This window comes from Flagellimonas ochracea (assembly GCF_009903685.1).
In the GTDB taxonomy this organism is placed as follows: domain Bacteria; phylum Bacteroidota; class Bacteroidia; order Flavobacteriales; family Flavobacteriaceae; genus Flagellimonas; species Flagellimonas ochracea.
The window spans coordinates 57,672-113,542 of the sequence record NZ_JAAABI010000005.1 but is presented as its reverse complement, the minus strand read 5'-3'; the positions used below and the strand labels follow the sequence as shown (position 1 = coordinate 113,542).

Below are 55,871 nucleotides of genomic sequence, written 5' to 3'. Positions count from 1 at the left end.
AGTTTTACCTTGTCCCCTGGAAGTAATTTGATATAGTGCATACGCATTTTCCCAGAGATGTGTGCCGTCACAACATGACCGTTCTCTAATTCTACCCGAAACATTGCGTTTGACAATGCCTCGATTATAGTTCCGTCTTGTTCTATTGCTGGCTGCTTTGCCATAAATTATGCTACTTTTCTATTTTTACCGGTTTTCATCAAACCATCGTAATGCCTGTTCAACAAATAGGAATTCACCTGTTGTACTGTATCAATTGCAACGCCAACCATAATCAATAGTGACGTGCCCCCATAGAACAATGCCCAACCTGCTTGTACATCCATTAACTTCACAACTACCGCTGGCAATACCGCTAATAGCGCCAAGAAAACAGAGCCTGGCAGGGTAATCAAGGACATAATCTTATCCAAATAATCTCCTGTTTCTTTACCGGGACGTATACCTGGAATAAAACCTCCACTTCTTTTTAAATCATCGGCCATCTTGTTGGTGGGCACAGTGATCGCTGTGTAGAAGTAGGTGAATATGATTATCAATATTGCAAATAGAATGTTGTAGGCCAACCCGAAAATATCGGCAAATTGCACTTCCATCCATTGTCCAACTGCTGTATTGTTGAATGTTCTTCCCAATAAACTTGGAGCAAACATAATGGCTTGCGCAAAAATAATAGGCATAACACCAGAGGCATTCAACTTAAGGGGTATGTATTGTCTGGCCCCCATAATGTTTTTCTCATACCCTCCTGATGCTGTCCTTCTGGCATATTGTACGGGTATTTGTCGTACCGCCATTACCAAAAGTACACTAGCCAATATTACCAAGAACCAGATGATCACCTCAATCAACATGAACATAATACCTCCGGTATTGTTGGCTGTTCTGGAGATAAATTCTTGTACAAAGGACTGTGGCAAGGTCGCTATAATACCAATCATGATCAATAAAGAAATACCGTTTCCGATACCCTTATCTGTAATCTTCTCTCCCAACCACATGGCGAACACGCACCCAGTTACCAAAATTATCACTGCAGGAATTATGAAATCCAAACCTTTACCTAATATAAAGGCACTGTCCGGAACACCCAGAGCACCTAAACCAAATAAATAGGCAGGAGCTTGAACGATACAGATTCCTATTGTCAACCAACGTGTAATTTGGTTGATAGTTTTTCTTCCACTTTCCCCTTCTTTCTGTAATTTTTGCAAATAGGGTATTGCAATACCCATTAATTGCACCACAATGGATGCCGATATATAGGGCATGATACCCAATGCAAAAACCGATGCGTTGGCAAAAGCACCTCCGGTGAAAGCATTAAGAATTCCCAGAATACCCTGTTCTGTGTTTGAGGTCAATTCTGCCAATTGGGTAGTATCAATACCTGGTAGTACGATTTGTGCTCCAAAACGATATACCAATAGCAACCCGAGGGTAACTATGATACGTTGTCTCAGTTCTTCAATCTTCCAAATATTTGATATGGTCTCAATAAATTTCTTCATGCTTCTCCTTACCTTATAAACCTATTGCTTCTCCTCCTGCGGCTTCAATCGCAGCCTTTGCGGATGCAGTAAATTTATGTACGGAAACTTTAAGAGCGGCTTTTAATTCGCCATCTCCCAAAATTTTCACCAAATCGTTTTTGTGGGCCAGTCGGTTTTCCACCAAGGTGTCCAAGGTAATTTCCTTTTTAACCACACCCTTATCCACCAATTCTTGCAATTTGCCCAAATTGATGCCTCTATATTCTTTTCTGTTGATATTCTTGAATCCGAATTTGGGCACACGTCGTTGCAAGGGCATCTGACCTCCCTCGAAACCAATTTTCTTGGAATATCCAGATCTTGACTTGGCTCCTTTGTGTCCACGGGTGGAAGTTCCTCCTTTTCCAGAGCCTTCTCCTCTTCCTACTCGTTTTCCTTGTTTGTGCACAGCACCTTCTGCTGGTTTTAGATTGTGTAAATCCATCTGCCGATATATTTTAAGCTTCCTCGGTGGAAACCAAGTGTTTTACCTTATTTATCATTCCAAGGATATTGGGCGTTGCTTCGTGTTCCACAACGTGTCCTATTTTTCGCAATCCAAGAGCCTCCAAAGTTCTCTTTTGGTTCTGAGGCTTTTTTATTGCACTTCTTACTTGTTTTACCTTAATCTTTGACATACTATCCTCTATTTATCCCTTAAAGACTTTTTCCAAAGAAACGCCTCTTTGCTTGGCAACAACATTGGCGCTCCTCAATTGCAACAAAGCATCAAAAGTTGCTTTTACCACATTGTGAGGGTTGGACGAACCTTGGGACTTTGACAATACGTCATGTACCCCAACAGCTTCCAATACCGCCCTTACGGCTCCACCTGCTATAACTCCTGTACCTGGTGATGCGGGCTGAATATAAACACGCGCACCTCCATATTTTCCTTTTTGCTGATGCGGAACGGTACCTTTGACCAATGGGATGCGCACCAAATTCTTTTTGGCATCTTCAATAGCCTTGGCAATGGCCGTGGCCACCTCCTTGGATTTACCCAGACCATGTCCTACAACACCATTTTCATCACCAACCACAACTATGGCTGAAAAACCAAAGGCTCTACCACCCTTTGTTACTTTGGTAACACGTTGTACGCCAACTAAACGGTCTTTCAACTCCAGTCCTCCTGGCTTTACTACTTCTACGTTTTTGTATTTCTGGTACATAGTCTTATTAGAATTTTAGTCCGGCTTCCCTAGCTCCTTCAGCCAATGATTTTACTCTTCCGTGATAAAGGTTTCCTCCCCTATCAAAAGCCACAGCTTCAACACCCAACTTAAGCGCTTTTTCTGCAATGGCCTTTCCCACTTGGTTGGCAACCTCTATTTTGGTGCCCTTGGCATCCACATCCTTATCTCTGGACGAGGCCGCCGCAAGGGTAACTCCATTGCGGTCGTCAATCAATTGGGCATATATTTCTTTATTGCTCCTGAAAACGGAAAGCCTTGGTCTGCTTTCAGTTCCAAAAGATACTTTTCGTATTCTTCTTCGGATGCGTAATTTTCTTTCAGTCGTTGATAGTCCCATATTCTAAATCAATTAAGCTGATTTACCTGCTTTTCTTCTTAGTTGCTCACCTACAAACTTGATTCCCTTTCCTTTGTAAGGTTCTGGCTTACGGAAAGACCTTATCTTGGCAGCTACTTGACCCACCAATTGCTTGTCGAATGATGTAAGTTTTACGATAGGATTCTTTCCTTTTTCGGAAATGGTCTCAATTTTCACTTCAGGAGCAATGTCCATCACTATATTATGTGAAAATCCAAGCGCCAAATCTAGTTTTTGGCCTTGGTTACTGGCTCTGTAGCCGACACCGACCAATTCCAATTCTTTGGTCCACCCTTTGGAAACTCCTTCAACCATATTGTTGATCAAAGCACGATATAGACCGTGTCTTGCCTTGTTTTCCTTGCTATCGGATGGTCTTTCCAATACTACATTGGCATCCCCTACCTTTACAGTAACCCCAGAAAACTCTTGGACAAGTTCTCCCAATTTACCTTTTACGGTAACGACATTATCGTTTACCTCAACGGTCACTCCTTCTGGAATTGCTATTGGATTGTTACCTATTCTTGACATCTTCTACTCTTTTCTCAATTAATATACGTAGCATAATACCTCACCGCCCACATTTTCATGCTTGGCCTGCTTGCTGGTCATTACCCCATGTGACGTGGACACAATGGCAACGCCCAAACCATTCAGGACCCTTGGCAGTTCATCAGAACCTGCATACTTGCGAAGACCTGGCTTACTTACCCGCTGTAGTTTTTTTATTACAGGCTCTTTGGTAAACTTATCATATTTCAAGGCAATTTTTATGTTGCCCTGCACCTTGTCATCTTCGAACTTATAACTTAGGATATAGCCCTGATCGAACAATATTTTTGTAATCTGCTTTTTAAGATTGGAAGCGGGAATATCCACTACCTTATGACCTGCCTTATTGGCATTTCTTATTCTGGTCAAGTAATCTGAAATTGGATCTGTAAGCATCTTTTATCTTTATCTGTTTACCAACTTGCCTTTTTAACTCCTGGAATCAAGCCCTTATTAGCCATTTCCCTAAATGTAACTCTGGAAATACCGAATGTTCTCATATATCCTCTAGGTCTTCCGGTCAACTTGCAACGATTGCGCATGCGCACGGGAGAAGCATTCTTTGGAAGCTTTTGGAGTGCTTCATAGTCCCCGGCTTCTTTCAATGCTTTCCTTTTCTCCGCATATTTTGCAACCATTTTTGCCCTTTTTCTTTCTCGGGCTTTCATTGATTCCTTGGCCATACTTAGTTCTTTTTAAAGGGTAATCCCAATTCGGTTAACAATGATTTTGCTTCTTTATCCGTTTGTGCCGATGTCACAAACGTAATGTCCATTCCATTGATCCTATTGATCTTGTCAATATTGATTTCTGGAAAGATAATCTGCTCCGTGATACCCAGGTTATAATTGCCTCTACCGTCAAACCCAGTAGCTTTCACACCTTGAAAATCACGTACCCTTGGTAAGGCGGATGTAATCAAACGGTCCAAGAACTCATACATGCGTTCACCTCTTAGAGTGACCTTAGCGCCAATGGGCATTCCTTTTCTCAATTTAAAGGAAGCCACGTCTTTTTTGGAAACCGTGGCCACGGCTTTTTGACCTGTAATGTTGCTAAGCTCTTCAACCGCGTGGTCGATAAGTTTTTTATCGGATACCGCAGCACCCACACCTCGACTAACCACTATCTTTTGCAACTTAGGTACCTGCATTACGTTATTGTACCCAAATTCTTCAGAAAGTGCTTTGATCACTCGCTCTTTATATTCTTGTTTTAATCTTGGAATGTAACTCATGACTAAACTACTTCATTGGATTTTTTGGAAACCCTAACTTTCTTTCCATCTCTCAACTCGTAACCCACACGTGTGGCATCACCAGATTTTGGATCGATCAACGATAGATTGGAAACATGTATGGGGGCTTCCTTTTTTGTTATGCCACCTTGAGGGTTCTTAGCACTGGGCTTTTCGTGTTTGGACACCATGTTGACGCCTTCCACTACAGCTTTGTTCTTTTCACGGTCCACGCGAAGCACTTTACCTTCGCTGCCTTTGTGGTCACCCGCAATGACTTTTACCGTATCCCCTGTTTTTATCTTCAACTTCATCTCTCTTAATTTCTTTTAAAGCACTTCGGGTGCCAGTGAAACGATTTTCATGAACTGTCTGTCCCTAAGTTCTCTGGCCACAGGCCCAAATACACGAGTTCCCCTCATCTCACCAGTTGGATTCAACAATACACAGGCATTGTCATCAAAGCGGATATAGGAACCATCAGGCCTCCTTACTTCTTTCTTTGTTCTAACAACAACAGCTGTTGAAACTGAACCTTTTTTTACAGTACCATTTGGAGTTGCTTCTTTAACAGTGACAACAATTTTGTCACCCAAGGAAGCATATCTTCTTTTTGTTCCCCCAAGTACGCGGATGGTAAGTACTTCTTTTGCACCTGTGTTATCCGCAACCTTTAATCTTGATTCTTGCTGTACCATAATTATTTAGCTCTTTCAAGGATTTCTACCAACCTCCAGCATTTTGTCTTGCTCAAGGGTCTAGTCTCCATTATTTTAACGGTGTCACCTTCGTTGCAATCGTTCTTCTCATCGTGGGCTACATATTTCTTGGTCTTTAAAACGAACTTCCCATACATTGGGTGCTTTACTCGTTTTACCTCAGAAACCACAATTGATTTCTCCATTTTGTTGCTGGTAACAACGCCTATTCTTTCTTTTCTTAAATTTCTGTTTTCCATAAGGCAGAACCAATTATTGTAATTCCCTTTTTGTTAATTCTGTTGCAAGTCTTGCCACCGTCCTTCTTGTACTTCTTATCTGTAAAGGATTTTCCAAAGGAGTAACGGCATGTGCCATTTTCAGGTCGGCATGTTGTTTTTTGAACTCGGCCAACTTCTCCTTTAGTTCTTCAATTGAAAGTTCTTTTATTTCTGACTGTCTCATCTTTCTTCTCAATTAAAAATTAAGCGGAATAATCCCTAGCTACGACAAACTTCGTTTTTACCGGTAATTTCTGTGCGGCAAGTCGTAAGGCTTCCTTGGCAATGTCCATGGGAACCCCGGCGACCTCAAACATGATTCTTCCCGGTTTCACAACGGCCACCCAATATTCTGGAGCACCTTTTCCTTTACCCATACGTACCTCAAGCGGCTTTTTGGTAATGGGTTTGTCCGGAAAAATTTTGATCCACAACTGACCTTGTCTTTTCATATATCTTGTCGCAGCGATACGCGCAGCCTCTATTTGACGGGAAGTGATAAAGTGTGAATCCATGGACTTAATACCAAACATTCCATTGGAAAGCTGATGTCCTCTCTGGGAATTCCCTTTCATACGTCCCTTTTGGGCTTTACGAAATTTTGATCTTTTTGGCTGTAACATTTTACCTTTACTTTAGCATATTATTTTCTACGGCGCTGTGGTTTTTTACCATCTTGTTTGCCGCCTTTTCCTTGACCTTTCGACAGTCCTACCAATGGGGATAGTTCTCGTTTACCATAAACTTCTCCCTTCATGATCCAAACCTTGATTCCTAGTCTTCCGTAGGTGGTGTGGGCCTCGTGTAACGCATAGTCTATATCCGCTCTGAACGTAGACAATGGAATTCTACCGTCCTTATAAGATTCTGAACGTGCCATCTCCGCACCGTTCAATCGTCCAGAAATCTGAATCTTTATTCCTTCTGCATTCATACGCATTGCCGCAGCAATGGCCATTTTAATGGCTCTTCTGTATGAAATTCTACTTTCAATCTGTCTGGCTACACTGGCTGCAACTAAATTGGCGTCAAGCTCAGGTCGTTTTATTTCGTGAATATTGATTTGAACTTCCTTGTTGGTGATTTTCTTAAGCTCTTCCTTAAGTTTATCTACCTCTTGACCTCCTTTACCAATAATAATACCCGGCCTTGCAGTGGTGATGGTAATGGTTATCAACTTTAACGTTCTCTCAATAATTACCCTTGATACGCTGGCCTTGGCCAAACGCGCATGGATATACTTTCTTATTTTATCATCCTCAGCCAGCTTATCGCCGTAATCGTTTCCTCCGTACCAGTTCGATTCCCATCCTCTGATAATTCCTAAGCGATTTCCTATTGGATTGGTCTTTTGTCCCATATTGTTTCTTCTAGCTTTGAACGTTGTTACTCGATTCCACAACCATGGTAACATGGTTGGAACGCTTTCTGATTCTATGTGCTCTTCCTTGGGGCGCCGGTCTTAATCTTTTCAACATGGTTCCTCCATCTACACGAATTTCCTTGATATAAAGATCAGCTTCCTCAATATTGGCCTCCTCATTTTTAGCCTCCCAATTGGCAATGGCAGAAAGCAAAAGTTTTTCCAGCCTTCTTGATGCTTCTTTTGGGTTGAATTTTAAAATGGCCAATGCCGTTTCAACCTGTTTTCCTCTCACCAAATCAGCTACCAATCGCATCTTTCTAGGAGATGTTGGGCAATTGTTGAGCTTTGCGATAGCAAGTTGCTTCTTCTCTTCTTTCAGCCTTTCGGCCATTTGTCTTTTACGAACTCCCATAGCTTACTTACCTTTTACCTTTGTCTTTAGCCCCTGCATGACCCCTGAAAGATCGTGTAGGTGAAAATTCTCCAAGTTTATGTCCGACCATGTTCTCAGTTACATATACAGGGACAAATTGTCTTCCGTTATGCACTGCGATGGTCTGTCCTACAAAATCTGGAGTTATCATTGAGGCCCTGGACCACGTTTTGATAACTGTTTTCTTACCTGATTCTATATTGGCTTGGACTTTTTTCTCCAAGCTGTAATGAACGTATGGTCCTTTTTTTAATGAACGTGCCATTTACTTTTCTTTTATTTCTTTCTACGTTCTATGATATATCTATTGGAATCTTTAGTCCTTGAACGTGTTCTATATCCTTTTGCAGGAATGCCGTTCCTAGATCTTGGATGACCTCCGGAAGCCCTTCCTTCACCACCACCCATTGGGTGATCGACAGGGTTCATGGCCACAGGCCTAGTTCTTGGTCTTCTGCCCAACCATCTACTTCTACCGGCTTTACCAGAAACCAATAACTGATGATCCGAGTTGGAAACCGCACCTACAGTGGCCAAACAAGTGGCCAATATCATACGTGTTTCACCTGAAGGCAATTTAATGGTCACAAACTTTCCGTCCTTCGCCATCAATTGGGCGAAAGTGCCTGCGCTTCTGGCCATTACAGCTCCTTGTCCAGGTCTAAGCTCGATGCAAGAAATAATCGTTCCCAACGGAATTTCACTCAATGGAAGTGCATTTCCAATTTCAGGAGCTGCTTTTGAACCGGAAGAAATTTTCTGGCCCACCTGCAACCCATTTTGGGCAACTACATATCTTTTTTCACCGTCCTTATACTCTACCAAGGCAATAAATGCCGTTCTGTTGGGGTCGTACTGAATGGAAACCACTGTAGCATCCATATCTTGTTTGTCCCTTTTGAAATCGACAATACGGTATCTTCTTTTATGACCTCCACCTCTGTGGCGCATTGTCATCTTTCCTTGACTGTTCCTACCACCTGTCTTTTTTAACGGAGCAAGCAAGCTTTTCTCCGGCTTATCAGTAGTAATCGCGTCAAATCCGTTTACTACTCTAAAACGCTGACCAGGGGTTATCGGTTTTAATTTTCTAACTGACATTTCTTGTCTTTATAGATTGCTGTAAAAATCAATTATATCACCTTCGGCCACATCAACAATTGCTTTTTTCAAAGCGTTTGTTTTTCCATGTTGGACTCCCGTTTTCGTATAACGGCTTTTCCTGTTGGGACCATAATTCATTGTTCTCACCTTTTCCACAGAAACGCCATACGTTGCCTCTACCGCCTCCTTGATTTCCAATTTATTGGCTTTTGGGTCAACAAAGAAACCATAACGATTGAAAAGCTCGCTGTCAGCGGTCATTTTTTCCGTAATAATCGGTTTTATCAACACACTCATGATATTTCTATTTCTTTAGGTTCGATTCAATTCCTTCCAAAGAGCTCTCTGTCAACACAATACTATTTGCATTTACAATTTTATAAGTGCTTAATTCTGAATTGATTACGACTTCGGAACGTTCCAAATTACGCGACGACAAATATACATTATTATTTATACCGCCCAACACAATGAGAGACTTTTTATTTTCTAGGCCCAAAGAGCTCAAGAAAGCCATAAAATCCTTGGTTTTTGGAGCATCAAAATTGAAGTCTTCCACAACTACCAAAGCCTTCTCTTTGGACTTTAAGCTCAAGGCCGATTTTCTGGCCAATCGCTTAACGTTTTTATTCAACTTTTGGGTATAATCCTTAGGTCTTGGACCGAAGATTCTACCACCTCCTCTAAAAATGGGCGACTTGATGCTACCAGCTCTGGCAGTACCTGTTCCTTTTTGCTTTTTGATTTTTCGGGTACTCCCGGCAATCTCAGCTCTTTCTTTGGCCTTGTGCGTGCCTTGTCTTTGGCGAGCCAGATACTGCTTCACATCCAAATAGATGGCATGCTCATTCGGCTCTATGGCGAAAACATCGTCAGAAAGGTCTGCCTTTCTTCCTGTTTCTTTTCCTTTGATGTCTAATACTGCTACCTTCATTATTGCCACCTTTGTATAGTTACATATGAATTTTTATGCCCGGGCACACAACCTTTTACTACCAAAAGGTTCTTTTCAGGCACAACTTTCAATACTCTTAAGTTTTGAACAGTCACTCTTTCACCACCCATTCTACCGGCCATTCGCATTCCCTTAAAAACTCTTGCAGGATACGAGGCCGCTCCAATGGAACCGGGTGCCCTCAATCTGTTGTGCTGACCGTGCGTTGCTTGGCCGACCCCACCAAAACCATGTCGTTTTACAACTCCTTGGAATCCTTTTCCTTTTGATGTGCCTACAACATCTACAAATTCTCCTTCTACAAACAGGTCAACACCAACGGTATCCCCTAATTTGTATTCTCCTTCAAACCCTTGGAATTCAACGACTTTCTTCTTTGGAGAAGCACCTGCCTTTTTAAAGTGGCCGGTCTCGGCCTTATTAGCACGTTTTTCTGCCTTGTCATCGAAACCAAGTTGAAGGGCACTGTACCCGTCTACCTCTTCGGTTCTGACTTGGGTAACCACACATGGTCCAGCCTCAAGAACGGTGCATGGAATGTTTTTTCCATTCTCGTCGAAGATGCTGGTCATGCCGATTTTTCTTCCTATTAACCCAGACATATTTATTTAATTATTAATTGTTTACTTTTTATTATACCAATTTCTTGGCAAAAAAATTGGGTCAAGAAAAGCCTCTGCTCTGACCCAGATTTTTTTCTTTCACCGTTTTTCCCAGACCGTCGCCCAGGACATGTCATTTCTGCCCTATGGCAGAAACTTTATCAAACTTTAATCTCAACCTCAACACCACTCGGAAGCTCAAGCTTCATCAAGGCATCAATGGTTTTTGATGAGGAACTATAAATATCCAAAAGTCTTTTATAAGAGCTCAATTGGAATTGTTCCCGTGATTTTTTGTTCACGTGTGGTGAACGCAAAACTGTAAATATCTTTTTGTGCGTTGGCAACGGAATTGGACCGGTAACCACAGCACCGGTTGTTTTAACTGTTTTCACGATCTTCTCAGCAGATTTGTCCACCAAATTGTGATCGTAAGACTTTAATTTTATTCTAATCTTTTGACTCATCTTGCTGAAATTAAGCGGTTACTCCTTTAGCCGTTTTAATAACTTCCTCCGCAATATTGGAAGGTGTTTCGGCATAGTGTGAAAATTCCATCGTGGAAGTGGCCCTACCTGAGGACAACGTTCTCAAGGCGGTTACATATCCGAACATTTCGGACAGAGGAACCTCGGCTTTAACCACCTTGGAACCTGCTCTATCGTCCATGTTATTGACCTGCCCTCTTCTTCGGTTCAAGTCACCCACGATATCCCCCATGTTTTCTTCGGGGGTCAAGACCTCCAATTTCATGATGGGCTCCATCAATACGGCCCTGGCAGCTCGCGCAGCTTCTTTGTAACCAATCTTTGCAGCTAGCTCAAAGGACAATGAATCAGAATCCACAGGGTGGAAAGATCCATCCTTAAGCGTAATTTTCATGCTATCCATCTCAAATCCGGCCAAGGGACCATTTTTCATTGCTTCCTTGAATCCTTTTTCTACTGATGGGATATATTCTTTAGGAATGTTACCTCCCTTGATTTCATTCACAAACTCAAGACCTTGTGTGCCTTCTTCTGCAGGTTCCATAGTGAACACAATATCAGCAAATTTACCGCGACCACCAGTCTGTTTCTTGTAAACTTCTCTGTGGTTTGCTTGGGCAGTAAGTGCTTCCTTATATTCAACCTGGGGTTGACCTTGGTTCACCTCAACCTTGAACTCTCGTCTTAAACGATCGACAATGATATCCAAGTGAAGTTCTCCCATACCAGAAATAATGGTCTGGCCCGAGGCTTCATCAGTTTTCACTTGGAATGTAGGATCTTCCTCAGCTAATTTAGACAAAGCCATGCCTAACTTATCAACATCTGCCTTGGTCTTGGGCTCAACCGCAATACCAATAACGGGATCAGGAAAGTCCATGCTTTCAAGCACAATAGGGTGCTTTTCCGAAGACATCGTATCTCCTGTCTTTATATCTTTAAATCCAACAGCGGCACCAATATCACCTGCTTCGATGTAATCGATGGCATTTTGCTTATTGGAGTGCATTTGATAGATTCGAGAAATACGTTCTTTTTTTCCAGAACGATTATTCAAAATGTAAGAACCAGCATCCAAACGACCAGAGTATGCTCTGAAGAATGCCAAACGACCAACGAATGGGTCAGTGGCAATCTTAAATGCCAAAGCAGCAAATGGTTCTTTTGGGTCCGGCTTTCTTTTTTCTTCTTCTCCCGTATCAGGATTAACACCTATAATGGCTTCCTTATCCAAGGGAGAGGGCAAGTAGCGACAAACAGCGTCCAAGAGAAATTGAACTCCTTTATTCTTAAAGGAAGAACCACAAATCATTGGAATAATGGCTCTGTCCATAACTGCTGCACGTAATGCGGCATGCACCTCTTCTTCCGTGATAGAGTCTTCATCCTCAAAGAACTTTTCCATCAACTCTTCATCGTATTCGGCAACAGCTTCAATTAAAGCAGCTCTGTACTCTTTTACCTCGGCTTCCATTTCTGCAGGAATGTCAACCACATCAAAGGTGGAGCCAAAGTTGTCTTCGTGCCATACAATTGCCCGATTCTTGACCAAGTCAACTATTCCTTTAAAATCAGCTTCATCGCCAATAGGGAGAACAATTGGCACCGCATTTGATCCCAACATTTCACGAACTTGCTTGCACACGTTCAAAAAATTAGAACCTTGACGGTCCATTTTGTTAACAAAACCAATACGTGGCACCTTATAATTATCCGCTAGTCTCCAGTTGGTTTCTGACTGTGGCTCAACACCATCAACTGCGCTGAACAAGAATACCAAACCGTCTAAAACGCGAAGAGAACGGTTAACCTCGACCGTGAAATCAACGTGTCCGGGAGTATCAATGATATTAAAGTGGTACCCTTTGGCATCTGCAGTTGGTTTGCCTTGTTCGGTTGGAAACTGCCAAGTACATGTTGTGGCGGCAGAGGTAATTGTAATACCACGCTCTTGCTCTTGCTCCATCCAGTCCATGGTGGCGGCACCATCGTGCACTTCCCCAATTTTATGGCTCACACCCGTATAAAAAAGAATACGTTCCGTAGTAGTGGTTTTACCAGCATCAATATGAGCTGCAATACCTATATTCCTTGTATATTTTAAATCTCTTCCCATTTTCTTACTTAGAATCTAAAGTGTGAGAATGCTTTATTGGCCTCAGCCATTTTGTGCGTGTCTACTCGTTTCTTAACAGCAGCACCTTCCTCTTTTGAGGCTGCCAAAATCTCGGATGCCAGCTTTTGAGCCATGGATTTCTCATTACGCTTTCTTGCATAACTGATCAACCATTTCATTGCTGTGGATATTTTTCTGTCTGGACGAATCTGCATGGGAATTTGAAATGTTGCACCCCCAACTCTCCTACTCCTTACCTCAACATGGGGCATTACATTGGAAAGCGCATCCTTCCATAGGTCCAATCCAGTTTTTTCCTCGTCCGTGTTTTTCTCGTCTACAATCTCGATAGCATCGTAAAAAATCTTGAATGCTACTGACTTTTTACCATCCCACATCATCATGTTCACAAAACGTGTAACCAATTGATCGTTAAACTTGGGATCTGGCAACAACGGCCTTTTCTTTGCCTGCTTTTTTCTCATCGCTTCTTCTTAAAGTTGATTACTTTTTAGGACGCTTTGCACCATACTTTGATCTCCGCTGTGTTCTTCCCGCCACTCCGGCAGTATCCAAAGCACCGCGAACAATATGGTATCGCACACCAGGCAAATCCTTAACTCTTCCACCTCTAACCAATACTATCGAGTGCTCTTGGAGGTTATGTCCTTCTCCAGGGATGTAGGCGTTCACCTCTTTGCCATTGGTCAACCTAACCCTTGCCACCTTTCGCATGGCAGAGTTTGGTTTTTTTGGCGTAGTGGTATAAACCCGCGTACAGACACCTCTTCTCTGAGGACACGAATCCAAAGCAGCCGATTTACTCTTCTTGGTAATTGTGGCTCTTCCTTTTCGTACTAATTGTGAAATTGTTGGCATTAAATTTCTATTATAAAACTAAATAACCCTCTTTTTGAGGGCTGCAAATGTAGTGATATTTCGGAATAATTCAAATCAAGAAAGATTAAATTTATTTAGAGATTGAAAAAACTTGCTTTCAAATATTTTACATTCCCTATTTTCAATCGTTTTAAAATAATTTCGAACACCCAAATGTGCTATAAAATTCGAGTTGAAAAAGGTGAAATCGAAAAAATTAATCATAAAACCACTATCCAAAACAATTTCCTTAAAGATTAATTCTAAAATGAACTTTTAGAATAACATTATATATTAAGGTATATAATTTTTTCCTTCTCAAATCCTCCCACTAATTCCTAAGCAATAGCATGAACCTCTAAAAGAGCTATAGTAAGCCCTAACAGACATTTAGTTATCCAAATTTGCATTTAAAACAATTCTTGACAGGGTAAATTGTGGGCTCTTCAATAATTAGCAAGGATTTTAAACTAAAGGTATTTAAAGAGGTCCGAGTAAAAATTTAGTAAAATTAGTTTGGATTATTAACATGAAATTATGATTTTAGCGGCTAGCTAATTCAAATAATTTTAAAATGAGAACAAAACTTAATGGATTGTTAACGCTTTTATTGGCGTTTGTTGTGCACATTTCCTTTGCACAAGACAAGACGATTACAGGTACGGTCACGGATGCCGATGGGCTTCCACTGCCTGGGGTCAACATTGTCGTTGAAGGGACCACTACGGGTACCCAAACAGATTTCGATGGAAATTATGCGATCAGTGCGAGCGAGGGCCAGGCACTGCTTTTCACCTATATAGGGCAGAGACCTGCCAGAAGGGTCGTTGGTGCGGCGAGCGTTGTGAACGTTCAGATGGAAGAGGACACCCAGGCCCTTGAGGAGGTCGTTGTGACCGCCCTTGGTATCAAAAGGGAGAAGCAGGCACTTGGTTACGCAGTGACCGAGGTCGGCGAGGAACAGTTGGAGTCAAGGCCCGAAGGTGACGTTGCCAGGGTGCTCCAAGGCAAGGCAGCAGGTGTACAGATCACCAACCAGAGTGGTCTTTCCGGTTCTGCGACAAACGTTGTGATACGTGGCCAGTCCACATTCAGCGGTAGCAATCAGGCACTGTTCATCGTGGACGGTGTGCCATTCAGTTCCGACACCAACTCAGTGGGTAGAGGGGGAGATCGTCAGGACTTTATCAACGGTAACAACGGGTCTTCCCGTTTTCTGGATTTAGATCCGAACAGCATAGAGAGTGTGAACGTACTTAGAGGTTTGGCCGCAGCCACCCTTTATGGTTCACAGGGACGCAACGGGGTAATTCTTATCACCACAAAAGGTGGCGCCGCGGGTACATCAGGTCCCAAAAAAACAGAGATTACTGTTAATTCTTCCCTTTTCTTCAACGAGATTGCCTCGTTGCCAGATTATCAGGATGAGTACGGTAACGGCTTCGACCAGAATTTCGGATGGTTCTTCAGTAACTGGGGACCGAGCTTTAGCAGAGAAGGTCCCGCAGGATGGGGCAACCAACCAAACATTGATGATAATGGTACGCTGGCACACCCCTATTCCACATCAACGTCTGCCATACAGGCAGCGTTCCCTGAGTTCCAGGGGGCCCGCTACGAGTGGAGGCCTTATGACAGTGTGGAGAAGTTCTTTAGAACGGGAGCTGTCGCCAATACATCGATTAATGTACGAGGGGCATCGGATGATGGCAAGATTGGTTACAACCTTAACTATGGTTATCTGAAGGATAATGGCTTTACACCGAACAACAGTGTTACGCGTAACACCCTATCGGTTGGTGGACGTGCCATTCTATCAAACAAGTTTACCGTAGCGGGAACGCTGAACTTTGCAAGAACAAAATTTATCTCCCCCCCAGTGGCGCTCAGCCAGGGTAACGGGGCGACGGGTTCGGGTTCATCCGTGTTCGGTGACCTTTGGTTCACCCCTAGGAGTATCGATGTACAGGGGCTTCCTTTTCAAAACCCTATCACCGGTGGTAGTGTCTACTACCGTCAGAACAACTCCATACAGCATCCACTTTGGACCATTGGCAATGCGGAGACCAACCAAGAGACCAACAGGGTGTTCGGACAGGCCACCGTGCAATATGACATCACCGATAACCTGAACATCATCTATCGTGCAGGTATTGATGTCTATAGTGAGAACAACGTAAACTTTCAGAACAAGGGAGGTATAAACAGTAATAGTGGTGATGTGCGATTGGCCAGTGGTGTCTACGAGACCTGGAACAACACCAACACCATTTGGGACCACAACTTGGTGCTTAACGGTGACTATGACATCACCGAGAAGATCGGATCTACCTTCAACGTGGGTGCGACCTCCAGAAGGACGGTGTTCGACCAGAATGGTGTGGCCAGTGACGGCCAACAGGTGTTCGGGGTGCTGAGACACTTCAACTTCCTTAACCAGAACGAGATACAGAACTTCAGCGAGCAGAACATTGTCGGGGTCTACGGACAGGCCGATTTTGACTACGACAATATGGTGTATGTGACCTTGGCGGGAAGAAACGATTGGGTATCCAATTTTGCCAAGGACAACAGGACCCAGTTCTATCCTTCTGCCAGTGTGTCCTTTATACCGACCGCCGCTTTTGACGGATTGAAATCGGAGAACATATTGAACTACCTCAAGATTCGTGGTGGTATCGGGGTATCGGCCAACTTTGATGCCGGTAATACCAACTACCCGACCGTGAGCACGTTGTTCCTTGATGCACAGGATGTACAGGACGGTTCGGGACAGAACGTGGTGACCAATACAACAGGAAGACGTTTGGGGAACGAAAATCTTCAGCCTGAGACCTTAGAGGAAATCGAAGTAGGTGTAGAGTCAAGATGGTGGAACAACCGTATCACCTTTGATGCCTCTGTGTACAAGCGTACGACCAACGACCTTATCCTCGACAGGTTTCTCGATCCTGCCACAGGTTTCCTTAGGACTTCCACCAATATAGGTGAGATAGAGTCAGAAGGCCTCGAGGCCGACCTTGGCGTCGAGTGGTTCAGGGCCGCAGAAGAGGGAGGCTTCTCTTGGAGGACCAATGTGAACTTCACAGCTTATGAAACAACGGTCACAGACCTCGGTCAGGATACCGATCAAGTGGTATACTCCGGTTTCTCCAATTTGGGGAACGCAGCTATCGAAGGCGAGCCATTGGGTGTATTCTTCGGAGGTCGTATCCTCAGGGATGAAAATGGAGAGTTCGTTATAGGTGCTGATGGGTATTTTGTTGACGATCCAGTGGACGGAATCATTGGTGACCCCAACCCGGACTGGGTGGCCAACGTCATCAACTCCATATCCTACAAGAATTTCACCCTTGGGTTCCAATGGAACTATACACAAGGTGGGGACGTATACTCCAGTACCATTTCCACATTGTTGGGAAGGGGATTGATCGTCGAGACCTTGAACAGAGAGGACACCTATATTCTGCCAGGTGTGGATACAAACGGCAACCCGAACAACCTTCAGATCAACAACTCTGACTTTTGGTTCAGTAATGTATTGTTTGGACCTAGCGAAATGCAGGTATACGATGCGACCACCTTGCGTTTGCAAGAGGCCTCTTTGAGCTATGCGCTTCCCAAGAAGTTCTTGGACAGGACACCTTTCGGAGCATTGACCTTTACGGTATCCGGTCAGAACCTTTGGTTCAGGGCCTTCAACACGCCCAAAGGTGCCAACTTCGATCCGAACACCGCAGGTTTAGGGGTATCGAACGGACAAGGGTTTGACTTTATCAACGGCCCAAGTTCCAGAAGATATGGTCTTAGCGTTAAAGCATCATTCTAAGAATAAAAAAACTATGAGAATAATGAGAAATATAAATAAATATTTAGCGGCAACGGTCCTTGGGGCCATGGTTGCCCTGGTTTCCTGTGAGACGACCGAACTGGACCTCACTGCAAACCCAAATGCACTTACTCCCGAGCAGGCCAATCCTGATTTCTTCCTGAGCTCAATTCAGGAGGATTTTATTCGACAGTTTGAAGGGGATGCAGATTTTGATAATAATGATAACTGGGCTTCTGGTGGTAACACCACCGGTGACGGTTTCAACGAAATCGGGATGGAACTGACCCGTATCGTCAATCTGAACGGAAGAAACTATTTTAGCGCCTACCAAGGTTCCGATTTGGATGACGAATGGGCCAATGCCTACCAAGGTATTCTAAATGACATCCGACAGATGCAGCCCTTGGCCGAGGAAGCTGGGCTTACCCGCCACCTTGGCATTGCCCAGTTCATCGAGGCTTTTCTGATGGTGACCATGGTGGATTTCTTTGGGGATGTTCCCTATACTGAAGCGGTTCTAGCAGAGTCCGCTGAGCCAAATTTCAATCCTTCACTGGATTCGGGCTCTGAAATCTATGATACCATGTTATCTCTGGTGGATCAGGCCATAGCCAATTTCGCCAGTGAACCATCAGCCGATCCCGTAGTGGACTTCTACTACGATAACGATTATGACCTTTGGACCAAGGCCGCCAATACGTTGAAGATGAAAATCTATATGCAGAAGCGTTTGGTGGACGGCAGTGCCCTTGCGGCATTCGATGCGATCGTTGCCAGTGGAAACTATATCCAGGACACCTCCGAGGACTTGCTCTGGGAATGGCCTGCGGCCAGTGCCACACAGCCAGATACCAGGCACCCAAGATTCGGTCTCAACTATCAAGACGCCGGTGCGGGGGAATACATGTCCAACTGGCTCATGGAATTGATGGACACCTCAGACGATCCAAGGCTAAGATATTATTTCTACCGCCAGAACAATGCGACTCCAGGAGCTCCAGGGGTAGATCCGGATGAGGAAACTTTGACCTGTTCTTTGAACACGCCTCCCGCACATTATGTCAACGGCGGGTTTACTTTCTGTTCTTTACCCAACGGCTATTGGGGACGTGATCACGGTGATGCGGATGGTATTCCACCAGATGGACTTTTGAGAACCACCTATGGGGTATACCCAGTCGGGGGACTTTTCGATGACGATACCTTTGCCGAGATTTCCCCCAGTTCGGGAACTGGAGGAAACGGTATCAGCAACCTGTTGACCGCTTTTGGTGTTGACTTCATGTTGGCCGAACGTGCCATGGTAGCTGGTAATGTTTCAGGGGCCCGTACCGCACTGATCAGTGCTGTGAACAAGTCCATTGCAAAGGTCCAGGCCTTCTCCACCCCTAGGTTGGGAGGTGCAGACGCCTCTTTTGCTCCATCTGACGGAGATGTGAACAGTTACATAAACGCCATCACAATTGCCTTTGACGAAGCAGATGACAATGGAAAGTGGGACATTATAGGCGAGCAGTATTTCATCGCCCATTTTGGGAACGGTGTTGAGCCTTACAATTTTTATAGGAGGACCAACTTCCCAACAACCTTGCAGCCCAATTTGGAGCCGGACCCGGATGTGTTCATCCAATCCATGTACTATCCAGTGGATGCAGTGAACAACAACTCGAACATCTCCCAAAAGGCCAACCAGCAACAGACTGTCTTCTGGGACGACAACGGGGTTCCGCCCGCTAACTAATAAAAATTGCAATGAACAAAAATTTAAATTTTATGAAAAGTTTTAAAACATACATACTGCTCGCAATAGGGGTCTTTATGGCATCCTGTAGCGAGGACGACAAGGTGACCCTGTTCGTGCAGGACAATTTCACCGCTGGTGCGGTCCTCAGGACCTTGGACCAGACGGGGGGCCTGGACATGTTCGATGAGGACGCCGAGCTTACCTGGTCCATCCAGGAACAGGACATTGAGGACGGAGACCTTTTGGACAGGGTGGAAATCACCTTGAGCTTTGTGGACAACAACGGGACTACTGATGATTCGGTTTCTGGGGTTGCCCTGGCCACAATCACCGAGTTTGGTTCTACCGATGGTCTGCCAAGTTTTGATTACAGCATTACACTTGGTGAACTTTTGACCGCTGCTGGTATCACTTTACTTGACATTTTGCCAGGAGACCAGTTTGTAGTTGATATGGAGCTGTTTCTTACGGACGGACGTTCCTTTGACAGTGACTCCGTTACCGGTACGGTAGAGGGCGGATCGTTTTTCAGCTCCCCGTTCCAATATACATTTGATATCGATGATGGTATAGAGTTTGAGCTTGAGGATGTTAATGCCAACGAGGTATCGCTGACCAATCCAAATGAGGACTATGCGGTTACCATCATTATAGGTGATTCCCTGCTCATCGATGCCGGTCTTTTGGAAACGCTTAATGTATACCGCAGGTTTGTTGACAGAAGTATTGAGGAAGACGGGCCAGACCTTTCAGAGGATGAGGCTTTGTTCGCCACCTTCGATATCGCAGCGGATTTCACCGTAGACGAGGAAGGTATCGCCACATATGACTATGTGGTGACCCAGGAGGCACTTTACGGCGACAACCTTACCTTTGCTGACCTTGGGCTGAACGACGGCTTCAATCTGCGCTATGAGATTATCACTACAGATGGACGATCGGTCAGCTTGGACAATGAAAACGACATAGGAGATGAGTACTTTGATCCTGTTATTGTTACGGAATGTATCCAATTGAACGCTGATGCGCCATTCCCAGGGGAATACACGATCCAGTTTACCGACACGTTCGGAGATGGATGGGACGGGGCTAGATTCGATGTAACCATAGATGATGGGGACACCGAAAGCTTTACCTTGGAAAATGGTGACAGTGGTGAAGCTACCTTTACCGTACCGGAAGGTGCCGTAACATTGGTGGTAGAGTACGTACCAGGAGCCTATGAGGAAGAGCATATCTTCAGAATCTTAGATCCAAACGGAAAGGCTGCTGCCGATGGTGGGCCTAACCCCACTCCAGGACCAGTCGAACTATTGGTCTGTGAATAAACAGATTGAAATCTTTATATAAAGAAGGGCATCCAGATTGGGTGCCCTTTTTACATTTTTTTAAATCCTATAGAGAAATGGTTTCCCTAACATTATCCCGATAGATTCTAACATAATGCTATTTTGATTATTTTTACAAAAAAATTATGATTCATAGTAGAACCATTTTCCTTCACGTTCTAATTTGTTTATTCTTTTTGGCTTGTGATAGCACTGACGACGATAATACTATTGAAGGAGTCCCTGCTAGCGAAACCCCATCAGATAACAATCCAAACGATAACCAATCTTCTGATGATGATATGTCAGACAATGAAGAATCCAACAAAGCTGGTGAAGTAGAGTTCCTAATCCCGAACCTTGCTTATGATGGATATATCCTTATCAATGATGCTGGCAATGACCGCGTTTATATAATGGATAAGGAATCGAACATAATCCATGAATGGGATTTGCCCAATGATATTGGAAATGATGTTGAACTTCTTCCAGATGGCAGACTTTTGGGCATTATGAAAGCTGATGACCCCAAAATTACCTTTGGGGGACATGGTGGCAAGCTTCAATTTTTGAATCCTGATAGTTCTGTGGACTGGGATTTTGACTATTCGTCAGAGGATTACATTGCACACCATGATGTGGAGCTACTCCCCAATGGAAACATTATTACCATTGTGTGGGAACGTAAAACAGCTTCTGAAGCGGAAATAGCTGGTTCAAGTATGGATATTGACATCTTTCCCGAAGCCATTATCGAAGTGAATCCGGCTACTGATGAAATCGTATGGGAATGGCATGCTTGGAACCATCTCATACAGGATTTTGACAATTCTAAAGAAAACTTTGGCGTGATTGGAGAGAATCCCCAACTAATTGACCTTAATTATTATTTTGATGAGGATGGAGATATAATGCATGCTAACGGAATTGAATATGATGAAATAAATGACTTGATTTATTTGAGTGTCAACTTCTACCATGAGGTTTGGGTGATAGATCATAGCACGACCGTCGAAGAAGCTGCTTCCCATAGTGGAGGCAATCATGGTGTTGGTGGTGATTTAGTTTATCGTTTCGGGAATCCCAAGGCCTATGACAATTCAGCGGGAGAGAGGTTATTCCGAAACAACCATCACCCACTTCTTTTAACGGGTGCTGATGAGGGTAAAATATCCATTTTCACCAATGGAGCCGAATTAATGCAGTCAACAGCATATGAGCTTGAGCTCCCAAACCCGCTTTCATTACAGCCCAATGTTGATAACGAGCCCGCGGTGCATTGGAGTTTTACCGATATGGACCTTTATTCACCAAAAGTGTCTGGACTGGTTCGGCTTCCTAATGGCAATAGACTTATAACCGAGGGGGATTTTGGTGTTTGGGAGGTTACTGAACAAGGTGAAGTAGTGTGGAAATTTTCTAGTCAGGGGTTTTTCTGGAGAGCATATCCCTATTCTAAAGATGACCTGGCCATAATAGCATTGGGTCTATAATAATCCTTCCAAGTAATAGCATAGTTTAGCACGCAGCACATAATTAAATTGTTGAAAATTGTTTACGAATATATTCACAAAAAAAATCTATTGTTATTGGCTTCCAATATTGATTGTGCTAGTTTCAGGTTGTGTCCAACCAGACAAGAAAAATGAAACCTCTGATTCAACCACAATGATTGAAAATGTTTCCGTGTTCCAAAAGTTGGACGCTGTACAAAGCGGTGTTGACTTTTCAAACACTATCTCCCACGATGTAGGCACCATGAACAACCTGTTCGACTACGACTACTTCTACAATGGAGCTGGTGTTGGAATGGAAGATGTTAACAATGATGGTTTACTGGATGTTTTCTTCTGTGCAAATCAGGTACCCAATAGGCTTTATATAAATCAAGGTAATCTAAAATTTAAGGATGCCACTGACTCTGCGAATATCAATGTTGGAAAAAATTGGTCTAATGGTGTCACCTTTGTGGATATCAATGTGGACGGAAACATGGATATATACGTTTCCCAAGGAGGCCCTAATACAAGAGATAACCGGAAAAACTTAATGTTCATCAATCAAGGAGATGGAACGTTTCAAGAACGTGCAGAAGAACTTGGTTTGGCAGACATGGGAATCAGTACGCAATCTGTATTCTTTGATTTTGACAAAGACGGTGATCTCGATTGTCTGGTGATGAATGAGAACGAATTGTACGGAATGGATCCCATTACTTTTGGTAGGTATGTAAACGCCAACCAAGAAACCATTTATTTCAATTCTTCGCACCTGTACAGAAATGATGGAGGCCAATTCGTGGACGTTACTAAAGAATCAGGACTCCAAAAGCCCATATTTGGTCTTGGTCTTATTGTATCCGATATTAATGAGGATGGTTGGATGGATATCTACATGGCCAGTGATTACTACCTGCCCGATGTACTTTATTTGAACAACCAAGATGGTACCTTTACCGACAACATTGAAGAATCCACCCAACAGATATCCTTTTATGGTATGGGTATTGACATTGCCGATGTGGACAATGACGATTTGCAAGACATCTTTGTTTTGGACATGGCCGCCAACGATCATGTGCGCTCCAAGACCCTTATGGCTTCCATGAACACCAAACGGTTTGATTATCTGGTGAACAAAGCCGGTTTTCACTACCAATACATGTACAATTCGCTACAGAAAAACATTGGAAGTGGAAAATTCAACAACATTTCCCAATTATCTGGGGTCGCGAACACCGATTGGAGTTGGTCGGTACTCATGAACGATTTTGATTTGGATGGCCATAAGGAAATTCATGTGACCAATGGTTACCGTAGGTATGCATTGGACAACGACCTGCAGCGAAAGGTTTTTGAAGCTCGTCGGAAGTACGGTTCCCAAGTACCGCTCGAGGTGAAACAAAGACTTTATGAGTCTATGCCCTCTGAAAAGCTTCCAAACATCATGTACAAAAGAAATGCTGACCTTATTTTCAAAAATGTTTCCAAGGAGTGGGGTATGGGGGATTTCTCATTCAGCAACGGAGCGGCTTCAGGTGATTTGGACAACGATGGTGATTTGGATATCATTATCAATAACATGGACGAAGAGGCTTTTGTGTACCAAAACCTTTCCGTCGAAAAAAATCTTGGAAATTATCTTAAAGTAATCCCCAAAGGCAATTCTTCCGAAGAGTTTGCCAAAGTTGAAATAAAGGTAGCTGATAACTCCCAGATGATTGAGGTAAAGCGGGTAAGAGGTTATAGGTCTTCACAAGAAAACAGTGCTCTTTTCGGCCTAGGTTCAAACAGCAAGGTCGATACTGTTACAGTTTATTGGAAAAATGGCATGGTGGAGCAAAAATTCAATGTGCCTGCCAATTCCACGCTGACATTCAATAAAGAAAATGCAACCATCCAGACAAAACCTGAATCAAAACAAGGAAAATTCTTTTCAAAGGGAATCCATCAAATTGAAGGATTGGATTTTACCCATAGAGAAAATGCATTTGACGACTTCGAAGAGGAAATACTCCTCCCTTATAAGCAATCTAATATAGGACCTTTCATCACCAAAGGAGACGTTAACGGCGATGGTCTTATGGATGTTCATATTGGTGGCGCTTCCGGGCAGCCCGGACAAATTTTTATTCAAACCGGTAATGGGTTTAAGAAGATGGTCTCCCCTGCCCTGTCCAACGATGCACAATTTGAGGATATGGAGTCGGTATTTTTTGATTTTGATGGAGACAAGGACCTTGACTTGTATGTGGTAAGTGGTGGTAATGAATTTGCAGAACATTCCTCGTATCATGCCGATAGACTTTATATAAATAATGGAACAGGACAATTCATTAAAAAAGAAGCTGACGCATTGAAATCCTATCCGAAAAATGGCAAAGCAGTAGCTATTATCGACTTTGACAAGGACGGCGATAACGACATTTTAGTAGGAAACAGGGTAATACCAAAAAAATATCCTAATCCCCAACCATCCACACTTTACGAAAATAGAAACGGAGAGCTTGTTGATGTCACCCAAAAAATTGCACCCCAACTTCTTAATTTTGGGATTGTCAACGACATCCAAACCACTGATGTCAACAATGATGGCTGGGAGGATTTTATTACCGTTGGAGAATGGACCGGGGTGGGCGTTTTTATCAACACAAATGGGTCTTTTCAGAATATTTCCGAAGATGACGAACTTCTTCAGGAAAGAGGATGGTGGTTCTCCGTCCATGAGACTGATGTAAATAAGGATGGGCTCAAAGATTATATTGTCGGTAATGTGGGGCTGAACATCAAGTTCAAAGCCTCGCCAGAGAAGCCATTTAAGGTTTACGCCACCGATTTTGATGACAATGGCACCAACGATATCGTTTTGAGCAAAAAATACCATGACACCTATGTACCTGTTCGCGGAAGGGAGTGCTCCTCACAACAGATGCCTTTTATCAAGGAGAAATTTGAGACGTATTCTGAGTTTGCCAACGCCAGTTTGGTGGATATTTATGGAGAAAAATTGGAAAACTCCTATGAAAACAGTGTCACAGAGTTTCAATCCATAGTATTGATCAACCGAGGAAACAATGATTTTGAAAAGCGTATTCTTCCGATAGAAGTCCAAGCATTTCCATTGCTGGATTGTGCTTTTTTCGATATCAACAACGACGGTTATGAGGATATTGTTACTGCCGGAAATATTTATGAGACAGAGGTGGAAACACCACGACTGGATGCAATTTCAGGCGTTATTTTGCTTTCCAATGGTAAAGATGGTTATACCAGTGTTCCTCAACAGGTTTCCGGTCTACTGCTAGAGGGCAATGTGAAGTGTCTGGAAACTTTGTCCAATTCCAGCAGAGAGCAGTTTCTGCTGAGCGCTTCCAACGACGGTCCTTTAAGGACCTATAAACTGCTTCAATAACTAAATTGATTTATGAATAACCAAATCTATGGTATTCGGGCCATATTGGAAGCCATTGCTGCCGAACAGCCGATAAACAAAATATTTCTCCAAAAAGGACTCAAGGGAGAACTGTACCTAGAATTGGAAGCGGTTATTCGAAAAAATGGTATCAGTCGGTCCTACGTTCCTGTAGAAAAACTGAATAGACTGACCAGAAACAACCACCAAGGAGCTGTGGCCCAAATCTCTCCAGTATCCTTTCATGATTTTGAGAATTTGGTGGAGAAAATTATCCAACGAGAAGAAAAACCCTTTTTCTTATTGTTGGACCAGGTTTCCGATGTACGAAATTTTGGCGCCATCATACGAACTGCGGAGTGTTCAGGCGTTCATGGCATCATTGTGCCAAAAACAGGTGCTGCACCCATTACCGATGATACTGTGAAAACTTCTGCTGGGGCAGTTTTTAACATTCCAATTGCCAAGGTGGAGCATTTAAAGGATGCCCTCTTTTATCTACAATCTTCGGGCATTGCAGTGGTAGCAGCCACGGAAAAAGCGGATAAGGAACTTTATGAGGTGGATTTCAATCGCTCTTGTGCGATTATCATGGGCTCTGAGGGCAAAGGAATTTCGGCTTCAGTGCTGAACCTTGCTGATCATCAAGCGAAATTGCCCCTTTTGGGCAGTATTGGTTCTTTGAATGTTTCTGTGGCTTGTGGAATTTTTCTGTACGAAGTGGTTCGGCAAAGAAGGATTTAGCGTTACTCCTTGTCCTTCTTTTTATAATGATACCGGATGGTTACATCTTCCTCATTTGCCCTGTCCAAATTTTCTTCAATGAAATTGCCATGTTCATCAAAATGACGTAAAAAAGGATCATCCTTTTCATTATAATCTTCCCGTTCCCAAGTATACTTTTTTTCACTGGGGATGCTCACCTTTGTCATCACTGCCAACAAAAAACCTGTAATAAATCCAGAAAGATGTCCCTCCCAGGATATTCCATCCTTTACAGGAAATATATACCATATCATACTTCCATAAATAAAAACCACAATCAATGATAGGGCAACGAGCCTGTAATGTTTGGTGAAAATTCCTTTAAAAAAAATGAAGCTCGCCAATACGTAAATCAAACCACTTGCCCCAATATGGAACGAAGGTCTGCCAATAAACCATGTTAGCAATCCAGACAAAAACACGCCCCAAAGAACTATCCTCAGGGCAGCAATGCGATAAAAATAAAAAAGAAAGGAAGTTAAAACAGCCAACGGTATTGTGTTGTTATACAAATGTTCCACAGAGCTATGGATGAATGGACTGAACAATACTCCTTGAAGTCCACTGATTCTTCTAGGATAAATGCCCATATCATTCAGGTTGATTCCCAATTGTAACTCGACCCAAAAGACAGTCCATATGGCCAATACAGCTACCAATGGTGCCAATACCACTCCGTTGGAGAACTTAAAATAATCGTTGGTCGACATATACCTAATTGAATCAATTACCCGGCCAGATGGTTGAATTTACACAAATTGTCAGATTCAATTCCATATCCTTTCAAAAGGATAGGCCAAATGCGCCCAAATTTGTTTTATTTTTATCGTTATGAACGAACCCCTGGCAGAACGTATACGTCCCAAAACTTTGGAAGATTATGTTAGCCAAAGCCATTTGATTGGTGAACATGGTGCTTTGACGCATCAAATCAAAAAAGGCATTGTTCCATCATTGATTTTTTGGGGGCCGCCGGGCACTGGTAAAACTACCTTGGCCAATATTATTGCCAATGAGAGCCAGAGACCCTTTTATACACTCAGCGCAATAAGTAGTGGAGTGAAAGATGTTCGGGAGGTTATAGAAAAGGCCAAACAAAGTGGTGGCCTTTTTACCTCCAAAAATCCCATTCTGTTCATTGATGAGATTCATAGGTTTAGCAAATCACAGCAAGACTCTTTGTTGGGCGCAGTGGAGAAAGGCTGGGTAACCCTCATCGGAGCGACCACTGAAAATCCGAGCTTTGAGGTAATTCCAGCACTTCTGTCCCGTTGCCAAGTGTATGTGTTGAATCCTTTTGATAAAGAGGATTTGGAGACTCTATTGCACAGAGCCATGACCACGGACGAAGTGCTAAAGTCAAAAAAAATTGATCTTAAAGAAACCGAGGCTCTGCTGCGCCTTTCGGGAGGCGATGGCAGAAAACTATTGAACATTTTTGAACTCATCGTGAATTCGGAAAATGATGAAGCGATAACGATTACCAACGATTTGGTCCTGAACAAGGTTCAGAAAAACACGGTGCTTTATGACAAGACCGGAGAGCAACATTACGATATCATCTCGGCATTTATCAAATCCATACGGGGAAGCGACCCCAATGCTGCGGTCTATTGGCTTGCCCGTATGATTGAAGGTGGCGAGGATGTAAAATTCATAGCCCGTAGGATGGTGATCTTAGCTTCGGAAGATATTGGCAATGCCAACCCAACGGCATTGGTAATGGCCAACACCACCTTTCAAGCTGTGAATACCATTGGACATCCTGAGGCAAGAATCATTTTAAGCCAATGTGCAACGTATTTGGCCAGTTCCCCTAAAAGCAATGCCAGTTATCTTGCCATTAAAGAAGCGCAAAAAAAAGTAAGTGAAACTGGGGATTTGTCGGTTCCGCTGGCCGTTAGAAATGCTCCCACTAAATTGATGAAGGACTTGGGGTATGGCACGGGATATGAGTATGCCCATGATCATGTCGATAATTTTGTAGATTTTGAATTCCTTCCAGAAGAAATTACGGGTACTGTTTTTTATCAGCCCGGAAATAACCAAAGGGAAAATGCCTTGCGGGAATTCTTAAAAAAGCGTTGGAAAAAAAAGTATGGCTATTAGAACCTGATGTTGAGTTCCTTTAAGTGTTTCTCACCATTTTCTGCATATTCAAGCACCCACTTTCCCTCTTTTTTGAACACAACGGCATTGTTGCCCATATAGTCTGCCAAAAAAATGTCTTGCATGGAAGTTTCTTGAAGTTTTAATACCACATTGGATGCACTGTCCAACAAATAATATCCACTTTCGGAAGGTTGGGCAATCAGTATGTCATTAGCTTGAAAATCTTCAGATGATGGGACAGGCTGGGTCTCATTTTGTAAGGGCCTTTCATTGGGTTCTACTTTCACCATGTTCGAACTTACGGGCTCTCTGTTTTTATACAGTTGTTCTTCCGGGGTAGCTTTTTGCTCAACTATTTTAGGTTTGGGAGCATTGTCAACTGACTTCACATCATCTTTAAAGCTTATTGTTATGGGCTCCTCTTTTTTGGTTTTGGTTTCTGATTTTTCCATCGGAATGTATTTGTAATCCATCCCATCAAAAGAAACGAAAGAATTTTCAAGAGCTTCTTTATAGGCTTCCCGGTACTCTTTCTCCTTACTTCTTCCTTCCATAGTCCTAAAAACTTCTTTTCCTTCGCAGTCAGTGAGCACTACTACCGCCTTAGTGGCGAAGAGGGAAGAAAAATCCAAAAGTTGTGCAGTAACTCCCAAACAAGGGTCCGCAATTAAATCTGCCTGCAGAGCATCATCGTACACCGCATTGAATCCATATTGGGAGAAATAATGTTTGACCATCGTGCTTGTCAAATGCATGTTCTCCGACTTAAAAGCCTCAAATTTTTTGGGCACAATGATATACTTATAGCTATTCAGCTGTCCATTGACCGAACCACTGATTCCCAAGGAAAAAAGCACTATATATATAATTTTTAACTTCATATCTAGGTTAAATCAATTATCGTTCCAAGATATAATATTAAATCCGAATTGTAAAGATGCATAGTGGCTGTCAGCTATGTTTTGATAACCCAATAAATTGTCTCCAAGAATATAGAAATTTACGGGCCCCGCTTGAAAATTTAGACCCAGTCCCAAATTGGTAAGGGAATATTTATCAAGGGTATAGGTCGTTTTTAAGGAGAATGCCCTGCCAAGTCTTTTTTGATAAAACCCTGTAAGCGCAGGCTGTATCCCCCTTGGTCTTTTTATAAGGAAAATCTGCCCTCCAATACTGTTCCTGTAAAATTCCTGGTTAGATGCGCTAACCACATTTATTGCGCAACCGCAATTTTCATTTCTGCTTTCTCCTTGGCCAAAATCGTAGCGTATGGAACCGTAAGCTTTTACTGGTCTTAGTGAAATATATCCTGTGTCATTTTCTTCATACGGAAGAGACTCCTCAATATCATCAACCAATTGCTGCCAAAGGTCATTGTCAAGGTCATTTACATCCTCTGGCAAAAAAACAGTTATGCCCTCGGTAATGGCACTCCCTGACAGAGTGTAGTTTTTCACATCCTTGGATTGATAAATGAATCCCATATCCAAAATACTGGCTGTAATGGTCGTCTGCGGATTGATGTTATAGCTGAAGCCAACATCGAACCCAAGACCAAGATTGCCTCCCAACAAGGTTCTTTCAGTAAAAAGACTTGTCAAATCTTTCCGGGTAGTGGAAGTGTCCTCCTCCAAAACATCAACAAAACCTTCGACTCCCGCTGTTTGAAGTTCCATATCAGCCACAATAGCGCTTCTATATATGTTATCCTCCCCTTGGGTGGTCACAAAAGATCCAGTATTGTTTATCGATTGAAATTGAAAGACGCTGGAGTACAATTTGGCGCGAGCACCCACGGTAAGAGTATTACTCATTTTTCTATTGATGCCAAAATGAAACACATTTACCATTTCTCCCCTTACATTTAGATCACCAAGGTCAAAACTTCGTCCTATATTGGGCCCTCCATTTCCTTCAAAGGCCAGAATGGCCAAATCCCTTGGCCAATACACAATAACATCGGTTTCACCATACATTCCAAAAGAATAATAGTCATCAGGTCTGTTTTTTCCACGAAAGCCCACATTGAATCCTTCAATTTGACTCGTGGAGCTGAAATCATCCCTTCGGCTCATAACATTCAAAACCCTTTCCTGCACCTTTGTGGTAAAATCGATAACATCGTTGGCAAATAGATCATTGACGGTTACACCACTGGTCGCTGCCTGAAAAGACAATCCCGATATTAATGGAATTCCGGTATGCCACCGTTCCATGGTCTTTACACCTGGGTTGACCATCAACGATTGTGGAATCTCATAAAAATCATAGAGCAATTGCTTGTTTTGACCAAATGATGCGGTCAATCCAAATAGGATGGCCATAAATGGGGGAAGGACCAATCTCATTTCAATTGAAATAGAAATTCTGCACCTGATTTAAATATAAACTTGGGTTCGGGCTCTGAAGAGGTACTGGTCGTATCGCTAAGATTACTTCCAGTAACCCGGAGGGTGGATGTTGCTGTTAATATGTCCAAACTCTTGCCTGCAGGTCCATAAGCCACTTCGCGCGTGAGAACACCAGATGGCGCAGGGTCAATGCTGAACGTTTCCACATCAAGCACGTTATCGGCTTCATCCAAAAATTCAACGGTAAAATTTATGCTTTTACTTGTAGTGTTCTCAACTTCATAAATGATGATGCCTTCCAAAAGTCTTTCCGAAACAAATTGCTCATTGAATGCATCAAAATTCACCGTTTGACTATAAAAAGCCCCCGATACGGAAGATGTATTTATAAAGTCTTCTGTTGATTCGATATAAAGAATACTGGAGGCCAATAATGGAGTTACTTCCAGGTCATCAAATTGGTCAAAATTCTGCTCTTCGGAACATGAGATCGACAGGGATAAAAAAAGGGATGCACATACGAAATGTAGGAGGTATCTTCTCATAAACTCTTAAGACTTTTTATAGATAACAACATCGAGGCAGCCCCTCCCTACTATAACTCTACAAAAAGCTTTTTATTTCAATGAGATTGTTAATCATTGGAGCTACTTCATGGCTTGATTCTCCATTGCAATTGAAGTGAATGGCCTGCATTCCCACAGACTTTGCGCCTTGAACATCGGCCTCGAGGCTGTCACCTATCATCAGAGCGTTTTGAGGTGTGGTTTTGGCTTTGTCCAATGCCAATTCAAAAATATAGGGATGTGGTTTTTTTACGCCGGCTGTCTCCGAATTTACAACATGCTCAAAGTAATGATGAATTTTGCTTCCCTTGAGCTTTTTCTCTTGGACCTCTTGAAATCCATTGGTGATAATATGCAGCCTATATTTTGGTGAAAGATATTCCAGAACTTCAGTGGCATTTGGTATCAAATGGGTAAATGAGGATAAATGTGCAATATAATCATGTGCCAAGGTGTCTATAATATCATCGGACACCACTTTACCCAAATGGTCAAAGGTCTTTTTCAATCTTTGATAGCGCAACTGGGGTTTGCTGATCCTATTTTCTCGATAAAGCTTCCAAAATTCAAAATTGATGGGGGCATAAACCGTTAAAAAATCATCCAGCTTTATAGTAAGCTGATTTGCATCGAATATTTTCCGAAACGTTAGGGCAGAATTTTTTTCAAAATCCCAAAGGGTATGGTCTAAATCAAAGAAAACGTCCGTAACCCTATCACTACACATAATAGCGCTTTAAAAAGGAGTTGTACAAATCAATCCAGTCCATTTCACTTGTACTTCCCAATAATTCATTAGAGAAAATACAAACAAAGCTTCCATTTACCTCTTTAATGCTTCTATAAATTTTGTCCATCTTTTCGAATATGGCCGTCTTTTTGTTGTAATTCAAAAAAGCATAGTCGTGCACAGCGAAGGGATGGACCTTCAGAGGTTGTCGCACTTCCATATTGATGTCATAAAAATAAAATGGAGTGCAGGTTCCCGCTCTAAAACCGATTTCATGGGTATAGCCCATGGAGAAATCGTCCGTGAATTCAGTTTCGACCAAATTTCGATATGTTGTGGGAACACTTACCCGATTATATCGAAGTCGAGCGTAGCGAATGGGCCGGTTTATTAAATTGCCCAAACGTTCCTTTTCTTCTTTTAAAACTGCTTTATCTGTGGAGGAAACATAGGATGTGCTCAAGGAAACAACACTATAATCTGCAACTGATTTTATAAGATATCGGAACTTATTGTTGTTTGGTGATATATTCTTGTCATGAGTTGAATGCTCCGCCATTTGAAAGAAAAACATAGTTTTAATAGGAAATTTTTTATGGATTTGCACCAGTTCATCAAAATTATCATAAGGGTCTTTTTTAAAGCCCAACAACACCAAAAAACGGTTTATGATACTTTTGAATTTTAAACTTCCCAAATCAAGTAAAAACCCTCCCAACGTCCTCGTCACTCCCCTTAGGGCAAAACTATGTGAGGTAGTTACGTTTACCACTGAAGTGAAATTGTAGGCTTTTTTTTCCCGTTCCATATCTGGAAATCGTTCCAAGAGTGCATCCAGCAATTTATAGGCCCATAGATCTACAACAGGAAGCTCCAAAAATTTGTTTTGATAAGCGAGACTTTCCTTTACAGGATAACGTCCTACGCTGTCCTTAACATGAGGCAAGTACTCCTCATATCGTGTAAGCAGAAAAAAACTGGCCGAAAAAATGTCGTAAGGGACTGCACTTTTTTCCCCAGAGGCAAAAAAACAGGGAATCCCATCCCATTCAGATACTTTGATATCCAGGTCATTGATTCCCTGTTCAAACAGCAAATCGTTGCTCCGGATAAAAAATTCATTTTGCAGCGGTTGCTTGGAGTAGGTGATTTTAGGACCCGTATGTTTTATAAAGTCCTCTACTTTGGTGGTAAATGCAATATCAATACCCAAAATACCTTCAAAAATTTGTTTGGCCGTATAAGTGAGCCTATTGGTAATTTTATGGGTAAAAATCAAAAGCATATAAAAACACGGCTATAATAATCCCTCATCTGCAAAGCTAAGGTAATCATGTTGGGTTAAAATTAAATGATCTAAAACTTTAATGTCGAGTGCTTCGGCCGTAGTTTTCAATTTTTCGGTAATTTCTATGTCTGATTTACTAGCTCGCAAGTTCCCAGAAGGATGATTGTGGGCAAGGATGATTCCCACGGCACTAAGTTCCAGAGCTTGTTTCAAGACTAAACGGACATCTACCAAAGTTCCAGTAATACCTCCTTTGCTCAATTGCCCCTTAAAGATGACCTTATTGGAGTTGTTCAAATAAACTATCCAGAATTCTTCATGCTGTAGCTCTCCCATTAAAGGAAACAACAATTCAAACACTTCTTTACTTCCGGTAATTTTTATGATTTTCTTGTGATCTTGTCCTCTACGGCGTCTTCCTATTTCCATGGATGCCACAATACTTACTGCTTTGGCCTCCCCTATTCCTTTGAACCGCACCAATTGATTCACTGAGAGTTTGCCCAACTTATTCAAATCGTGGTCCACTGAGGCAAGAATACGTTTGGAAAGCTCCACGGCGCTTTCGCTTTTATTTCCAGAGCCTATCAAAATGGCGATAAGTTCAGCATCGGAAAGGACTGAGCTTCCCTTTGCCACTAATTTCTCACGGGGTTTATCATCAACTGCCCAATTTTTAATTGAAAAAGAAGTTGTTTTTTCTTTCATTACCTCCAAATAATAATTCGATTTATGTAAATTTTAATCAATAAACATCAAACACATGAAATCAATTTTCGATAAGGAAACCTATACCGAGGTTCTTTCCAGAATAGATGCTTTGAAAGATTCTTCCAAAGGAAACTGGGGAAAAATGGAGGTTGGACAAATGCTACATCATTGTCAGTTTCCCCTAAAAATCGCATTGAATAGGTACAATTTTACGAAAAAACCCAATCCCGTAATGAAATTGCTTTTTAAAAGTTTTAAAAAGAATATGTATAATGATAAACCTTGGAAGAGGAATTTGCCCACTGCCAAGGGTTTAAAAGTTACATCCCCTAAGGAATTCAATACAGAAAAGAAAAGACTGATTACTTTAATCAACGATTTTTACGCAGAAAGGGAGAAAGAATCACGGAGTCCGCATCCTATGTTCGGGCACTTCACCAAAGAACAATGGGGGCAGATGCAGTACAAACATTTAGACCATCATTTGAGGCAATTCGATGCCTAACGGGACGCAATAAGGTGTAGTTCAGGCGTATTAGAAAAGCGCTTTGAGCTGATCAAAATCAAGTCCACCGTAGTTTCCGGAACTCATCAACAAAAGTGCAGTGTTATCTAAGCTTTGGGTAAAAAGATATTCTTGGAATTCCTCGGGATTCGTAAATATTTTAATATCATTTCTATTTAGGGCCACTGAGATCTGTTCGGAAGTAACTTCCGCCAATCCCTTTATTTTCACCGCGTTTGGGGAGTAAAAAACCACTGCTTCGTCTGCTGCGTCCAAAGCTCCTTTATATTCCTTCAAGAATTCTGCATTGAGGCTACTATAGGTATGCAGTTCCAAACAAGCCAACAACCTATATCCCACATATTGTTCCTTAACAGCTTCCGTAGTGGCCTTGACCTTGCTGGGGGAATGGGCAAAATCCTTGAACGCAACCCGGGCATCGCCTTGGGCTATTTTTTCCAAACGTTTTGATGCTCCTTTAAAAGTTGCAATAGCTTCATAAAAATCCATTTCATCAACGCCCATCTGCTGACAAATCCACTTGGCTCCGGCCAAGTTGTTAAGGTTATGCGCACCAAAAATTTCCAAGGGCATATCCCCTTCAGGAGTTTCCAAAAGTGTTACCCCGTCAATCACACTAAAATTCGGAGTCTCATAGGGAAACTTGCGAATAGTGTTTTCAGAGGACTCTATCACATCTTTTAATGTTTGGTCCTCCGCATTGTATGTAATACTGCCTCCCTTAACAATGCTGTCCACAAAAATTTGAAACTGTTTCACATAGTTTTCAAAAGTGGGAAACACATTAATATGGTCCCATGCAATACCACTAAGTAATGCAATATTGGGTTTATAAAGATGAAATTTTGGTCTCCGATCTATGGGAGAGGATAGGTATTCATCCCCTTCAAGCACGATAAAATCATTATCCTCGGTCAAATGAACCATGCGATCAAAGCCATCCAGCTGGGCCCCGACCATAAAGTCAACTTTAATGCCATGATATTGCAGCACATGTAGGATCATGGAAGTAATGGTCGTCTTTCCATGGCTCCCTCCAATTACCACCCGTGTTTTGTGCTTGGACTGCTCAAAAAGGAATTCAGGATAGGAATATATCTTCAACCCCAGCTCTTGGGCTTTAACAAGCTCTGGATTGTCCGGTTTGGCATGCATTCCCAAAATTACGGCATCCAAAGTTCGTTGAATCTTCTCAGGGAACCATCCAAATTCTTCAGGTAGCAGCCCCTCAGCATCCAACCGACTTTTTGAAGGTTCAAAAATTACATCGTCACTTCCGGTTATATTGTAACCCTTGTGCTTAAGTGCAAGGGCAAGATTGTGCATGGCGCTACCACCAATGGCAATGAAATGAATATCCATCAATAGGTTTTAGCCTCAAAAATAGCTAATGGTCAAACCAATGCCAATAAAGATTTCTCCATATTAATTTTATACCTTGGTATACATTTGATTTAATTATAACATTTAAAATGAAAAGACTAGTAGCAATATTATTCGCATTATTACCGCTTATCGTTCACGGACAAGATTCTGATTACAAGATAACGTCCTTTTTAAATGAGGGCATCAAAGCACCCAACACACACCATATCGGTGATGCATGGCTTAACTTCTTACTGAAAGCAGACAACAGTATAGACTACAACATTACCCAAGCCACATTTAGTCCAAATTCCACATTAGACTGGCATAAACATACCACACCACAAGTACTAATTATTATTGAAGGTGAAGGGTACTATCAAGAACGAGGCAAAGAGCCAATTATACTTAAAAAAGGTGATGTAATAAAGTGTGAAAAAGATATAGAACATTGGCATACATCAGCTGTTGGCAGTAAAGTATCCTATATCGCTATTTATGGTAGCGAACCTACGGTTTGGACCGAAAAGCTAACCAAGGAATATTATGATAGTGTAGCAGAAAAACTACAACGTAATTGAGGGATTTATTTAATCACCTTGCATAAGGCCACACATTGATGGGCTTCATCACTTAATTTCGTATTATGAACCTGAAAGACATATCAAGCAAAGAACTAATAAAGGGCTATCATGGCAAAATGATTCATAGTGAATCAATGACTTGGGCCTTTTGGGATGTGGAAAAAGATGCAGAAGTACCGGAACACCATCATGTACATGAACAGATCATGCATGTGGTGCAAGGGAATTTTGAGTTTACCCTGAATGGTAAAACAAGTATCTGCCAACCTGGAGATGTCATTATAATACCATCAAACACACCACACAGTGGAAAGGCTTTGACTCCTTGTAAGTTGATGGATATTTTTTGTCCCGCACGGGAAGAATACAAGTAGACATGAATATTTCTCTTTTAGGAAAAAAAGCACTCGTAGGAGGAAGCAGTAAAGGAATTGGCAGATCCGTTGCAATGCAGTTGGCCAATAGTGGAGCCCATGTGACCCTAATGGCCAGAAATGAGCGTGACCTAAAAGCCGTTGTTGCCGAAATGGACACCACAAAAGAGCAAAAACATGACTATTTAGTGGTCGATTTTTCTGATTTTGAATCGTTCAGTAAGACTATAACCACATTTTTTCAAACGACCAATATTGATATTTTGGTAAACAATACCCAAGGGCCAGAAGCAGGCGGAGCTCTTGAAAAAAAGGTTGAAGACTATCAGAAAGCGTTTGACTTATTGTTTAAATCGGTGGTGTTGACCACAGAATTGGCCATAAAGCACATGCAACAAAACAAATGGGGTCGCATTATCAATGTTGCTTCCATTTCTGTGAAAGAACCGCTTAGCTATTTGGCACTTTCAAACTCCATCCGGGCCGCAGTGGTCACATGGTCAAAAAGTCTATCCCTGGATGTTGCAAAAGATGGAATAACTGTGAACAATGTGCTTACTGGCTATTTTGATACGGACCGTATTGCTTCCCTCAATGTAAAAAAAGCTGAAAAAATGGGCATTCCGGTTGAAGAGGTTAGGTCAGCCATGGAAGCTATGGTACCCGCAAAACGTATCGGAAAACCCGAAGAGTACGGCTTTTTAGTGGCATTTTTAGCCTCCAATAAAGCCGCGTACATCAATGGTGCCAACATTCCCATTGATGGAGGCCTGTTAAAATCACTCTGAAATTTTTGATGGGATATTTTCGGGCTTTCATAAAAGATTCTTTGCGCTTTGATTGGAGAACGGGTCTTGCCTTGATTTTGATATTTGGAATTCCAAGGTTTATAACTGTGCTCCATGCCAGCAAAACAGGTGATTATCGATTTACGTCTATCATCTTTGTGGCCATGTGGATTTTACCTTTTCTTTTACTCACCAAATTGGGAAGAAAAGAAATCGGTCTTAAAAAACCCACCGGTTTTATACCGCTACTATGGGCATTTTTGGTTGGGGGTTTGGTCTGCTTGGGGGTTTGGCTAATCGGTACATGGTTATATGCAGATACAGTACAAAACTGGATGGTCTACATTTCTCAATCGTACCAAGTTCCTTCGGGGCCAAGTTTTGAAGCCCTTAAATTTCAATATTTTATGGTCTTTGCTACTATGGGCATGTTGTTCAGCCCCATTGGCGAGGAGTTTTTGTATAGGGGACTTATCCATAGATGTTTTTCAGAAGGACTGGGCGATAATAAAGCATCCCTTATTGACAGTCTAGCTTTTGGCGTCACACATTTGGCCCATTTCGGGATTCTTTTTATAGATGGCAAATGGATGTTTTCATGGGTACCTGCATTTCTTTGGGTTTTGTTTATGTTTTCTGCTTCACGGGTCTTTTTTATGATGAAACGAAAATCATATTCGCTATGGGGTGCGGTCATTTGCCACGCCGGATTTAACCTTGCCATGACATACTTCATTTTCTATTATGTTTTCTGATATCAGATAGTCATACACACAAAGCCAATACTGCATTATTCGCAATTTTTAGCTACTTTTATTGCTTAACCAATAAAATATCAACGTATGAATTCAAAAGTATTTATGGTGGTCCGTATCCTCTTGGGGCTGTTTGTCCTCATTTTTGGGTTGAATAAATTCTTTCATTTTATACCCATGGGAGAAATGCCTGAAACGGTAATGGGCTATTTCGGCGCATTGTCTTCAACTCATACAATGACCTTGGTGGCCGTTGTGGAAGTTTTAGCCGGTCTGGCATTGATTTTTAATAAATATGGCGCACTTATGGCCGTAATTTTGATGAGCGTTTCCGTATGTGCCGTTTTGTTTCACGCCTCTTTGGCGCCGGAGGGAATAGGGCCCGCCCTAGGATTACTGATTTTGAATATTTTAGCTTTGGTCGGTTATAAAGATAGATATAGGGACCTATTACGCGCATAACCTTTAAAAAGCCTCCGAATGGAGGCTTTTTCTTTTCAAAGGCTCATTTTGTCCTTGAATATGTAGGATTGCCGACGTGAAACCTCAACTTCTTCCCCATTTTTCATGGTCAGTTTCAATTTCCCATTGAACCAGGGAATTACGGTTTCAATGTAGTTGGTGTTGACAATTTGTTGCCTATTGGCCCTGAAGAACGATTCTTCGGGAAGTTTTTCCTCTATTTGGTTAAGGGATTTGTACAGCATAGGCTTTTTGCCCTCGAAAAAAACCCGGGTGTAGTTGCCCACAATTTCAAACTGTGAAATATCACCAATTTTAACCAACCAACACGACTCACCATCTTTGATGAAGATTTGACTGTTAACCGTCAACCTCGTGCTTTCAGAATTTTTTCTCTGCTTGTTTTCCAATCTGACCCTCACTTTTTCAAGGGCAATGGCAAAGCGTTTCTCGTTTACAGGTTTCAACAGATAATCCAGAGCATTGTACTCAAACGATTTTATGGCATATTCATCAAAGGCCGTAGTAAAAATGGTAATCGGGACTTCATCCAGCATTTCCAAGAGTTCAAACCCATCTTTTTCGGGCATGTTGATGTCCAAAAACAAAAGATCTGGATTTTCATTCCCAATAAGCTCATATCCCTCATCCACATTTTCTGCTTCACCCACCAATTCAATCTCATCATAGTCTTTTAGAAGCTCTTTTAGCTCATTGCGCGCCAATCTGGAATCTTCCACAATTACAGTTCTTATCCTCATGCCGACAATGGTATTTTTATGTTGGCCACCACTTCATCCGCTTCTTCGTCAAGGGTAAAAGACGCCCGTTCTGCATACAAAAGATGCAATCGTTGCCGTATATTTTTTATGCCCAATTGTGTGGAATTCTTTGAAACTTTCAGTTTTCCAGTATTTCTAACCCCAATTTGCAGTTGCCCGTTTTCCTTTTTTATCTCCAAAACTATTTTACCCCCCTGCTTCAAATTGGAAATACCATGTTTGATGGCATTTTCAATCAGTAATTGTATAATCATGGGCGGAATACTCAGGTCCAGAGTATCCTCATCTACATTTTTGATGAACTCCAGACGGTTTTCAAACTGTATCTTGGAAAGGTCGATATAGTTATCCACCACTTCCAGTTCTTCGGCAACCGATATGGAGTTTATGTTGTTTTTGGTAAGGGAGTATCTTAGAATTTCGGAAAGCTTGGTAAGCATTTCCCGGGACTTTTCCACATCTTCCAGCATCAAACCCCGAATATTGTTTAAACTGTTAAACATAAAGTGGGGATTGATCTGTCCTTTTAACGTGTCCAATTGCGCCTGTTTTAGATTGGTATTGAGTTCCAATCGTTCAATCCTGTCCCTATTTAACTTTAAAAGTAACTTTATGACCAAATATGTAATGACCCAAGCTCCAATTAAAAAGAGTGCATTGAGCACCTGTATCCAGACACTGTCATAATGTTTGAACAATTGGGTCTCCTCTGTGGTCAATGTGGGACCGAACTTAACATATATGTAACCAAAGGCTATATTGAGCAAGCCAAAAAGTAAGGAACCCGCGAGTACAGATACTATGACCTTACCTAAATCCTGAATACCAAAAGAGTCAAAAGAAATATTTCGCTTTAAATACCAACGTAGCACGGAAGTGGAAAAAATTCCAATGCCCGTACCCACCACAACGGAGTATAGTATGAATTCAACACTTACCTTTTTTAGGACAAAAATGGAAATTAGGTTGATAAAGCCCCAGCCAATAAACTGAAGTGCCCAGAATGCGACGTTCTGTCTTTTTTTGGTAATATTCATTCCCTGAAAAATATGCGTATAAAGATAGTTGAGTTTAAGCTAGCTTTTCTAGTATCTGATACAACATCCTGCCTACACCAAACCCCAGTCCAAAACAAACGAAGAGTGCGGAAATTGTTAGAAGTTCAATTCGAAAATGGGTCAAAGTATCTATATTTTTAGATTTATTGCCCAATATGATTTCGCTTGAAAATTCCATGATTTTTGAAAACCCAAAGACAACTCTGCTTTTACCAAAATAACCTAACAGAAACAGGCTAGCTCCCAAAAAACATATAAAAGTAATCCCTACAAATTGTGAACTGTTTAAAACCGAATAACCAACAACAGTTAAAATAGCTGCAACGCACAACAACATGATCTTATTTACGTTTTTCACTATCCAGTCATTTTATTCCAAAAATCCTTTTAAGATAGCGGACCTCGCATTTGCTATCTGAGTTCAAAAACGCCACCCACATAAATGACAAACCAGTATACAATGGAATAAAATAGCTTTTATGGTCCCAACCATTCCACTTTCCGTAAATACCTACTATGGTACCTATTATGCCAAGTACCAAGATCACTTTTTGCGCCGTATTCAATTTCTTCATAAAAGTTCGATTTAAGTTTTACCCTCTAGGGTTATAGTAAAATGTTCAAGAGTAATGAGATTACCAATTTTGCCAAGGTGATCATCGCTTCCGGTTTTTTGAATTAACAGGACTAAAATAGGCAGCGGATTCTTGCAATAGAAATGAATTATGGGCAACGGTAGAATGATAATGGCGAACGGTAAACTATTTCAATCATGAAAAGACAAAAAAAAGGGACCAATGGTCCCCTTTTTTACACCAAAAAGTTTCTTCAATCTTTTAAAGGCTTAGGAATTTCTGCATTGTCCAAATGCTTGGCATAAAAGCCCATCATGGCCTTATAAAGTTCCAAACGATTTTCTTCTTTGCCAAAACCATGTCCTTCGTCATATTTTACCATGTAGGGTACATCAAATCCCTTTTCCCTTAAGGCACTTACAATTTGGTCAGATTCATCGATATTTACCCTTGGGTCATTGGCTCCTTGAACAACAAACAGGGGTTTTTTAATTTTGTCCACATTGTACACTGGTGAAACTTCTTCCATTATGGATTTCTCCTCTGCAACATCTTCATCATACCAAATTTCTTTGATGATTTTCAAATAAGGCTTCCAATAAGGAGGGATGGTTTTCATAAAAGTGAAGATATTGGATACCCCTACATAATCAACTCCACAGGCGTAGAGGTCTGGGGTTTTTGTCAAGCCTCTCAAAACGGCATATCCTCCATGACTACCCCCATAGATAGCCGCTTTGTCGGGGTCTACCCAACCTTGGTCTATCACATACTGCAATCCGTCTTCCACATCATCCATGGCCTTTCTTCCAATTTGTTTAAATCCAGATTCCAAGAACTCCCTGCCATAACCTCCAGAAATTCTAAAGTTGACTTGGAGCGTTGCATATCCCCTACTGGCAAATAACTGTGCCTCTGGATTGAAACCCCATGAGTCACGAATTCCCTGAGGACCTCCATGGGGATTTACAACTACCGGAACCTTTTCGCCAGCCAAAGCTGCCTTTGGCAGCGTAATGTATCCATGCAGCATGATTCCGTCCCTACTCTTAAAGGTAATGGGTCTCATCTCGGCCATATCCTCCTCTTTCAAATGTGGCATGGTATTGTAAAGCTCGTTCAACTCATCCTTAGCAACATTATAAGCGTAATACACACCATAAATGCGGTCACTGCTCACATAGAGCATATACAAATTTTCATCCTCGGTGGCATCTAGCACTTGGTATTGTTTTCCGGGCAAAAGTTCTTTCATTTTGGCGTCCAATGCTTTGTAGGCATCACTCATGGGTACAACAATGCTTTTTTCGCCCTCATAAGAGAAATAATCGATCTCGTAGTTTCTTGTTCGTGAAAGTCCCATCCCTTGAACATCATACTGATCATTGGCAAACACCCGTTCAATCATTCTATCCTCTTTAAGGTCATAAAGCAAAACCTCGGCCTTGTCACTTTCTAGGTTAGATACAACATAAGCATCATGAGGGTATTCTGTGGCATAGTTAAAATCTGCTATCACAAAATTGTCTTTCCAATTGAGGCTCTTCAGCAGTTTGTAGCCCCCATTGCCATCTTCGTAATAGATATCCTGCTCCACACCATCCCGAATCTTGGTAAAAGACTTAAGAGTGCCGTCCTTGTCAAAATTATATCCAAAAATGGGGTTGTTTGGGTCATCATTGGCATACAACTGTTTTAGCTCCCCTGTTTGGTGATTCACCTTGTAGGGTTCAAATACTTGTGGGTTGTTCTTGTTCATGGACACGATGATATGGTCCTTATCATCGCGAAGCAATTCCGTAAATTGTGCTCTTACTCCATCAAAAGGTGTAAGGTCCTTTTGATTTTTACCATCGATATCAACAGCATAAATGTGGTAATTTTCATTGCCGCCCTTATCCATCGAAAAATACAGTCTTTCGTTGTTGAGCCATCCGTAGGCACGTACCAGTTCATCTTTTTCCTCAATGGCCATTATTGCTTCACCTGTGGATAAATTTTTGACATAGATATTACGCTTGCCCTTCTCATTGCTTTCACGGTAGGAGATGTATTTACCATCGGGCGAAAACCGGAAAGTAATGGCCTTGGGATTGGCAAAGTAGTCTTCCACCGTATATCGGTAATCGCCTGCGTCCAAGGCAGCTAGGGCTTTCAGCTCTTCATCGGAGCTTACCAAACTAGGATTTCCTGGTAAATCTTGTGCTTTTATAGTCAACCCTATTAAAAAAAGCAAAGCTGCACCACAAATCATTCTAATTTTTTGTGTTGTTCTCATTCTATTTGATTGTATTTGATTGTTAGTGATCTCAGGCATTTAAATTAAGACGCCACTTTTTATCGGTTGTTACACCAAAATCAAAAATATGTTGCAAAATGGACCACCTTATTCAAATTATGACCAACGGTATATAGCTAATACAAGCGGAAACTATTTTATCTTGGGTGGAAATTTGGAAAAGACCTTTTTTACAACGGCCCTTAGTTGACTTTCCCTGACACTGGGAGATGCATTGTCCCTAAAACCGCTCTCGCTGAATGCCTGCCAAAACAGCATATCCCGCTGTGCATCCACAAAATCGAATTGAATCATGCGTTGAATCCCTGAGTTTGAAATGGGCAATCCTATGGAAACGCCTCCACCGACATTTCGTCCTGTACCACCGACACCCACCCCAACAGCACTATTGGGTGCACTTCTGTATTCTTCACTTAAAATGTTGATGAAAAAATCAGGTTCTTCTGTCAACCGATATCCCTTGGACTGTAACATAGAGTCCAGTGCCCTTATCAATCTTCTCTCGTCCAATCCGCTCAAGCCCGTTTGCATATCAGAAAAGTAGTTATAGGTGGTATAACCTGAAAAGTCGGTTTGTGAGTCATAATCATAATTCACCCGAATCGCCGAACAGGACATTAAAAAGGCTCCCAAAACTAGGGTAAGTACACTTTTTTTATAGTTACTTGGCATACATAAATATAATTAATATTCGGGTTGAAAGCGTAGTGAGGTTGCTGTTATTCGTTCAACAGCTTCCAGAGGGCATCCTTAAGCTCTTGTATGCCCAATTGACTGACTGATGAAATAAAGACATAGGGAACATCTTTGAAATCTTCTTCCATATCTTCCTTCATCTCCTGTATGAGCTCCTCATCCAGTAAATCACATTTGGAAATGGCCACCAATCGATTTTTATCCAGGAGTTCAGGGTTATATCGCCTTAATTCATCCAATAGAATGGCATATTCCTGACTGATATCGTTGCTATCGGCAGGTATTAGAAAAAGTAAGGTGGCATTGCGCTCTATATGCCTTAAGAAATAATGTCCCAAACCTTTGCCTTCTGCAGCTCCTTCTATTATACCCGGAATATCGGCCATGACAAAACTTCTAAAATCCCGATACTTTACAATCCCCAAATTGGGTTTTAGGGTAGTGAATTCATAATCGGCAATTTTGGGCTTGGCCGAGGTCATTACGGAGAGCAATGTGGACTTTCCCGCATTGGGAAATCCTACGAGGCCTACATCGGCCAATACTTTTAATTCGAGTGTTATTTGACTTTCCTGACCTGGAATTCCTGGTTGGGCATATCGTGGTGTTTGGTTTGTAGCACTTTTAAAGTGCCAGTTTCCCCGGCCTCCTTTTCCACCTTCCAATACTATTTTTTCTTCCTGGTCTTCTGTAATTTCAAATAAAACTGCGTTGGTTTCGCTATCGCGGACCACAGTTCCCAAAGGCACTTCCAAATACACATCTTCGCCATCCGCCCCAGTGCTTCGCTGTTTACCACCATGTTCGCCATGCCCAGCCTTAAAATGCCTTTTGAACTTATAATGAATCAGTGTCCAGAGGTTTTTGTTTCCCTTCAGGATAACATGGCCACCGCGACCACCATCACCACCATCTGGACCTCCTTTGGCAACAAACTTTTCGCGACGTAGGTGCGCAGAGCCTTTACCCCCATTCCCGGAAGAGATATGCACTTTTACGTAATCTACAAAATTGCCTTCTGTCATTTTTTGGGTTTCGAGGATACAAGTTCATCAAGATATTTATAGATCTTGTCATAATCCGTTGCAGACAACTCCCTTTCCGTTACTTGGGCTCCATGCAACAATTCCAGCGCCGCTTCTTTTACTACAATATCATCTGTGGGCACGTGCTGATTAAGTTTTAAGCCCACACCTTTACTTTTCCAAAAAGTCTGCTCATTGAACATCAAAAATTCATGTGCTTTGAAATCTCTGAGTTGCGGTGCGACACCAATATTTTGGGTATAAACAATCTCGTTGTTTTCAGTAAAAATATGCCTTTCAAAATTGAGTGTCTCCTCTTGAAAATGTCGAGCAAGAGTTTTCTTCAGACCATCTTGCTCAGCATATTCTGTAACAAAAATTACGGTTGATCCTGATTCTAGGGTATAATTCGCTAATTCCCGTGCATTCCGGTTGTATACGTTTACCCTATTCTGAATATCTTCTGTCCACCCTCTGCTTTCGCATGAGAATAGGAATGCATAAAAAAAAAGAATCAATAATAGGAATCGCGCTCTCACAGACAATCAATGACTTTGCTCAATCGCTCCGTAATTTCATCAATCTCCCCAATACCATTTACAGCGTGAAACTTGCCCTGCTTTTCGTAGTAAGCCTTTAAGGGAGCTGTTTTTTGATTGTACTCATCAAAACGATTGCGAATCTTGTTCTCATCTTGGTCATCGGAGCGACCACTGCTCTTACCCCGTTCCAATAAACGCGCCACCAAAACATCATCATCGGCCTCAAGGGCAATGGTGGCATTTATACCCATATCCTTGGATTCCAAAAAATTATCCAAAGCTTCTGCCTGAGCTGTAGTTCTTGGAAAACCATCAAAAATAAAACCTGCTGCTTCCGGGTTTTTCTCCACTTCGTCCTTTAGCATGTTTATGGTGACCTCATCGGGCACCAAATCCCCTTTATCGATATAAGACTTGGCCAATTTTCCCAACTCCGTTCCGTTTTTAATATTATACCGGAACACATCACCAGTGGAAATATGCTTCAAATTGTATTTTTCTTTTAAAAATCCCGCTTGGGTACCCTTGCCGGCTCCTGGTTTTCCAAAAAGCACTAGGTTAATCATATCTGCTTGATTTAATTGGTATACTTCTCTTAGATTCCGCCCCAGTTCATTATAGTCCAAACCGTATCCGACTATGAAATTGTTTGGGATTTCCATTCCGATATAGTCGATGGTATATTCACCATTATAGATTTCAGATTTATAAAATAGGGTGGCTATCTTAAACTCTTTCACGTTGGTCTGGGAGAACAAATGCACCAATTGCTTCAGAGTTCTTCCCGTATCCACTACGTCTTCTAAAATAATGACGCTTTTGCCGTCCATTTCCTCAGGAATGTCCAACAAAGTTTCTACAATTCCAGTGGACGTAAGGCCCTGATAGGAGCTTAGTCGGACAAATGAAACTTGACATGGATGCGGATAGGCCTTTAAAAAGTCGGATACAAACATAAAAGCTCCGTTCAGCACCCCCACAAATATGGGCACCTCTTCATTATAATCCTTGGCGATTTCACCAGCAATTTTTTCAATGGCGGCCAAAATCTGCTCTTCCTTTAAAAAAGGTTTAAAATATTTGTCGTGAAGTTTGATCAATTAGTCTTCCATTTATCAGGTTGGCAAAGATAACATTTTTAGGGGTGGTTTTTGCTGTTGGTTTCCCTGCTTCATGGAATTCATGTATTTTTGCTTTTATTCCAATCTGCAAGACCAATGCAATTTTTTTCTTCCAAATTTAAACTGGGTATTCTTGGAGGTGGACAGTTGGGAAAAATGCTGCTCTACGAAACACGAAAATGGGATATCCATACCAAGGTAATGGATGCTTCCCCTGAAGCCCCTTGTAAGATTTCCTGCAATGAATTTGTACAAGCAAGCCTGATGGATTTTGATGCGGTGTACAATTTTGGAAAGGATGTGGATGTGCTCACCATTGAGATTGAAAACGTAAACGTAGATGCCCTAGAGAAGTTGGAAAACGAGGGTGTGAAAGTATATCCGCCCACAAAAGCCTTAAGAACGATACAAAATAAGGCAACTCAAAAATTGTTTTACACGGACCACAATATACCCACGGCCTCTTTTACCCGTTTTGCATACACCTCTGAGATTGAAGACAGTATTTCCAATGGAGGGCTCCAACTCCCTTTTGTATGGAAAAGTGCGCAATTTGGTTATGATGGACAAGGGGTGAAAATTGTCAGGACTCCGGAAGATTTAAAAGACTTGCCCAATGTGGAATGCATTGCAGAACAGTTGGTGGATTTTAAAAATGAACTTGCTGTAATTGTGGCTAGAAATACCGTCGGAGAGGTCAACACTTATCCCGTTGTGGAAATGGAATTCCATCCGGAGGCCAATCAGGTGGAATATGTAATCTGTCCTGCCCGAATTGAAGATGAGGTGGCCCAGAAAGCGCAACAAGTAGCGCTGCAAGTATCAAAACATATGAATCATATAGGGTTATTGGCGGTGGAGTTATTTCAAACACAGGAAGATGAGATCTTGGTCAATGAGGTGGCCCCGAGACCGCACAATAGTGGACATTACAGCATTGAAGCCAGCTACACCAACCAGTTTGAACAGCATATTCGTGCCATTTTGGGCTTGCCGTTGGGAAAAACGGACAGTAAGGTGGCGGGCATCATGGTCAATTTGGTAGGGTCGGAAGGTCATACCGGCAATGTGATTTACGAAAACATAGAAACCATACTAAAAATGGATGGCGTAACTCCACATATTTATGGTAAAAAACAGACCCGTCCCTTTCGGAAAATGGGACATGTGACCATTGTGGATGAAAATATGGCCCGAGCTCGGGAAGTGGCACAAAAAGTAAAGGAAACCATAAACGTTGTTAGTAATTAAAATATGAGCAAAGTAGCCGTAATCATGGGAAGCACCAGCGACCTTCCCGTTATGCAAGAAGCCATCGATATTTTAAAAGGATTTGATATTGAAGTCGAAGTGGATATTGTTTCAGCCCATCGAACACCGGAAAAACTGTTTGATTTTGGCAAAAATGCCCATAAAAATGGATTTTCTGTCATAATAGCAGGTGCCGGAGGAGCGGCCCACCTACCTGGCATGGTTGCTTCTTTATCTCCACTGCCCGTTATTGGAGTACCTGTAAAAAGCAGTAATTCTATTGACGGATGGGATTCCATTCTTTCCATTCTACAAATGCCGGGAGGCGTTCCCGTGGCCACCGTGGCGCTGAACGGAGCCAAAAACGCCGGGATATTGGCAGCTCAGATTATTGGCAGTGCCGATAAATGTGTACTGGACAAGATTGAAGCCTATAAACAAGGCCTTAAAGAAAAGGTCATCAAAGGTGCGGAAGAAGTCAAAAGAAACTAATAAACACGTGTTCCAAGGTTGAACTACAACGAAATAGGCATAATGATAGGCGTATTCGCCATTGTCATCGTCCTTTTGGTGAGAAAGAAAATCCAAAATGCGTATATAGTTGTTTTTTATCGGAGCGCACTGTTGGCATTTGTTATGTACGTCCTGATTCTTACTTCTGTTGAAATTCGCTGGCACTATATCACGAGACATGCCCAAAGTTTTGACCTAAACGGAAATGGATTCGTAGACTTGAATGAATATACGGATGAAGCCCTTGCGGCCTTGAACAAGGCAACACAAGATACCTCTAGAACCTTTGCGTTTGTTACCGTTGCAATTTTTTCCGGCTTGGTCTCCTTCGCTTTTTTGCTGACTGACATCGCTGTGAACCCTTTAAAAAATAAAAAAACAAGAAATCCATATGAATAACCCATTGCTCAAATCTTTTGATCAGGCCCCTTTTTCAAAAATCAATAACGAACATTTTAAACCTGCTTTTCTAAAAGCCATCGAAAATGCCAAGAAAGAGATTGATGAAATCGTGGAAAATCCTGAACCTCCAACTTTCAAGAACACCTTGGAGGCGTTGGAATTTTCTGGGCAGCAACTGGACCGAATCTCAAGTATCTTTTTCAACTTAAATTCGGCAGAGACCAATGAAGAAATCCAGAAAATAGCCCAAGAGGTTTCCCCGTGGTTATCCGAATTTAATAATGACGTTATTTTGAACGCAGGGCTTTTCAAAAGGATAAAATCGGTCTATGCCCAAAGGGCAACTCTTGACCTTACGCCCGAACAGGACACCCTATTGGAAAAGCGGTATAAAAAATTCAGCCGCAATGGAGCTAATCTCAATGAAAAAGACAAGAAGCGATTGCGTAAAATCGATACGGAATTAGCTCAATTGAAGCTCAAGTTTGGCGAAAATGTGCTTGCAGAGACCAATAAATATGAACTTTTGCTCACTTCCGAAGAAGATGTGAAAGGACTTCCCGAGGGAATAAAGGAGGCTGCGGCCCAGTTGGCAAAATCAAAAGATAAGGACGGTTGGCTCATAACTTTGGACTACCCCAGCTACATCCCCTTTATGAAATATGCCGAGAACAGGGAGTTACGTAAAAAATTGTCCCTGGCTTTCGGCAGTAAAGGATTTCATAATGACGAACTGGACAATCGGGAAAATGTGCTCCAAATTGTAAGATTACGATATGAGCGGGCCAATTTATTGGGCTACCCGACAAATACCCATTTTGTTTTGGAAGAACGTATGGCCGAAACTCCGGAAAAGGTTATGGATTTTCTTAATGAACTTCTAGAAAAGGCATTACCTGCGGCCAAAAGGGAATTTGAGCAATTACAAACTTTCGCCATGGAATTGGATGGCATTGACCGATTGGAAAAATGGGACAGTGCCTATTATTCTGAAAAGTTAAAACAGAAGCTGTTTAATTTGGATGATGAAATATTGAAGCCCTATTTTAAATTGGAAAATGTCATTTCGGGCGTTTTCAAAGTATCCGAGAAGTTGTTTGGCTTGCATTTCAAAGAAGTTTTTGATGTGGACAAGTACCATGAAGAAGTAAAAACCTTTGAAGTTTATGATGATTCCGGAGAATTCATTTCCTTGTTTTACGCCGATTTTCATCCCAGACCTGGAAAACGAGGTGGCGCTTGGATGACTTCCTACAAACCCCAGTATCAGCAAAATGGCAAAAACAACAGGCCCCACATTTCCAATGTCTGTAATTTTACCCGATCTACAGAATCCAAACCGTCTTTGCTCACATTTAATGAGGTAACCACCTTGTTTCACGAATTTGGGCATGGATTGCATGGTATGTTGGCGAACACCGTCTATCCAGGGCTGTCCGGAACTTCCGTGTACTGGGACTTTGTAGAGTTGCCCAGTCAAATCATGGAGAACTGGTGCTATGAGCGAGAAGCTTTGGAGCTTTTTGCCCATCATTATGAAACAGGTGAATTGATACCCATGGAACTGGTGGAAAAAATCAAGGAATCCGCTACCTTTCAAGAAGGTATGGCCACGGTTCGTCAATTGAGCTTTGGTTTTCTGGATATGGCCTGGCATGGAAAAGACCCTTCTAAAATCGAAAATGTGAAGGCTCATGAAGTTGAAGCATTTAAGGGTACCAAATTGTTTCCAGAAACAGCAGAAACGTGCATGAGTACATCATTCTCCCATATTTTTCAAGGTGGGTACTCATCAGGCTATTATAGCTACAAGTGGGCAGAAGTATTGGATGCAGATGCCTTTGCCCATTTCAAGAAGCAAGGTATATTCAATAGGAACATTGCAGATAAATTCAAGAAACACATCCTGTCCAAAGGGGGAACGGAAAACCCCATGGTACTTTATAAGCGATTTAGAGGTGCGGAACCTAACATTGATGCATTATTGGAAAGAGCGGGATTACTTAAGATACAAAATTAGCAACATTCAAAGGTTGCTCCATTTCCGCTTCCACTCGACCAAGAGATAGTTCCTATGGTTACAATGGTCAGCAATACCCCAAGGGTGCAAGCTGCTATGGTTTTACCCATGGAAAATTTTCTTAGTTTACTCTCGGTGACCATTGATTTTTTAATTGTGATTTCAGTTTTATTCTGAAGCACAATTATCGTTGAATCTGTCACTTGGTTTACCAGGACTTTTTCCATCTCTCGGTCCCCCACCCTTATCTCATATTTTTCTCCAACCACAAAATCCATTTCAGGAAATTCCAGACTTTTATAACTATAACAACTATTGAAAAGAATAAGCAGGGCAGTTAACATGGAAAGTTTCTTCATAAGGATAGGCTGATTGATTTGTTCTATTATTCTGGTTAATAACAATTTACAAAATAATTTGACTTTTATAACATCATGGACAACTTCATATATATTGATTCAAAAGATATATGCCAGCATAGTCTCTTTAAACGAAAAACCTCAATATGCATTTAGCATCAGGTATTACCATTTTGGAAGACCTTTCTAGGAGTTCATTGCATAAAATCCACTATTTTTGATACCTCATAAAATATGGCAGCACACAAACTTCATCCTGAAAATTGGGTAGACCAATATGCCGACTACTTGTTCAATTATGCAGTAGCACGGGTAAGTGATGCTGAACTTGCCAAAGACTTGGTTCAAGAAACTTTTATAGCTGGATTGAATTCTGCCAAAAACTATAAGGGCAATGCTGCCGAACGGACATGGTTGATAGCCATACTTAAGCGTAAGGTGATCGATCATTATCGAAAGATCAACTCCAAAAAGGGAAAAGCAGAAGTACGTATCAACTACAGTCCAAGTAGTGATTCCGAAGGGGATTGGCTGGAAGAACAGGTAGCTGACCCATTTAGCCAAGATGGGGACAACATTTTGGAGAATGAGGAACTTGGGCTTGCGATACAAGAATGCATTTCCAAGTTACCTCAGAAGCAATCCCAGGTCTTTACAATGAAAACGATTCAAGGAATGGCCACAGAGGACATTTGTAATGAATTGGGTATAAATCCGTCCAATCTGTGGGTAATGATCCATAGGGCGAGAACGGCACTTATGGGTTGTTTAAATGAAAACTGGTTTTAGTTATGAAGATTTCCTGCGACGAGGCAGCACATATCTGTACTAGATCACAATACAAGGAAGCAAGTCTTTGGGAAATTCTCAAACTCCGCTTGCATATCTTGTATTGTAGAGCCTGTGCTAAATTCTCAAAGCAAAACAAAACATTGACCTCGCTTTGTGACCGTGCAGATATGCAAGTACTTTCCGAAAACGACAAAAAATCGATGAAGAAGGATTTGGAGAAACATCTTTAGAAGAATTCGTTTACGAACCTAAAAAGGACCAGCCAAAAAATCGGGATTCCTTCCACCCAAAATGAAGCAAAGTAGTTGGATTGTCTTCTTTGGTCAAAAAGAAAGATAAGCACCAAAAATAAGACCAAAACAGACCGCAGTAAAACTTCCTTTCCATCAACGACATCCTTAAAAAATGTCAATAAAAAAAAGATGCCGATCAGCACCAGCCCCAGTTTTTGGGTTTTTTTCGGTCCAATAACCTGGGGCAAAGTCTTTAAAGCTTTGTCATCCCGATGCATATCCCGAATTTCAAAAGGCAATATCAGTATCAAAACAAGGATGAAGCGCTGAAGGCATAGCATCCCCAAATCCCACGTGGGTAAAACATTGGCATCTAAAATTGGGAGCAAAGCCGTAAAGCCAACCCACACCAATGCAACAATATAAATCTTAAAGCCACCTAGACTCCTCAAGTTTTTTAAGTTTGGCAACATGGGCACTGCATATAGAGTAGATAAAATGCCCAAAACAAACACTGCAACCCATATTTTAGGGGATAAATACCATAAAAAGTAAATAGCGAAGCCGAAAGAAAGAAAACTAAACACCTGAATAGCCCTGTGGTACGCATTGGAGACAATCAAATACTTATGCGCTTCAACACCATACTTCACAAAATTGTAGCAGACCACACTAGCAAAAAAAACAAATCCAAGCAGAAAAAAATTCCAAGAAATGGCCAACAAATCAAAGGTAATGGCAGCAAGGGATACTACAGCCAAAGAGACGTGTATGCTGGCATTTAAGTAAAAGTTAAAAATGAATTTTAAAGTGCCCATCAAACCAATTACATTCCCAAAACCTCACCAATTGATTCACAGTTAACAATTTTGATTCTGAGACTCTCAAAATTGACTATTTTCATCGAATTTATCCCTAATTTTGTGCACTTTATTGGATTAATATGAACACAGAAGTATTTGCTGCCAGACACATTGGCATCACGGAGAAAGATCTTTCAAAAATGTTTGAGACCATTAGCGTCGAAAACATGGAACAATTAATCAACGAGACCATTCCCGGTGATATCAAGCTAAAGAAAGCGTTAAACCTTCCAAAAGGTATAAGTGAACATGAATTCTTGGCTCATGTTCAAGAATTATCCAGCAAGAACAAGGTGTTCAAAACCTTTATAGGACTAGGTTACCATGAATCGCTCACTCCTTCGGTGATTAAACGAAATATCTTGGAAAATCCGGGATGGTATACCGCCTATACGCCCTATCAGGCCGAAATTGCCCAAGGAAGATTGGAAGCATTGCTTAATTTTCAGACCATGGTGACCGATTTAACAGGAATGGAGCTTGCAAATGCTTCGTTGTTGGATGAAAGTACGGCCGCTGCTGAGGCCATGACCATGTTGTTCGATGTGCGTTCCAGACAACAAAAAAAGGATGGGGCAGTTAAGTTTTTTGTCTCTGAAGAAATATTGCCACAAACCTTAAGCTTGCTAAAAACGCGCTCTATACCATTAGGAATAGAGTTGGTTATTGGAAATCATCAGGCTTTTGATTTTTCAGAAGGCTATTACGGTGCTATGCTTCAATATCCAGGAAAACACGGACAAGTTCATGACTATGCCGGTTTTGTGCAAAAGGCAATGGAAAATGATATAAAAGTTGCCGTTGCAGCCGACATTTTAAGTTTGGTTTTGCTGACCCCTCCCGGCGAATGGGGTGTAGACGTGGTGGTTGGCACTACCCAACGTTTTGGAATCCCTTTGGGATATGGCGGGCCACATGCTGCTTTCTTTGCTACCAAGGAAGAATATAAAAGGAGTATTCCAGGTAGAATAATTGGAGTGACAAAGGATACCGATGGCAATAGGGCCCTCCGTATGGCCCTTCAGACCCGTGAACAACATATAAAAAGAGATAAGGCAACCTCCAATATCTGTACTGCACAGGTTTTATTGGCCGTAATGGCGGGCATGTATGCCGTGTACCATGGGCCTAACGGATTAAAGTATATTGCCAACAAAGTACACCTCCAGACTCGAAAGCTATCTGAAGGTTTACAAGATTTGGGGATTAAGCAGCTGAATACGGAATATTTTGACACCATCAAATTAAAAGTTCAAGATGTTGCAACACTTAAAGAAGTCTCCGAAGGAAAAGGGGTCAACTTAAACTATATAGATGCTGACCATGTTTCCATCTCGTTACATGAAGCAACTTCGGAACAAGATCTTGAACTTTTGCTCAACTGTTTTTCTGTATCCCAAAAAATCGAAAAAGACAGTTCACTGCCTTCTGAAGTAGAGGAAATTATTTCAAGTCCACTGAAACGTCAATCTTCATTTTTAGAACACGAGGTGTTTAATTCCTATCATTCAGAAACAGAGTTGATGCGCTACATCAAAAAACTGGAGCGTAAGGATCTTGCCCTAAATCACTCGATGATTTCACTGGGAAGCTGTACCATGAAATTGAATGCCGCTTCTGAAATGTTGCCTTTGAGTTGGGCCAACTGGGGCAATATTCATCCGTTTGTTCCCTTGGATCAAGCTAAAGGCTATCAAGAAATGATTCAGTCGTTGGAGTCACAATTGAACGAGATTACCGGATTTGCTGGAACATCCCTTCAGCCCAATTCAGGGGCGCAGGGGGAATATGCTGGATTGATGGTGATTCGTGCTTATCATGAATCACGGGACGAAGGACATCGAAACATATGTATTATCCCAGCTTCAGCGCACGGTACCAATCCTGCTTCAGCAGTAATGGCGGGCATGAAGGTGGTCGTGACCAAAACCGATGAAAGAGGAAACATCGATGTGGCTGATCTAGAGGAAAAAGTGATGTTGCATTCAGATAACCTAGCGGCCTTAATGGTCACCTATCCCTCTACCCATGGTGTTTTCGAGTCTTCCATCATCAAAATAACGGATTTAATACACGAACATGGCGGACAGGTCTATATGGACGGTGCCAATATGAACGCCCAGGTAGGATTGACAAATCCAGCCACCATTGGAGCGGATGTATGCCACCTAAACCTTCACAAAACCTTTGCCATTCCACATGGAGGCGGAGGTCCTGGCGTAGGACCCATTTGTGTCGCGGAACAACTGAAGCCCTTCCTTCCTGGCAATCCCGTGGTAGAAACCGGGGGTAAACAAGGAATAACAGCCATATCAGCAGCTCCATGGGGTAGTGCTTTGGCTTGT

The 55,871-nt window shown here is 41.9% G+C and carries 65 protein-coding genes (2 of these 65 cut by a window edge); 20 read left to right on the top strand and 45 right to left on the bottom strand.

The window, feature by feature from the left end:
- The 26 genes from infA to rpsL all read right to left on the bottom strand — a co-directional run.
- Positions 1-164: the 5' portion of a translation initiation factor IF-1 gene (infA, locus tag GTQ34_RS13600; protein ID WP_014031991.1), read on the bottom strand. Its footprint begins 52 nt before the window's first position; 164 of the gene's 216 nt are visible here — the first part of the coding sequence; its start codon is at positions 162-164; the stop codon falls past the left edge of the window.
- A 3-nt stretch (positions 165-167) separates the two neighbouring features.
- Entirely contained in the window at positions 168-1,511 is a 1,344-nt protein-coding gene (gene secY, locus GTQ34_RS13595) for a preprotein translocase subunit SecY (protein ID WP_166524359.1), read from the bottom strand.
- A gap of 13 nt (positions 1,512-1,524) precedes the next feature.
- Entirely contained in the window at positions 1,525-1,977 is a 453-nt protein-coding gene (gene rplO, locus GTQ34_RS13590) for a 50S ribosomal protein L15 (RefSeq protein WP_166524358.1), read from the bottom strand.
- Between the two features lie 13 nt (positions 1,978-1,990).
- Positions 1,991-2,170 (bottom strand): 50S ribosomal protein L30, encoded by a 180-nt coding sequence (rpmD, locus tag GTQ34_RS13585; RefSeq protein WP_166524357.1) that lies wholly within the window; start codon positions 2,168-2,170, stop codon positions 1,991-1,993.
- Positions 2,171-2,182: 12 nt separating this feature from the next.
- On the bottom strand, positions 2,183-2,707 hold the full coding sequence (gene rpsE, locus GTQ34_RS13580) for a 30S ribosomal protein S5 (protein ID WP_166524356.1): 525 nt from the start codon (positions 2,705-2,707) through the stop codon (positions 2,183-2,185).
- Between the two features lie 7 nt (positions 2,708-2,714).
- Complete coding sequence (gene rplR / locus GTQ34_RS13575) at positions 2,715-3,068, bottom strand: 50S ribosomal protein L18 (RefSeq protein ID WP_166524355.1); 354 nt, start codon at positions 3,066-3,068, stop codon at positions 2,715-2,717.
- A 12-nt stretch (positions 3,069-3,080) separates the two neighbouring features.
- Positions 3,081-3,623 (bottom strand): 50S ribosomal protein L6, encoded by a 543-nt coding sequence (gene rplF, locus GTQ34_RS13570; RefSeq protein ID WP_166524354.1) that lies wholly within the window; start codon positions 3,621-3,623, stop codon positions 3,081-3,083.
- Between the two features lie 18 nt (positions 3,624-3,641).
- On the bottom strand, positions 3,642-4,040 hold the full coding sequence (gene rpsH / locus GTQ34_RS13565; RefSeq protein WP_166524353.1) for a 30S ribosomal protein S8: 399 nt from the start codon (positions 4,038-4,040) through the stop codon (positions 3,642-3,644).
- Positions 4,041-4,057: 17 nt separating this feature from the next.
- On the bottom strand, positions 4,058-4,327 hold the full coding sequence (gene rpsN / locus GTQ34_RS13560; protein WP_116182586.1) for a 30S ribosomal protein S14: 270 nt from the start codon (positions 4,325-4,327) through the stop codon (positions 4,058-4,060).
- 2 nt (positions 4,328-4,329) lie between these two features.
- Positions 4,330-4,881: a 50S ribosomal protein L5 gene (rplE, locus tag GTQ34_RS13555; protein WP_166524352.1), complete on the bottom strand. Its 552-nt coding sequence runs from the start codon at positions 4,879-4,881 to the stop codon at positions 4,330-4,332.
- 2 nt (positions 4,882-4,883) lie between these two features.
- Positions 4,884-5,195, bottom strand: coding sequence for a 50S ribosomal protein L24 (rplX, locus tag GTQ34_RS13550; RefSeq protein ID WP_166524351.1), 312 nt, complete (start codon positions 5,193-5,195; stop codon positions 4,884-4,886).
- A 15-nt stretch (positions 5,196-5,210) separates the two neighbouring features.
- Positions 5,211-5,579 carry a 50S ribosomal protein L14 gene (gene rplN / locus GTQ34_RS13545; protein ID WP_036379836.1) on the bottom strand — a complete coding sequence of 123 codons (369 nt, stop codon included), beginning with the start codon at positions 5,577-5,579 and terminating at the stop codon, positions 5,211-5,213.
- A gap of 2 nt (positions 5,580-5,581) precedes the next feature.
- On the bottom strand, positions 5,582-5,839 hold the full coding sequence (rpsQ, locus tag GTQ34_RS13540) for a 30S ribosomal protein S17 (RefSeq protein WP_014032003.1): 258 nt from the start codon (positions 5,837-5,839) through the stop codon (positions 5,582-5,584).
- A 13-nt stretch (positions 5,840-5,852) separates the two neighbouring features.
- Positions 5,853-6,044 carry a 50S ribosomal protein L29 gene (gene rpmC, locus GTQ34_RS13535; protein WP_166524350.1) on the bottom strand — a complete coding sequence of 64 codons (192 nt, stop codon included), beginning with the start codon at positions 6,042-6,044 and terminating at the stop codon, positions 5,853-5,855.
- Positions 6,045-6,063: 19 nt separating this feature from the next.
- Positions 6,064-6,483, bottom strand: a complete 420-nt coding sequence (gene rplP / locus GTQ34_RS13530) for a 50S ribosomal protein L16 (RefSeq protein ID WP_166524349.1) — start codon at positions 6,481-6,483, stop codon at positions 6,064-6,066.
- A gap of 20 nt (positions 6,484-6,503) precedes the next feature.
- Entirely contained in the window at positions 6,504-7,220 is a 717-nt protein-coding gene (gene rpsC, locus GTQ34_RS13525; RefSeq protein WP_166524348.1) for a 30S ribosomal protein S3, read from the bottom strand.
- A 10-nt stretch (positions 7,221-7,230) separates the two neighbouring features.
- Positions 7,231-7,638, bottom strand: coding sequence for a 50S ribosomal protein L22 (gene rplV, locus GTQ34_RS13520; protein WP_166524347.1), 408 nt, complete (start codon positions 7,636-7,638; stop codon positions 7,231-7,233).
- A gap of 7 nt (positions 7,639-7,645) precedes the next feature.
- Positions 7,646-7,924, bottom strand: a complete 279-nt coding sequence (gene rpsS / locus GTQ34_RS13515; protein ID WP_166524346.1) for a 30S ribosomal protein S19 — start codon at positions 7,922-7,924, stop codon at positions 7,646-7,648.
- A gap of 11 nt (positions 7,925-7,935) precedes the next feature.
- Positions 7,936-8,760: a 50S ribosomal protein L2 gene (gene rplB, locus GTQ34_RS13510; RefSeq protein ID WP_166524345.1), complete on the bottom strand. Its 825-nt coding sequence runs from the start codon at positions 8,758-8,760 to the stop codon at positions 7,936-7,938.
- 9 nt (positions 8,761-8,769) lie between these two features.
- On the bottom strand, positions 8,770-9,060 hold the full coding sequence (gene rplW, locus GTQ34_RS13505) for a 50S ribosomal protein L23 (RefSeq protein ID WP_166524344.1): 291 nt from the start codon (positions 9,058-9,060) through the stop codon (positions 8,770-8,772).
- A gap of 7 nt (positions 9,061-9,067) precedes the next feature.
- Positions 9,068-9,697, bottom strand: a complete 630-nt coding sequence (rplD, locus tag GTQ34_RS13500) for a 50S ribosomal protein L4 (RefSeq protein ID WP_166524343.1) — start codon at positions 9,695-9,697, stop codon at positions 9,068-9,070.
- Positions 9,697-10,320, bottom strand: coding sequence for a 50S ribosomal protein L3 (rplC, locus tag GTQ34_RS13495; RefSeq protein ID WP_166524342.1), 624 nt, complete (start codon positions 10,318-10,320; stop codon positions 9,697-9,699). Before rplC ends, rplD begins: the two co-directional genes overlap by 1 nt.
- A 161-nt stretch (positions 10,321-10,481) precedes the next feature.
- Positions 10,482-10,787 (bottom strand): 30S ribosomal protein S10, encoded by a 306-nt coding sequence (rpsJ, locus tag GTQ34_RS13490; protein WP_007094989.1) that lies wholly within the window; start codon positions 10,785-10,787, stop codon positions 10,482-10,484.
- A gap of 10 nt (positions 10,788-10,797) precedes the next feature.
- The gene (fusA, locus tag GTQ34_RS13485; RefSeq protein WP_166524341.1) at positions 10,798-12,924 is read right to left on the bottom strand and encodes an elongation factor G; all 2,127 of its coding nucleotides are present in this window, start codon (positions 12,922-12,924) and stop codon (positions 10,798-10,800) included.
- Between the two features lie 8 nt (positions 12,925-12,932).
- Complete coding sequence (gene rpsG, locus GTQ34_RS13480; RefSeq protein WP_166524340.1) at positions 12,933-13,409, bottom strand: 30S ribosomal protein S7; 477 nt, start codon at positions 13,407-13,409, stop codon at positions 12,933-12,935.
- Between the two features lie 19 nt (positions 13,410-13,428).
- Positions 13,429-13,803, bottom strand: a complete 375-nt coding sequence (gene rpsL / locus GTQ34_RS13475) for a 30S ribosomal protein S12 (protein ID WP_013305196.1) — start codon at positions 13,801-13,803, stop codon at positions 13,429-13,431.
- A 574-nt stretch (positions 13,804-14,377) separates the two neighbouring features.
- On the opposite strand from rpsL, the gene GTQ34_RS13470 reads away from it, so the two are divergent.
- The 6 genes from GTQ34_RS13470 (at position 14,378) to rlmB (ending at position 26,362) form a co-directional block, all read left to right on the top strand.
- A complete protein-coding gene (locus GTQ34_RS13470) occupies positions 14,378-17,632 on the top strand; it encodes a SusC/RagA family TonB-linked outer membrane protein (RefSeq protein ID WP_166524339.1) in 3,255 nt (1,084 codons plus the stop codon).
- A 22-nt stretch (positions 17,633-17,654) separates the two neighbouring features.
- Positions 17,655-19,376, top strand: a complete 1,722-nt coding sequence (locus GTQ34_RS13465; protein WP_166524338.1) for a SusD/RagB family nutrient-binding outer membrane lipoprotein — start codon at positions 17,655-17,657, stop codon at positions 19,374-19,376.
- 32 nt (positions 19,377-19,408) lie between these two features.
- Positions 19,409-20,707, top strand: a complete 1,299-nt coding sequence (locus tag GTQ34_RS13460; protein ID WP_166524337.1) for a hypothetical protein — start codon at positions 19,409-19,411, stop codon at positions 20,705-20,707.
- Between the two features lie 146 nt (positions 20,708-20,853).
- Positions 20,854-22,200 carry an arylsulfotransferase family protein gene (locus GTQ34_RS13455; protein ID WP_235915044.1) on the top strand — a complete coding sequence of 449 codons (1,347 nt, stop codon included), beginning with the start codon at positions 20,854-20,856 and terminating at the stop codon, positions 22,198-22,200.
- Positions 22,201-22,375: 175 nt separating this feature from the next.
- A complete protein-coding gene (locus GTQ34_RS13450; RefSeq protein ID WP_166524336.1) occupies positions 22,376-25,618 on the top strand; it encodes a VCBS repeat-containing protein in 3,243 nt (1,080 codons plus the stop codon).
- 12 nt (positions 25,619-25,630) lie between these two features.
- Complete coding sequence (rlmB, locus tag GTQ34_RS13445; protein WP_166524335.1) at positions 25,631-26,362, top strand: 23S rRNA (guanosine(2251)-2'-O)-methyltransferase RlmB; 732 nt, start codon at positions 25,631-25,633, stop codon at positions 26,360-26,362.
- 2 nt (positions 26,363-26,364) lie between these two features.
- Here the strand turns inward: rlmB and GTQ34_RS13440 are convergent, their stop codons facing one another.
- Positions 26,365-27,093: a rhomboid family intramembrane serine protease gene (locus tag GTQ34_RS13440; protein ID WP_166524334.1), complete on the bottom strand. Its 729-nt coding sequence runs from the start codon at positions 27,091-27,093 to the stop codon at positions 26,365-26,367.
- 121 nt (positions 27,094-27,214) lie between these two features.
- Between GTQ34_RS13440 and GTQ34_RS13435 the strand changes: the two genes are divergently transcribed.
- Positions 27,215-28,492 carry a replication-associated recombination protein A gene (locus tag GTQ34_RS13435; RefSeq protein WP_166524333.1) on the top strand — a complete coding sequence of 426 codons (1,278 nt, stop codon included), beginning with the start codon at positions 27,215-27,217 and terminating at the stop codon, positions 28,490-28,492.
- On the opposite strand, the gene GTQ34_RS13430 is transcribed toward GTQ34_RS13435, so the two are convergent.
- The 6 genes from GTQ34_RS13430 to radC are packed head-to-tail and all read right to left on the bottom strand — an operon-like array spanning position 28,489 to position 34,138.
- Complete coding sequence (locus GTQ34_RS13430; protein ID WP_166524332.1) at positions 28,489-29,376, bottom strand: hypothetical protein; 888 nt, start codon at positions 29,374-29,376, stop codon at positions 28,489-28,491. The genes GTQ34_RS13435 and GTQ34_RS13430 overlap by 4 nt on opposite strands.
- Positions 29,377-29,388: 12 nt before the next feature.
- Positions 29,389-30,843, bottom strand: coding sequence for a DUF5723 family protein (locus GTQ34_RS13425; RefSeq protein WP_166524331.1), 1,455 nt, complete (start codon positions 30,841-30,843; stop codon positions 29,389-29,391).
- Positions 30,840-31,391 carry a hypothetical protein gene (locus GTQ34_RS13420; protein ID WP_166524330.1) on the bottom strand — a complete coding sequence of 184 codons (552 nt, stop codon included), beginning with the start codon at positions 31,389-31,391 and terminating at the stop codon, positions 30,840-30,842. Before GTQ34_RS13420 ends, GTQ34_RS13425 begins: the two co-directional genes overlap by 4 nt.
- A gap of 58 nt (positions 31,392-31,449) precedes the next feature.
- Positions 31,450-32,139: a YjjG family noncanonical pyrimidine nucleotidase gene (locus tag GTQ34_RS13415; RefSeq protein WP_166524329.1), complete on the bottom strand. Its 690-nt coding sequence runs from the start codon at positions 32,137-32,139 to the stop codon at positions 31,450-31,452.
- Complete coding sequence (locus GTQ34_RS13410; protein WP_166524328.1) at positions 32,132-33,427, bottom strand: polysaccharide deacetylase family protein; 1,296 nt, start codon at positions 33,425-33,427, stop codon at positions 32,132-32,134. Before GTQ34_RS13410 ends, GTQ34_RS13415 begins: the two co-directional genes overlap by 8 nt.
- Before the next feature lie 12 nt (positions 33,428-33,439).
- The gene (gene radC, locus GTQ34_RS13405; RefSeq protein ID WP_166524327.1) at positions 33,440-34,138 is read right to left on the bottom strand and encodes a RadC family protein; all 699 of its coding nucleotides are present in this window, start codon (positions 34,136-34,138) and stop codon (positions 33,440-33,442) included.
- Positions 34,139-34,193: 55 nt separating this feature from the next.
- Here radC and GTQ34_RS13400 point away from each other — a divergent pair, with 55 nt between their 5' ends.
- Positions 34,194-34,646 (top strand): DUF1569 domain-containing protein, encoded by a 453-nt coding sequence (locus GTQ34_RS13400; RefSeq protein ID WP_166524326.1) that lies wholly within the window; start codon positions 34,194-34,196, stop codon positions 34,644-34,646.
- A 30-nt stretch (positions 34,647-34,676) separates the two neighbouring features.
- Here GTQ34_RS13400 and GTQ34_RS13395 read toward each other — a convergent pair whose 3' ends face one another.
- The gene (locus GTQ34_RS13395; protein WP_166524325.1) at positions 34,677-36,029 is read right to left on the bottom strand and encodes a UDP-N-acetylmuramate--L-alanine ligase; all 1,353 of its coding nucleotides are present in this window, start codon (positions 36,027-36,029) and stop codon (positions 34,677-34,679) included.
- Positions 36,030-36,139: 110 nt separating this feature from the next.
- On the opposite strand from GTQ34_RS13395, the gene GTQ34_RS13390 reads away from it, so the two are divergent.
- The 5 genes from GTQ34_RS13390 (at position 36,140) to GTQ34_RS13370 (ending at position 38,995) form a co-directional block, all read left to right on the top strand.
- The gene (locus GTQ34_RS13390; RefSeq protein WP_166524324.1) at positions 36,140-36,613 is read left to right on the top strand and encodes a cupin domain-containing protein; all 474 of its coding nucleotides are present in this window, start codon (positions 36,140-36,142) and stop codon (positions 36,611-36,613) included.
- 65 nt (positions 36,614-36,678) lie between these two features.
- Entirely contained in the window at positions 36,679-36,990 is a 312-nt protein-coding gene (locus GTQ34_RS13385; protein ID WP_166524323.1) for a cupin domain-containing protein, read from the top strand.
- A 2-nt stretch (positions 36,991-36,992) separates the two neighbouring features.
- On the top strand, positions 36,993-37,778 hold the full coding sequence (locus GTQ34_RS13380; RefSeq protein ID WP_166524322.1) for an SDR family oxidoreductase: 786 nt from the start codon (positions 36,993-36,995) through the stop codon (positions 37,776-37,778).
- Between the two features lie 8 nt (positions 37,779-37,786).
- Positions 37,787-38,533, top strand: a complete 747-nt coding sequence (locus tag GTQ34_RS13375) for a CPBP family intramembrane glutamic endopeptidase (RefSeq protein ID WP_166524321.1) — start codon at positions 37,787-37,789, stop codon at positions 38,531-38,533.
- A gap of 87 nt (positions 38,534-38,620) precedes the next feature.
- On the top strand, positions 38,621-38,995 hold the full coding sequence (locus GTQ34_RS13370; RefSeq protein WP_166524320.1) for a DoxX family membrane protein: 375 nt from the start codon (positions 38,621-38,623) through the stop codon (positions 38,993-38,995).
- A 35-nt stretch (positions 38,996-39,030) separates the two neighbouring features.
- On the opposite strand, the gene GTQ34_RS13365 is transcribed toward GTQ34_RS13370, so the two are convergent.
- The 9 genes from GTQ34_RS13365 to GTQ34_RS13325 all read right to left on the bottom strand — a co-directional run bounded on the left by GTQ34_RS13365 (position 39,031) and on the right by GTQ34_RS13325 (position 47,072).
- Entirely contained in the window at positions 39,031-39,756 is a 726-nt protein-coding gene (locus GTQ34_RS13365) for a LytR/AlgR family response regulator transcription factor (protein WP_166524319.1), read from the bottom strand.
- The gene (locus GTQ34_RS13360; RefSeq protein ID WP_166524318.1) at positions 39,753-40,814 is read right to left on the bottom strand and encodes a sensor histidine kinase; all 1,062 of its coding nucleotides are present in this window, start codon (positions 40,812-40,814) and stop codon (positions 39,753-39,755) included. The genes GTQ34_RS13365 and GTQ34_RS13360 overlap by 4 nt, the downstream gene beginning before the upstream one ends.
- Before the next feature lie 34 nt (positions 40,815-40,848).
- Entirely contained in the window at positions 40,849-41,193 is a 345-nt protein-coding gene (locus GTQ34_RS13355; protein WP_166524317.1) for a hypothetical protein, read from the bottom strand.
- A 7-nt stretch (positions 41,194-41,200) separates the two neighbouring features.
- Positions 41,201-41,410: a hypothetical protein gene (locus GTQ34_RS13350; RefSeq protein WP_166524316.1), complete on the bottom strand. Its 210-nt coding sequence runs from the start codon at positions 41,408-41,410 to the stop codon at positions 41,201-41,203.
- 253 nt (positions 41,411-41,663) lie between these two features.
- Positions 41,664-43,664, bottom strand: coding sequence for a S9 family peptidase (locus tag GTQ34_RS13345; protein WP_235915046.1), 2,001 nt, complete (start codon positions 43,662-43,664; stop codon positions 41,664-41,666).
- Between the two features lie 177 nt (positions 43,665-43,841).
- The gene (locus GTQ34_RS13340) at positions 43,842-44,381 is read right to left on the bottom strand and encodes a DUF4136 domain-containing protein (RefSeq protein ID WP_235915043.1); all 540 of its coding nucleotides are present in this window, start codon (positions 44,379-44,381) and stop codon (positions 43,842-43,844) included.
- A gap of 47 nt (positions 44,382-44,428) precedes the next feature.
- A complete protein-coding gene (obgE, locus tag GTQ34_RS13335; protein WP_166524314.1) occupies positions 44,429-45,430 on the bottom strand; it encodes a GTPase ObgE in 1,002 nt (333 codons plus the stop codon).
- Positions 45,427-45,969, bottom strand: a complete 543-nt coding sequence (locus GTQ34_RS13330) for a hypothetical protein (protein ID WP_166524313.1) — start codon at positions 45,967-45,969, stop codon at positions 45,427-45,429. Before GTQ34_RS13330 ends, obgE begins: the two co-directional genes overlap by 4 nt.
- A complete protein-coding gene (locus GTQ34_RS13325) occupies positions 45,966-47,072 on the bottom strand; it encodes an adenylate kinase (protein ID WP_166524312.1) in 1,107 nt (368 codons plus the stop codon). Before GTQ34_RS13325 ends, GTQ34_RS13330 begins: the two co-directional genes overlap by 4 nt.
- A 117-nt stretch (positions 47,073-47,189) precedes the next feature.
- Between GTQ34_RS13325 and GTQ34_RS13320 the strand changes: the two genes are divergently transcribed.
- From GTQ34_RS13320 to GTQ34_RS13305, 4 genes are read left to right on the top strand one after another with little or no spacing between them, the layout of a single operon-like run.
- On the top strand, positions 47,190-48,344 hold the full coding sequence (locus GTQ34_RS13320) for a 5-(carboxyamino)imidazole ribonucleotide synthase (RefSeq protein ID WP_166524311.1): 1,155 nt from the start codon (positions 47,190-47,192) through the stop codon (positions 48,342-48,344).
- 3 nt (positions 48,345-48,347) lie between these two features.
- Entirely contained in the window at positions 48,348-48,836 is a 489-nt protein-coding gene (gene purE, locus GTQ34_RS13315) for a 5-(carboxyamino)imidazole ribonucleotide mutase (RefSeq protein ID WP_166524310.1), read from the top strand.
- Positions 48,837-48,878: 42 nt separating this feature from the next.
- Complete coding sequence (locus tag GTQ34_RS13310; protein ID WP_166524309.1) at positions 48,879-49,256, top strand: hypothetical protein; 378 nt, start codon at positions 48,879-48,881, stop codon at positions 49,254-49,256.
- Positions 49,249-51,279, top strand: coding sequence for a M3 family metallopeptidase (locus tag GTQ34_RS13305; RefSeq protein WP_166524308.1), 2,031 nt, complete (start codon positions 49,249-49,251; stop codon positions 51,277-51,279). Before GTQ34_RS13310 ends, GTQ34_RS13305 begins: the two co-directional genes overlap by 8 nt.
- Here the strand turns inward: GTQ34_RS13305 and GTQ34_RS13300 are convergent.
- Positions 51,276-51,638, bottom strand: a complete 363-nt coding sequence (locus GTQ34_RS13300) for a hypothetical protein (protein WP_166524307.1) — start codon at positions 51,636-51,638, stop codon at positions 51,276-51,278. The genes GTQ34_RS13305 and GTQ34_RS13300 overlap by 4 nt on opposite strands.
- A 234-nt stretch (positions 51,639-51,872) precedes the next feature.
- Here GTQ34_RS13300 and GTQ34_RS13295 point away from each other — a divergent pair, with 234 nt between their 5' ends.
- Together GTQ34_RS13295 and GTQ34_RS13290 are read left to right on the top strand one after the other, a co-directional pair.
- Positions 51,873-52,427 carry a sigma-70 family RNA polymerase sigma factor gene (locus tag GTQ34_RS13295; protein ID WP_166524306.1) on the top strand — a complete coding sequence of 185 codons (555 nt, stop codon included), beginning with the start codon at positions 51,873-51,875 and terminating at the stop codon, positions 52,425-52,427.
- 2 nt (positions 52,428-52,429) lie between these two features.
- Positions 52,430-52,660, top strand: a complete 231-nt coding sequence (locus tag GTQ34_RS13290) for a hypothetical protein (protein WP_166524305.1) — start codon at positions 52,430-52,432, stop codon at positions 52,658-52,660.
- On the opposite strand, the gene GTQ34_RS13285 is transcribed toward GTQ34_RS13290, so the two are convergent.
- Positions 52,657-53,481 carry a UbiA prenyltransferase family protein gene (locus GTQ34_RS13285; protein ID WP_166524304.1) on the bottom strand — a complete coding sequence of 275 codons (825 nt, stop codon included), beginning with the start codon at positions 53,479-53,481 and terminating at the stop codon, positions 52,657-52,659. The genes GTQ34_RS13290 and GTQ34_RS13285 overlap by 4 nt on opposite strands.
- Before the next feature lie 125 nt (positions 53,482-53,606).
- Here GTQ34_RS13285 and gcvP point away from each other — a divergent pair, with 125 nt between their 5' ends.
- Positions 53,607-55,871, top strand: partial view of an aminomethyl-transferring glycine dehydrogenase gene (gcvP, locus tag GTQ34_RS13280; protein WP_166524303.1) — the 5' portion only. Its footprint extends 588 nt past the window's final position; only the first 2,265 of its 2,853 coding nucleotides appear in the window; the start codon lies at positions 53,607-53,609; the stop codon falls past the right edge of the window.

What these genes read in the sequence shown, in the direction of transcription:
- secY (WP_166524359.1), bottom strand. Translation starts at nt 1,511, where the DNA reads ATGAAGAAATTTATTGAGACCATATCAAATATTTGGAAGATTGAAGAA.
- rplO (WP_166524358.1), bottom strand. Translation starts at nt 1,977, where the DNA reads ATGGATTTACACAATCTAAAACCAGCAGAAGGTGCTGTGCACAAACAA.
- rpmD (WP_166524357.1), bottom strand. Translation starts at nt 2,170, where the DNA reads ATGTCAAAGATTAAGGTAAAACAAGTAAGAAGTGCAATAAAAAAGCCT.
- rpsE (WP_166524356.1), bottom strand. Translation starts at nt 2,707, where the DNA reads ATGTACCAGAAATACAAAAACGTAGAAGTAGTAAAGCCAGGAGGACTG.
- rplR (WP_166524355.1), bottom strand. Translation starts at nt 3,068, where the DNA reads ATGGGACTATCAACGACTGAAAGAAAATTACGCATCCGAAGAAGAATA.
- rplF (WP_166524354.1), bottom strand. Translation starts at nt 3,623, where the DNA reads ATGTCAAGAATAGGTAACAATCCAATAGCAATTCCAGAAGGAGTGACC.
- rpsH (WP_166524353.1), bottom strand. Translation starts at nt 4,040, where the DNA reads ATGCTTACAGATCCAATTTCAGATTACTTGACCAGAATAAGAAATGCC.
- rpsN (WP_116182586.1), bottom strand. Translation starts at nt 4,327, where the DNA reads ATGGCCAAGGAATCAATGAAAGCCCGAGAAAGAAAAAGGGCAAAAATG.
- rplE (WP_166524352.1), bottom strand. Translation starts at nt 4,881, where the DNA reads ATGAGTTACATTCCAAGATTAAAACAAGAATATAAAGAGCGAGTGATC.
- rplX (WP_166524351.1), bottom strand. Translation starts at nt 5,195, where the DNA reads ATGAAGTTGAAGATAAAAACAGGGGATACGGTAAAAGTCATTGCGGGT.
- rplN (WP_036379836.1), bottom strand. Translation starts at nt 5,579, where the DNA reads ATGGTACAGCAAGAATCAAGATTAAAGGTTGCGGATAACACAGGTGCA.
- rpsQ (WP_014032003.1), bottom strand. Translation starts at nt 5,839, where the DNA reads ATGGAAAACAGAAATTTAAGAAAAGAAAGAATAGGCGTTGTTACCAGC.
- rpmC (WP_166524350.1), bottom strand. Translation starts at nt 6,044, where the DNA reads ATGAGACAGTCAGAAATAAAAGAACTTTCAATTGAAGAACTAAAGGAG.
- rplP (WP_166524349.1), bottom strand. Translation starts at nt 6,483, where the DNA reads ATGTTACAGCCAAAAAGATCAAAATTTCGTAAAGCCCAAAAGGGACGT.
- rpsC (WP_166524348.1), bottom strand. Translation starts at nt 7,220, where the DNA reads ATGGGACAAAAGACCAATCCAATAGGAAATCGCTTAGGAATTATCAGA.
- rplV (WP_166524347.1), bottom strand. Translation starts at nt 7,638, where the DNA reads ATGGGAGTTCGTAAAAGACAAATGGCCGAAAGGCTGAAAGAAGAGAAG.
- rpsS (WP_166524346.1), bottom strand. Translation starts at nt 7,924, where the DNA reads ATGGCACGTTCATTAAAAAAAGGACCATACGTTCATTACAGCTTGGAG.
- rplB (WP_166524345.1), bottom strand. Translation starts at nt 8,760, where the DNA reads ATGTCAGTTAGAAAATTAAAACCGATAACCCCTGGTCAGCGTTTTAGA.
- rplW (WP_166524344.1), bottom strand. Translation starts at nt 9,060, where the DNA reads ATGAGTGTGTTGATAAAACCGATTATTACGGAAAAAATGACCGCTGAC.
- rplD (WP_166524343.1), bottom strand. Translation starts at nt 9,697, where the DNA reads ATGAAGGTAGCAGTATTAGACATCAAAGGAAAAGAAACAGGAAGAAAG.
- rplC (WP_166524342.1), bottom strand. Translation starts at nt 10,320, where the DNA reads ATGTCTGGGTTAATAGGAAGAAAAATCGGCATGACCAGCATCTTCGAC.
- rpsJ (WP_007094989.1), bottom strand. Translation starts at nt 10,787, where the DNA reads ATGAGTCAAAAGATTAGAATAAAATTAAAGTCTTACGATCACAATTTG.
- fusA (WP_166524341.1), bottom strand. Translation starts at nt 12,924, where the DNA reads ATGGGAAGAGATTTAAAATATACAAGGAATATAGGTATTGCAGCTCAT.
- rpsG (WP_166524340.1), bottom strand. Translation starts at nt 13,409, where the DNA reads ATGAGAAAAAAGCAGGCAAAGAAAAGGCCGTTGTTGCCAGATCCCAAG.
- rpsL (WP_013305196.1), bottom strand. Translation starts at nt 13,803, where the DNA reads ATGCCAACAATTTCACAATTAGTACGAAAAGGAAGAGCCACAATTACC.
- GTQ34_RS13470 (WP_166524339.1), top strand. Translation starts at nt 14,378, where the DNA reads ATGAGAACAAAACTTAATGGATTGTTAACGCTTTTATTGGCGTTTGTT.
- GTQ34_RS13465 (WP_166524338.1), top strand. Translation starts at nt 17,655, where the DNA reads ATGAGAAATATAAATAAATATTTAGCGGCAACGGTCCTTGGGGCCATG.
- GTQ34_RS13460 (WP_166524337.1), top strand. Translation starts at nt 19,409, where the DNA reads ATGAAAAGTTTTAAAACATACATACTGCTCGCAATAGGGGTCTTTATG.
- GTQ34_RS13455 (WP_235915044.1), top strand. Translation starts at nt 20,854, where the DNA reads ATGATTCATAGTAGAACCATTTTCCTTCACGTTCTAATTTGTTTATTC.
- GTQ34_RS13450 (WP_166524336.1), top strand. Translation starts at nt 22,376, where the DNA reads ATGATTGAAAATGTTTCCGTGTTCCAAAAGTTGGACGCTGTACAAAGC.
- rlmB (WP_166524335.1), top strand. Translation starts at nt 25,631, where the DNA reads ATGAATAACCAAATCTATGGTATTCGGGCCATATTGGAAGCCATTGCT.
- GTQ34_RS13440 (WP_166524334.1), bottom strand. Translation starts at nt 27,093, where the DNA reads ATGTCGACCAACGATTATTTTAAGTTCTCCAACGGAGTGGTATTGGCA.
- GTQ34_RS13435 (WP_166524333.1), top strand. Translation starts at nt 27,215, where the DNA reads ATGAACGAACCCCTGGCAGAACGTATACGTCCCAAAACTTTGGAAGAT.
- GTQ34_RS13430 (WP_166524332.1), bottom strand. Translation starts at nt 29,376, where the DNA reads ATGAAGTTAAAAATTATATATATAGTGCTTTTTTCCTTGGGAATCAGT.
- GTQ34_RS13425 (WP_166524331.1), bottom strand. Translation starts at nt 30,843, where the DNA reads ATGAGATTGGTCCTTCCCCCATTTATGGCCATCCTATTTGGATTGACC.
- GTQ34_RS13420 (WP_166524330.1), bottom strand. Translation starts at nt 31,391, where the DNA reads ATGAGAAGATACCTCCTACATTTCGTATGTGCATCCCTTTTTTTATCC.
- GTQ34_RS13415 (WP_166524329.1), bottom strand. Translation starts at nt 32,139, where the DNA reads ATGTGTAGTGATAGGGTTACGGACGTTTTCTTTGATTTAGACCATACC.
- GTQ34_RS13410 (WP_166524328.1), bottom strand. Translation starts at nt 33,427, where the DNA reads ATGCTTTTGATTTTTACCCATAAAATTACCAATAGGCTCACTTATACG.
- radC (WP_166524327.1), bottom strand. Translation starts at nt 34,138, where the DNA reads ATGAAAGAAAAAACAACTTCTTTTTCAATTAAAAATTGGGCAGTTGAT.
- GTQ34_RS13400 (WP_166524326.1), top strand. Translation starts at nt 34,194, where the DNA reads ATGAAATCAATTTTCGATAAGGAAACCTATACCGAGGTTCTTTCCAGA.
- GTQ34_RS13395 (WP_166524325.1), bottom strand. Translation starts at nt 36,029, where the DNA reads ATGGATATTCATTTCATTGCCATTGGTGGTAGCGCCATGCACAATCTT.
- GTQ34_RS13390 (WP_166524324.1), top strand. Translation starts at nt 36,140, where the DNA reads ATGAAAAGACTAGTAGCAATATTATTCGCATTATTACCGCTTATCGTT.
- GTQ34_RS13385 (WP_166524323.1), top strand. Translation starts at nt 36,679, where the DNA reads ATGAACCTGAAAGACATATCAAGCAAAGAACTAATAAAGGGCTATCAT.
- GTQ34_RS13380 (WP_166524322.1), top strand. Translation starts at nt 36,993, where the DNA reads ATGAATATTTCTCTTTTAGGAAAAAAAGCACTCGTAGGAGGAAGCAGT.
- GTQ34_RS13375 (WP_166524321.1), top strand. Translation starts at nt 37,787, where the DNA reads ATGGGATATTTTCGGGCTTTCATAAAAGATTCTTTGCGCTTTGATTGG.
- GTQ34_RS13370 (WP_166524320.1), top strand. Translation starts at nt 38,621, where the DNA reads ATGAATTCAAAAGTATTTATGGTGGTCCGTATCCTCTTGGGGCTGTTT.
- GTQ34_RS13365 (WP_166524319.1), bottom strand. Translation starts at nt 39,756, where the DNA reads ATGAGGATAAGAACTGTAATTGTGGAAGATTCCAGATTGGCGCGCAAT.
- GTQ34_RS13360 (WP_166524318.1), bottom strand. Translation starts at nt 40,814, where the DNA reads ATGAATATTACCAAAAAAAGACAGAACGTCGCATTCTGGGCACTTCAG.
- GTQ34_RS13350 (WP_166524316.1), bottom strand. Translation starts at nt 41,410, where the DNA reads ATGAAGAAATTGAATACGGCGCAAAAAGTGATCTTGGTACTTGGCATA.
- GTQ34_RS13345 (WP_235915046.1), bottom strand. Translation starts at nt 43,664, where the DNA reads ATGATTTGTGGTGCAGCTTTGCTTTTTTTAATAGGGTTGACTATAAAA.
- GTQ34_RS13340 (WP_235915043.1), bottom strand. Translation starts at nt 44,381, where the DNA reads ATGCCAAGTAACTATAAAAAAAGTGTACTTACCCTAGTTTTGGGAGCC.
- obgE (WP_166524314.1), bottom strand. Translation starts at nt 45,430, where the DNA reads ATGACAGAAGGCAATTTTGTAGATTACGTAAAAGTGCATATCTCTTCC.
- GTQ34_RS13320 (WP_166524311.1), top strand. Translation starts at nt 47,190, where the DNA reads ATGCAATTTTTTTCTTCCAAATTTAAACTGGGTATTCTTGGAGGTGGA.
- purE (WP_166524310.1), top strand. Translation starts at nt 48,348, where the DNA reads ATGAGCAAAGTAGCCGTAATCATGGGAAGCACCAGCGACCTTCCCGTT.
- GTQ34_RS13310 (WP_166524309.1), top strand. Translation starts at nt 48,879, where the DNA reads ATGATAGGCGTATTCGCCATTGTCATCGTCCTTTTGGTGAGAAAGAAA.
- GTQ34_RS13305 (WP_166524308.1), top strand. Translation starts at nt 49,249, where the DNA reads ATGAATAACCCATTGCTCAAATCTTTTGATCAGGCCCCTTTTTCAAAA.
- GTQ34_RS13300 (WP_166524307.1), bottom strand. Translation starts at nt 51,638, where the DNA reads ATGAAGAAACTTTCCATGTTAACTGCCCTGCTTATTCTTTTCAATAGT.
- GTQ34_RS13295 (WP_166524306.1), top strand. Translation starts at nt 51,873, where the DNA reads ATGGCAGCACACAAACTTCATCCTGAAAATTGGGTAGACCAATATGCC.
- GTQ34_RS13290 (WP_166524305.1), top strand. Translation starts at nt 52,430, where the DNA reads ATGAAGATTTCCTGCGACGAGGCAGCACATATCTGTACTAGATCACAA.
- GTQ34_RS13285 (WP_166524304.1), bottom strand. Translation starts at nt 53,481, where the DNA reads ATGGGCACTTTAAAATTCATTTTTAACTTTTACTTAAATGCCAGCATA.